The sequence below is a fragment of the Thalassospira mesophila genome, from assembly GCF_002115755.1.
In the GTDB taxonomy this organism is placed as follows: Bacteria; Pseudomonadota; Alphaproteobacteria; order Rhodospirillales; family Thalassospiraceae; genus Thalassospira; species Thalassospira mesophila.
In genome coordinates this window covers 1-53,692 of record NZ_JFKA01000017.1, presented here as the reverse complement: position 1 = coordinate 53,692, position 53,692 = coordinate 1, and the positions used below count along the sequence as shown (strand labels likewise).

36 protein-coding genes are annotated in these 53,692 nt (G+C 54.8%); 10 read left to right on the top strand and 26 right to left on the bottom strand.

The features are described 5' to 3' along the window. Positions 1-288: 288 nt before the first annotated feature. From TMES_RS20925 to nirB, 3 genes are read right to left on the bottom strand one after another with little or no spacing between them, the layout of a single operon-like run. Positions 289-3,033 carry a nitrate reductase gene (locus TMES_RS20925; protein WP_085586243.1) on the bottom strand — a complete coding sequence of 915 codons (2,745 nt, stop codon included), beginning with the start codon at positions 3,031-3,033 and terminating at the stop codon, positions 289-291. After that, positions 3,023-3,373: a nitrite reductase small subunit NirD gene (gene nirD / locus TMES_RS20920; RefSeq protein WP_085586241.1), complete on the bottom strand. Its 351-nt coding sequence runs from the start codon at positions 3,371-3,373 to the stop codon at positions 3,023-3,025. The genes TMES_RS20925 and nirD overlap by 11 nt, the downstream gene beginning before the upstream one ends. Before the next feature lie 4 nt (positions 3,374-3,377). Beyond that, a complete protein-coding gene (gene nirB / locus TMES_RS20915; RefSeq protein WP_085586239.1) occupies positions 3,378-5,843 on the bottom strand; it encodes a nitrite reductase large subunit NirB in 2,466 nt (821 codons plus the stop codon). Between the two features lie 739 nt (positions 5,844-6,582). Here nirB and TMES_RS20910 point away from each other — a divergent pair. From TMES_RS20910 to TMES_RS20890, 5 genes are all read left to right on the top strand, one after another. Beyond that, on the top strand, positions 6,583-7,893 hold the full coding sequence (locus tag TMES_RS20910; protein ID WP_245835539.1) for an MFS transporter: 1,311 nt from the start codon (positions 6,583-6,585) through the stop codon (positions 7,891-7,893). A gap of 145 nt (positions 7,894-8,038) precedes the next feature. Continuing rightward, a complete protein-coding gene (locus tag TMES_RS20905; protein WP_085586236.1) occupies positions 8,039-8,626 on the top strand; it encodes an ANTAR domain-containing response regulator in 588 nt (195 codons plus the stop codon). A gap of 2 nt (positions 8,627-8,628) precedes the next feature. Continuing rightward, positions 8,629-9,813: a CmpA/NrtA family ABC transporter substrate-binding protein gene (locus TMES_RS20900; RefSeq protein ID WP_085586234.1), complete on the top strand. Its 1,185-nt coding sequence runs from the start codon at positions 8,629-8,631 to the stop codon at positions 9,811-9,813. A 200-nt stretch (positions 9,814-10,013) separates the two neighbouring features. Then, a complete protein-coding gene (locus TMES_RS20895) occupies positions 10,014-11,201 on the top strand; it encodes an AI-2E family transporter (RefSeq protein ID WP_085586232.1) in 1,188 nt (395 codons plus the stop codon). A 186-nt stretch (positions 11,202-11,387) separates the two neighbouring features. Further along, positions 11,388-11,906: a DUF2478 domain-containing protein gene (locus tag TMES_RS20890; RefSeq protein ID WP_085586229.1), complete on the top strand. Its 519-nt coding sequence runs from the start codon at positions 11,388-11,390 to the stop codon at positions 11,904-11,906. 160 nt (positions 11,907-12,066) lie between these two features. On the opposite strand, the gene mobA is transcribed toward TMES_RS20890, so the two are convergent. Further along, positions 12,067-12,843, bottom strand: a complete 777-nt coding sequence (gene mobA / locus TMES_RS20885; protein ID WP_085586227.1) for a molybdenum cofactor guanylyltransferase — start codon at positions 12,841-12,843, stop codon at positions 12,067-12,069. Positions 12,844-12,986: 143 nt separating this feature from the next. Next, on the bottom strand, positions 12,987-13,931 hold the full coding sequence (locus TMES_RS20880) for an NAD-dependent epimerase/dehydratase family protein (RefSeq protein WP_085586253.1): 945 nt from the start codon (positions 13,929-13,931) through the stop codon (positions 12,987-12,989). A 197-nt stretch (positions 13,932-14,128) separates the two neighbouring features. On the opposite strand from TMES_RS20880, the gene TMES_RS20875 reads away from it, so the two are divergent. The 4 genes from TMES_RS20875 to TMES_RS20860 all read left to right on the top strand — a co-directional run bounded on the left by TMES_RS20875 (position 14,129) and on the right by TMES_RS20860 (position 19,939). Continuing rightward, the gene (locus TMES_RS20875) at positions 14,129-17,581 is read left to right on the top strand and encodes a response regulator (RefSeq protein ID WP_085586225.1); all 3,453 of its coding nucleotides are present in this window, start codon (positions 14,129-14,131) and stop codon (positions 17,579-17,581) included. A gap of 3 nt (positions 17,582-17,584) precedes the next feature. Further along, a complete protein-coding gene (locus tag TMES_RS20870; protein ID WP_085586223.1) occupies positions 17,585-18,490 on the top strand; it encodes a diguanylate cyclase in 906 nt (301 codons plus the stop codon). Positions 18,491-18,623: 133 nt separating this feature from the next. Continuing rightward, positions 18,624-18,998 carry a response regulator gene (locus TMES_RS20865; RefSeq protein ID WP_085586221.1) on the top strand — a complete coding sequence of 125 codons (375 nt, stop codon included), beginning with the start codon at positions 18,624-18,626 and terminating at the stop codon, positions 18,996-18,998. A gap of 35 nt (positions 18,999-19,033) precedes the next feature. Next, positions 19,034-19,939, top strand: a complete 906-nt coding sequence (locus tag TMES_RS20860; RefSeq protein WP_158091286.1) for an endo alpha-1,4 polygalactosaminidase — start codon at positions 19,034-19,036, stop codon at positions 19,937-19,939. A 68-nt stretch (positions 19,940-20,007) separates the two neighbouring features. On the opposite strand, the gene pelG is transcribed toward TMES_RS20860, so the two are convergent. The 15 genes from pelG to TMES_RS20785 all read right to left on the bottom strand — a co-directional run bounded on the left by pelG (position 20,008) and on the right by TMES_RS20785 (position 43,531). Further along, the gene (gene pelG, locus TMES_RS20855) at positions 20,008-21,384 is read right to left on the bottom strand and encodes an exopolysaccharide Pel transporter PelG (RefSeq protein ID WP_085586217.1); all 1,377 of its coding nucleotides are present in this window, start codon (positions 21,382-21,384) and stop codon (positions 20,008-20,010) included. Further along, positions 21,384-22,907 (bottom strand): GT4 family glycosyltransferase PelF, encoded by a 1,524-nt coding sequence (gene pelF / locus TMES_RS20850; protein WP_085586215.1) that lies wholly within the window; start codon positions 22,905-22,907, stop codon positions 21,384-21,386. Before pelF ends, pelG begins: the two co-directional genes overlap by 1 nt. Further along, positions 22,904-24,019: a tetratricopeptide repeat protein gene (locus TMES_RS20845; protein WP_085586213.1), complete on the bottom strand. Its 1,116-nt coding sequence runs from the start codon at positions 24,017-24,019 to the stop codon at positions 22,904-22,906. The genes pelF and TMES_RS20845 overlap by 4 nt, the downstream gene beginning before the upstream one ends. Then, positions 24,016-25,437, bottom strand: a complete 1,422-nt coding sequence (locus TMES_RS20840) for a hypothetical protein (RefSeq protein ID WP_085586211.1) — start codon at positions 25,435-25,437, stop codon at positions 24,016-24,018. Before TMES_RS20840 ends, TMES_RS20845 begins: the two co-directional genes overlap by 4 nt. 24 nt (positions 25,438-25,461) lie before the next feature. Further along, entirely contained in the window at positions 25,462-26,073 is a 612-nt protein-coding gene (locus TMES_RS20835; RefSeq protein ID WP_085586209.1) for a GNA1162 family protein, read from the bottom strand. Between the two features lie 15 nt (positions 26,074-26,088). Next, positions 26,089-27,687 (bottom strand): tetratricopeptide repeat protein, encoded by a 1,599-nt coding sequence (locus TMES_RS20830; protein ID WP_085586207.1) that lies wholly within the window; start codon positions 27,685-27,687, stop codon positions 26,089-26,091. 65 nt (positions 27,688-27,752) lie between these two features. Next, a complete protein-coding gene (locus TMES_RS20825) occupies positions 27,753-31,760 on the bottom strand; it encodes a tetratricopeptide repeat protein (protein WP_143589762.1) in 4,008 nt (1,335 codons plus the stop codon). A gap of 17 nt (positions 31,761-31,777) precedes the next feature. Continuing rightward, the gene (locus tag TMES_RS20820; protein WP_085586203.1) at positions 31,778-33,994 is read right to left on the bottom strand and encodes a polysaccharide deacetylase family protein; all 2,217 of its coding nucleotides are present in this window, start codon (positions 33,992-33,994) and stop codon (positions 31,778-31,780) included. Between the two features lie 339 nt (positions 33,995-34,333). After that, positions 34,334-35,230 (bottom strand): formate dehydrogenase accessory sulfurtransferase FdhD, encoded by an 897-nt coding sequence (gene fdhD / locus TMES_RS20815; RefSeq protein ID WP_245835538.1) that lies wholly within the window; start codon positions 35,228-35,230, stop codon positions 34,334-34,336. Continuing rightward, entirely contained in the window at positions 35,230-35,454 is a 225-nt protein-coding gene (locus TMES_RS20810; protein WP_085586201.1) for a formate dehydrogenase subunit delta, read from the bottom strand. Before TMES_RS20810 ends, fdhD begins: the two co-directional genes overlap by 1 nt. 217 nt (positions 35,455-35,671) lie before the next feature. Then, on the bottom strand, positions 35,672-38,551 hold the full coding sequence (fdhF, locus tag TMES_RS20805; protein WP_085586199.1) for a formate dehydrogenase subunit alpha: 2,880 nt from the start codon (positions 38,549-38,551) through the stop codon (positions 35,672-35,674). A gap of 4 nt (positions 38,552-38,555) precedes the next feature. Then, positions 38,556-40,112: a formate dehydrogenase beta subunit gene (locus TMES_RS20800; RefSeq protein ID WP_085586197.1), complete on the bottom strand. Its 1,557-nt coding sequence runs from the start codon at positions 40,110-40,112 to the stop codon at positions 38,556-38,558. Beyond that, the gene (locus TMES_RS20795) at positions 40,109-40,588 is read right to left on the bottom strand and encodes a formate dehydrogenase subunit gamma (RefSeq protein WP_085586249.1); all 480 of its coding nucleotides are present in this window, start codon (positions 40,586-40,588) and stop codon (positions 40,109-40,111) included. The genes TMES_RS20800 and TMES_RS20795 overlap by 4 nt, the downstream gene beginning before the upstream one ends. A 103-nt stretch (positions 40,589-40,691) precedes the next feature. Continuing rightward, positions 40,692-41,588, bottom strand: a complete 897-nt coding sequence (locus TMES_RS20790) for a LysR family transcriptional regulator (RefSeq protein WP_085586195.1) — start codon at positions 41,586-41,588, stop codon at positions 40,692-40,694. A gap of 194 nt (positions 41,589-41,782) precedes the next feature. Beyond that, positions 41,783-43,531, bottom strand: a complete 1,749-nt coding sequence (locus tag TMES_RS20785; RefSeq protein ID WP_085586193.1) for an OFA family MFS transporter — start codon at positions 43,529-43,531, stop codon at positions 41,783-41,785. Positions 43,532-43,979: 448 nt separating this feature from the next. Between TMES_RS20785 and TMES_RS20780 the strand changes: the two genes are divergently transcribed. Then, entirely contained in the window at positions 43,980-44,312 is a 333-nt protein-coding gene (locus TMES_RS20780; protein ID WP_143589760.1) for a hypothetical protein, read from the top strand. Positions 44,313-44,328: 16 nt separating this feature from the next. On the opposite strand, the gene TMES_RS20775 is transcribed toward TMES_RS20780, so the two are convergent. From TMES_RS20775 to TMES_RS20750, 6 genes are all read right to left on the bottom strand, one after another. Beyond that, on the bottom strand, positions 44,329-46,389 hold the full coding sequence (locus TMES_RS20775) for a sensor histidine kinase (RefSeq protein WP_085586189.1): 2,061 nt from the start codon (positions 46,387-46,389) through the stop codon (positions 44,329-44,331). Beyond that, positions 46,386-47,942: a sigma-54-dependent transcriptional regulator gene (locus TMES_RS20770; RefSeq protein WP_245835537.1), complete on the bottom strand. Its 1,557-nt coding sequence runs from the start codon at positions 47,940-47,942 to the stop codon at positions 46,386-46,388. The genes TMES_RS20775 and TMES_RS20770 overlap by 4 nt, the downstream gene beginning before the upstream one ends. A 135-nt stretch (positions 47,943-48,077) precedes the next feature. Then, positions 48,078-48,812: a DUF4396 domain-containing protein gene (locus TMES_RS20765; protein WP_085586187.1), complete on the bottom strand. Its 735-nt coding sequence runs from the start codon at positions 48,810-48,812 to the stop codon at positions 48,078-48,080. A 101-nt stretch (positions 48,813-48,913) separates the two neighbouring features. Further along, complete coding sequence (locus tag TMES_RS20760; protein WP_085586185.1) at positions 48,914-49,894, bottom strand: SDR family oxidoreductase; 981 nt, start codon at positions 49,892-49,894, stop codon at positions 48,914-48,916. A 12-nt stretch (positions 49,895-49,906) separates the two neighbouring features. Further along, complete coding sequence (locus tag TMES_RS20755; protein ID WP_245835536.1) at positions 49,907-52,342, bottom strand: FdhF/YdeP family oxidoreductase; 2,436 nt, start codon at positions 52,340-52,342, stop codon at positions 49,907-49,909. A gap of 63 nt (positions 52,343-52,405) precedes the next feature. Further along, positions 52,406-53,401, bottom strand: coding sequence for an aldose 1-epimerase (locus TMES_RS20750; protein WP_085586183.1), 996 nt, complete (start codon positions 53,399-53,401; stop codon positions 52,406-52,408). Positions 53,402-53,692: the final 291 nt, after the last annotated feature.

Sequence of the window (53,692 nt, the reverse complement as noted above, 5' to 3'; positions counted from 1 at the left end):
GGGCCGCTCGCACCGCTTACAATAGGCCAATGCCTGGTTGCCACAGTTCTTTGCGAAGGCCAAAGGCCGTAGCTGGCGGAGCCCAATCTGGCCCCCGCAACCAAAAACCTCAAACCCTGCCTTTTGGCAGGGTTTTGTCGTTGTGGGCCTGTGCTCATAACCTGAAGGTCGAGCGCGGCGAAGCCGCGCGTGGATTGCGGATATTGCATCTGGTGCGTATCAAAAAAGCAAGTCACCATACCACATCGCCTGATGTGTTTGATTCCACAACTTCACCTTCTCGCTTCTCTATTCCGCAGCCTTCACAGCCGTTGTATCAATGATATCCTGAAGTTCGGGCAGGCAGGAGCCGCAGCCGGTGCCTGCTTCGAGCAGGCGGCCGATATCATCGGTGGTGACGGCATTTTGGGTGCAGATGGCGTTGGTGATTTTCGCCAGGCCGACGGAAAAGCACGAACAGATCAGTTTATCATTTGCTGCACTGGCATCGGGGAGGTGACCTGCGAGAAGAGCCATGCGGTCGGGCGTGGGCAGGGTGTTTTGCCCGAACAGGGAGGATATCCAGTCGCGGCCCAGGGTTTGGCGGGTCGGGCCAACAAACAGCGCGCCGCCGAGTTTGCCATGGCGAATGCTGGCGTAGCGATGGGTGGCGCGGCGGATGTCGTTATATTCAAGCAGGTCGATGTCGTTGATGGCGTTTGTGCCGTTTGTGCCGTTGATACCGTTTGTATCGTCGATGCCGGGCTGGTTTTGACGGGCGAAATCGGGCAGCAAGGTGGAAAACGCGATGGGGGTTTCGCCGGCAAGTTCAATGATGTTGCAGCCCTGCCCGGTGGTGCGGACCCAATAGGGCACATCTTGCAGATCAACCACATCATTGGTGAGCAAAACCGCCTGCCAGCAGGCGTTAAACCGGCTAACACTGACCGCGATATGTTTGCTTTCGGGTTGGCCCGATAACGGGTCAACATGGGGGGCAACCAGTTGGCCAATGCTGCTGGCCGATGAAAAGCTGTCGTTCCAGTGCATGGGGACAAAAATCTGACCCACGGCCTGCGACGGGCTGAGGGAAACACGCATTAATGCCGTTCCCTGATGGCTGGTAATGCGGGCAATGTCGCCGTCGCCAAGGTCACAGTTCCGGGCATCATCGGGATGCATTTCAAGCAGGGGTTCGGGCCGGTGTGCGCACAGCCGGGCGACGGTGCCTGTGCGCGTCATGGTGTGCCACTGGTCGCGATAGCGGCCACTATTGGCGATTAACGGGTAGTCGGGGCTGGTGTTGCTGCGCGGGGCGATGTAGCGCAGGGAAACCATGCGGGCCCGGCGGTTTGATGTGGCAAACAGGCCATCGCCAAACAGCCGCTTCGCCCCGGTTTTGGGTTGATAGTGGCGCGAGGCGGGCCATTGAAACGGGGCCATGGCATCATAGCGTGGTTTAAGTGATTTTCCGGTTTGTGCCCATTCGCCAATATCAAAGGCACGCAGGCCATCATTTTCAAATTCGGACAAGGCGGCATGTTCGGCAAAAATTTCGGCAACATCCTGCCACTCAAAGCCGTGATCAAAGCCCATTTTTTTAGCAATTTCTGCCATGATCCACCAGTCGGGCCGGGCCAGGGCGGGGCCTTGGCGAAAGGGGCGCTGACGGGAAATACGGCGTTCGGAATTGGTAACGGTGCCTGATTTTTCGCCCCATGCGCTGGCCGGAAGTTTGATATGGGCGTATTTCAGGGTGTCGTTGTTATTAACGACGTCTGAGACAATCACCAGTGGGCAATTGGCCAGTGCGGCCCGCACCTTGCTGGTGTCGGGCAGGCTGACCACCGGGTTGGTCGCCATCACCCAGATTGCTTTTATCTCGCCCGTGGCAACAGCATCGAACAGGTCGACAGCCTTGTAGCCTTCGCCCTGTTGCAGGTTGGGTGCGTTCCAGAACCGGGCCAGCCGGTCGACATCAAACGGGTTGTTGGGGTCCATATGGGCGGCAAGCTGGTTGGCAAGTCCGCCGACCTCGCGTCCGCCCATGGCATTGGGCTGCCCCGTGACCGAAAACGGCGATGATCCGGGCAGGCCGACCCGCCCGGTGGCAAGGTGGACATTAATAATGGCATTGACCTTGTCGGACCCGCTGCTGGACTGATTAACGCCTTGCGAAAACACCGTCACCGTGCGGGCGTGATCGGCAAACAAATTAAAGAATTGTTCGACATCGCCCCGCGACAGCCCGCATTTTTGCGCCGTTGTCGCAATATCGGGGCAATCAGCGTGGGCCGATGCCAAGGCATCTTCGGTGCCGCTGACATGGCGTGTGAGAAAGGTGTGATCGAGTTTTGCCTGATCGGCCAGCCATGCCAAAAGCCCGTTAAACAGGGCAACGTCGCTGCCAGGGGCAAGGGGAAGATGCAAATCGGCAATGTCGCAGCTTGCTGTTTTGCGCGGGTCGATGACAATAATTTTGGTGCCGTTTTTCTGGCGGGCCGCGCGCAGGCGCTGAAATAGTACCGGATGACACCAGGCCAGGTTGGAGCCGGTTAAAATAACCAGATCGGCAATTTCGAGGTCTTCGTAGCAGCCCGGAACAATATCGCTGCCAAAGGCGCGCTTGTGGCCGACCACGGTTGATGCCATGCACAGCCGTGAATTGGTGTCGATATGGGGCGAGCCGATAAACCCTTTAAGCAGTTTGTTGGCGACATAATAGTCTTCGGTCAGAAGCTGGCCCGAGACATAAAACGCCACCGAGCGCGGCCCGTGCCGGGCAATGGTATCGGCCAGGCGGTGTGCTGTTTGGGCAATGGCGGTTGGCCAGTCTGCCGGGGTGCCGTCAATCAAAGGGGTTTCAAGCCGAAAATCATCGCGGCTTTCCGCGGTAATGCTGTCAATCAGGGCCGCGCCCTTGGAACATAACCGTCCCCGGTTGGCCGGGTGGTCGGGGTCGCCCCCAACCACCTGGCCGTCCCGGGAGGGAGAGACGATTATACCGCAGCCAACGCCGCAATACGGGCAGGTTGTTTTAATGTCATTGTGCATCGGGCTTTGCCATTTGCGAAGGGGTGAGCCCAACCCGAACCATGCCGTTTTCAAGGCGGGTTTCCATTTTTGCGGCACAACCGTCATCGGCCCCTTGTGCCAGCCCGGTTTCGAGCGAAAACACCATATTATGCAGCGGGCAGGTGACAAAATGGCCATGCACGATGCCCTGCGACAACGGCCCCTGTTTGTGCGGGCAGCGGTCAAGCAGGGCAAAAACCTGATTATCAAGGGTGCGAAATACGGCAATGCGGTCGCTGGCAGTTTGCAAGGTGCGGGCCCCTTGTACGGGGATGCCGTCTAGCGGGCCAATGTCGACCCAGTTCAAGATGTCGGCCATGGGGTTACTCCGCTGCTGTCAGATGTTTGAATTCATGGGCATCAACGCCGCCAGTGGCACGTTCGGCCCAAGGGTCGATCTGGGCTGTTTTCTGGCTTTCGATAAAGCGGGCAAACAGGGTGGCCCGGTTTTGGGCATCCTCGACCATGCGGTCCTGAACGTATTTTAACCCGACCCGTTCGATCCAGGGGGCGGTGCGTTCAAGATAGCGGGCTGTTTCGCGGTAAAGCTGGATAAAAGCCCCGCAATATTCGCGAACTTCGGCTTCGGTCGTGACCTTGCATAAAAGTTCGGTCGCGCGAAGATGAATGCCGCCATTGCCCCCCACATGCAAATCCCAGCCGCCATCGGTGGCGATCACGCCGAAATCCTTGATGGTGGCTTCGGCGCAATTGCGCGGGCAGCCCGAAACCGCCATTTTGAATTTGTGCGGCATCCATGACCCCCAGGTCATTTTTTCAAGCGCCACCCCCATGCCAAGCGACATCTGGGTGCCAAAACGGCACCATTCCTGACCGACACAGGTTTTGACGGTGCGCAATGATTTGCCATAGGCATGGCCTGAAACCATACCCGCGGAATTAAGGTCGGCCCAGACGGCGGGCAGGTCCTGTTTTTTAACCCCCAAAAGGTCGATACGCTGGCCGCCGGTAACCTTGACGGTGGGAATGTTAAACTTGTCGGCCACATCGGCAATGGCGCGCAATTCGCGCGGGTTGGTCAAGCCGCCCCACATGCGTGGCACAACCGAATAGGTGCCGTCTTTTTGAATGTTGGCGTGGACACGCTCATTGATAAAGCGCGATGCCCCGTGATCGACATAGTCGCCCGGCCACGCCGCAAGCAGGTAATAATTCAGGGCTGGCCGGCAGATATGACAGCCATCGGGGGTTTTCCATTCGAGTTCCTGCATAACTGCAGGCATGGTTTTAAGGGCGCGTGCCCGGATCAGGCGGCGAACATTATCGTGATCATGATCAGTACAGGGGCAAATCGGTTTGACCGATGCGGCCTGATAACCCCCGCCCAAGGTTGCTGCGAGCAGGCTTTCAACCAGCCCGGCGCAAGACCCGCAAGAGGCCGAGGCCTTGGTATGAGCCTTGACATCATCAAGGCTGGTGAGGTTTTTTTCGGTGATGGCAGAAACAATGCTGCCTTTGCAAATGCCGTTGCAGCCGCAAATTTCTGCGTTATCGGGCAGGGCGGCAACGGCATCAATAGGGTTTGTTGCGGATCCTCCGGCGAAGGCCTGACCAAAGGCAAGGCTGTTGCGAAGGTCGGTAACATCGGTTTCGTCCTTCATGAGCTGGAAATACCACGCCCCGTCCGATGTATCGCCATAAAGGACGGCACCACGAATGCGGCCTTCAAAAAGGATAATGCGTTTGTAAACCCCGCGCCCGGCATCGCGAAAAACGATGTCGTCACAGTCGGGCCCGCTGGAAAAATCACCGGCGGAAAAAACATCCACCCCGGTGACCTTGAGTTTGGTCGAGGTAACAGACCCGCCATAACCGGTGCTGTTAATGCCCGCCAGATCATCGGCACAGCTTTTGGCCATTTCAAAAAGCGGGGCCACCAGCCCGTAACACAGGCCGCGATGCTGGACGCATTCGCCAACCGCATGGATCGACGGGTCGCTGGTCGCCATGACATCATTGACGACAATACCGCGTTCAACCGCAACGCCGCTTTCATTGGCCAAACGGCCATTGGGGCGAATGCCGACCGCCATCACAACCAGACTGGCGGGAATATGGTGTCCGTCTTTTAGCGAAACACCGGTAACGCGGTCGGTGCCGCAGATTTCGGCGGTATCGGCACCGGTCATGACGGTGATGCCGCGACGGCGCAATTCCTCTTGCAATAAATGCCCGGCAGAGCCGTCAAGCTGGCGTTCCATGACATGGGATGCAAGATGGATAACCGTTACCGCCATGCCGCGAGCCTGTAGACCCACCGCCGCTTCAAGTCCCAGAAGCCCCCCGCCAATAACCACAGCTTCGCCGCCATTTTCTGCCGCAGCGAGCATGGTGTCGACATCGTCGACATCACGAAAAGTGACCACGCCGGGCAATTTGTGGCCGGGAACCGGGATAATGATCGGATCAGAGCCGGTTGCGAGCAACAGGTGATCGTAGGGGGTTTTGGTGCCGCTGCGGCTGATGACAAATTTTTCGGCACGGTCGATATGGATCACCGGGTCGCCCGACAGCAGCAGGATATTGTTATGCTGGTACCAGTCCAGCGGATTGATAACGATATCATCGAAGGTTTTTTCACCCGACAGCAACGGCGACAGCATGATGCGGTTATAGTTGACCCGCGGTTCTGCGCCAAAAACGGTGATGTTGTATTTGTCGGGTGCGCGTGAAAGCAATTCTTCGACGGTGCGGATACCCGCCATGCCATTGCCGATAACGACAAGGCGCGGGCGGGAAGCGGTTTCATGTGCAGGGACGAAATTCATGTGTCTCTGGCTCCAACTCGCGGGTTGCGAATGTGCATAAAAAAACGCCCGAGCCGATCTGCCACTTAAATGGCCAATCATGCTTCGGACGTCGTTATCCGGTGAACCCGTCGTTGGATTCATTATATATGCCATCTTTTTTTTCGACGGCAGAACAGGCGTCGCTGCCTGCAAGTCCTCTTAACCATACAAAATACATGCCAGTTTGAAGGGAAGTGTAAAAACCGGTTTAATTTATTGAAAACAAGGGATGTTTCCAGATACGCAATTTTGGGAATTTAAAGCGAAGCCTAAAAATGATTAAAATATAAACACTATTATTTGTGTGTGTATATTTATTGTGCATTAAAGTCATGTGAAGAAGGGCGGTTTTTGCGGATGACGCAGGTGCAATAATAAAATTCTATTGTTATTCAATGATATGGAGATGATTTTTGGCGGCGCAGTAAACTTGGCGCGCCATTTGCAAAATGGCCTTATGACTGCCGCGATGCCGCGGTTTTCCTCCAACGATGGAGGAATATTGTTCTTCGTCCAATGGCGGACGATCCACATCAGATGCCCGTGGCTTTGCCCGGGTCCTGATGGTAACCGGCCGCCAGTGGAATCCCTATGATGAAGCAAGTGGCCAGGAAACAACCGTCGGTCGCGATATGCGGCCAAAGCGAAGGGCTTCATCGCCATGGAACTCAAGAACAAGTCCCCACGTATCAATCTGTTTAGCCTGAAAACAGTTCAGATGAAGACATTTCACCTGACCTGGATGGCATTTTTTCTGTGCTTTTTTGGCTGGTTCGGCATTGCGCCGCTGATGCCGCTGGTGCGCGACGATCTTGGCCTGACCAAGGGGCAAATTGGCAATACCATTATTGCGTCGGTTGCCATCACGGTTTTGGTCCGTCTGATTATTGGTCCGCTCTGCGACAAGCTGGGACCGCGTAAAACCTATACCGGGTTGCTGGTGTTAGGCTCGTTGCCGGTGATGCTGATCGGCTTGGCCGACAGTTATCAGACGTTTTTGCTGGCGCGGCTGGCGATCGGGGCGATTGGCGCGTCTTTTGTTATTACGCAATATCACACTTCGACGATGTTTGCTTCTAACGTGGTGGGAACCGCCAATGCCACCACCGCAGGCTGGGGCAACCTTGGCGGCGGTGTAACGCAAATGGTCATGCCGCTGGTGCTGGCGGTTATTCTGGGGTTCGGGGTGACCGAGGCCATGGGCTGGCGTCTGGCGATGGTTGTGCCGGGCGTGATGATGCTGGTTCTGGCCGCGGCATACTGGTTTTTCACCACCGACTGCCCGGATGGCAATTATGCGGAGATGCGGGCCAGCGGGGAATTGAATGCCGAAAATGATCATGGCGGTGCGCGCAAGGGCATTATGGCCGCAATCGCCGATGTTCGGGTCTGGGCGCTGTTTTTGGTGTATGGCGCGTGCTTCGGGGTTGAATTAACGATTAACAATATTGCTGCCCTTTATTTTTACGACCGGTTTGAACTGGGGCTGGAAACCGCCGGATTGATTGCCGGTTTGTTCGGATTAATGAACATTTTTGCCCGCACGCTGGGCGGAATGTTTTCCGACCGGTTTGCTGCAAAATCAGGTTTGTCGGGGCGGGTAAGGTTTTTGTTTGTCGCCCTGTTCATTGAAGGTATTGCCCTGATCGGCTTTTCGATGATGGACGCCCTGGTGGTTGCCGTTGTTGTAATGGTTGTGTTTTCGTTGTTTGTGCAAATGTCGGAAGGGGCCACCTTTGGCATTGTCCCTTTCATCAATCGCAAGGCATTGGGCACGGTTGCCGGTATCGTCGGGGCCGGGGGCAATGCCGGGGCGGTTGCTGCCGGATTTTTGTTTAAAAGCGAATCGCTTACTTATCAGCAAGGCCTGATGTATCTGGGGTTTGCGGTGCTGGTTTGTTCGTTTGCGGCACTGGCGGTGCGGTTTTCACCCGAAACTGTTGCCGATGAAAAAGCCCGTTTCGAGCAAGCGCAGCGCGAAAAGATGGAAGGTCAGAACGGGGCAGCGATACCGGTTGCTGCCGAATAAGACCAAAAATATGATGGATCGGGGGAGATGCACGTTGTGTGTTTTCCCCGCCCGCCCAATGAGGATCTCGTTGATCGGTTTTGATCAACGAGATTTGATGTTACCGGGGCTTAAAGGGATGTTGCGGGGATAGTGGCAGATAAAAATGAAGACTGAAGCATTCAGCATTCTGGTGATTGACGAAGACCCGGACCGTGCGGCAATTGTCGAGCGCGGTTTGGTCGAGGCGGGCTATACGCGTGTAAGCCGGATCGGCACGTCGTTTAATCTGGTTGAACGTGTTCAGGCGCTGGCCCCTGATGTGATTATCATTGATCTGGAAAACCCGGACCGCGATACACTGGAACAAATGTTGCAGGTCTCGCGTGCTATTTCGCGCCCGATTGCGATGTTTGTCGACCAAAGCGACAATTCCATGATCAAGGCCGCGATTGAAGCGGGGGTGAGCGCCTATGTGGTGGACGGTTTGCGCCAGGACCGCATTCGCCCGATTGTGGAAATGGCGATTTCGCGCTTTGCCGCCTTTGATACGTTGCGCCGCGAACGCGATGACGCCAAGGCCCGTTTGAATGAACGCAAACTGATTGATCGTGCCAAGGGGATATTGATGCGTGAAAAGGGATTAAGCGAGGAGCAGGCTTATGCCCTGTTGCGCAAAAATGCCATGCAGCATAATCGCAAAATTTATGAAATCGCCCAAAGTGTTATTACTGCTTTTCAGTTGGAGTTTTAGGCATGGCGCACAAGCTTGTCCGTCTTGGTTTTATTCCGCTGATCGATTGCGCCTTACCCGTGGTTGCGCGCGCGCAGGGCTTTGCCGAGGCCGAAAACATTGATTTGCACCTGATCCGTGAAATGTCGTGGGCGGCAATTCGCGACAAGCTTTCTTACGGGGTTTATGACGCGGCCCATTTGCTGGCCGGTATTCCGCTAGCCGCGCGCATGGGGCTGGGCGGGATGCCGGGGCAAAATCTGTTGGTGCCCATGGCCCTGGGGCGAGGTGGCAATGCCATTACCGTGTCGCGCCGTTTGTATCAGCGGATGCTGGCGGTAGACCCGGTTGCCATGAAAGGCCCGCGCGGCCACACTGCACGCGCGTTAAAAAAAGTAATCGAGGATGACCGCGCCGCCGGGCGCCCGCCGATGTCGTTTGCAACGGTGTTTCCCTATTCCAGCCATAACTATGAATTGCGATACTGGCTGGCAGCAGGCGGGATAGACCCCGACCGTGATATCAATATGGGCGTAATCGCCCCGCCGCGTATGTTTGACAGCCTGCGCAATGGCTGGGTCGATGGATATTGTGTCGGGGAACCCTGGAACCAGCGCGCGGTTTTTCAGGGCGATGGCGTTATTGTTGCCCTTAAAGATGATATCTGGCCGCGCAGCCCGGAAAAGGTGCTGGGCGTGCATGAAACCTGGGCAAAGGAAAATCACGAAACCCTGTTGGCATTGATCGCGGCCCTTGTAAAGGCGGCGGAATGGGTGGACCAGCCTGAAAACCGCAACGAGCTGGCGCAAATTCTGGCCGATGAAAGCCATGTGGGCGCGCCTTACGATATTATCCGTGCGTCGCTGGAAGGGCGCCCGGTGTTTAATCAGGGCGATGATCCGGTTGATGCCCCGGACCGCCACGTTTTTTATCGCTATACAGCGACATTTCCGTGGTTGTCCCAGGGCATGTGGCTGGTGAAGCAAATGCAACGCTGGGGCCAGGTGCCAGCCACGGTCGATGCTGCGGCAATCGTTCGTCAGGTTTACCGCCCCGATTTATACCGCGAGGCGGTCAAGGGGCAGGATGTGGCTTTGCCTGCCAAAGACTGGCGCATTGAAGGGGCCGATAACGCGCCGGACCGCGCGTTGGTCGGGCCAGACCGGTTTTTGGATGGCAGTGTTTTTGATCCGCAATTATCGGATTAGGGCCGGTATGTTGATCTGACCGGACCGGACGGCTGTTTGTGCCCGATTTAGGTGTTCGTGGCCTTTGGTGTGATGCGGCGTCAAGCGTATCTGGCGAAATTCAGCCCAATTGCATAAAGCACGGTTGGTGCGCGGAACAAGTATGGTCCGGGCTTCGTTCTGATTTTGGGCAAAATCAGAACAAAAGTCAGGCGGCGACAATGAACAAGAAAATAATTTCGCAATTGCGTGACTCTAAACCGTCGGCACCCGATACAGGTGCGGAAGATTCAGCAACGTCGGCGGCAGGCCCGCCCACCCATCCCACCAGCACCCTGACCGCGCATCGCATGTTAACGATTTCGATTATCGGCATGTTTGTAATGTCGGTTTGCGGGGTGCTGTATTTTGCCCAAAGTCTGCTGTTGCCCGTGGTGCTGGCATTCTTGTTTGCCCTGATTTTATCGCCCGTCGTGCGCTGGCTTTACCGGCGCGGCATCCCCGAGCCGATCACCGCCTTTGTGCTGGTGTTTTCGATGACATCAAGTGTTTTGGCCGGGGGATATTGGCTGAGCGATCCGATATCGCACTGGATTGACGATGCCCCGCGTATTGAACGCCAGGTGCGGTTCAAGCTGGCGCAGATGGCCGGAACCATTGAGAATATTCAGGAAGCGCAGCGCAGGGTCGAAAAAGCCACCCAGCGCGATACCAAGTCGGGCGTGCAGGAAGTTGTGGTCAAGGAACCTAACCTGTTAAGTCAGGCGGCACAGGGGGCGCCGGAGATTTTTGGCGGCATTGCCCTGTCGGTTGTGCTGTTGTTGCTGATGTTGTCATCGGGCGACATGTTTTATGAAAAACTGATCAAGGCGCTGCCGACTTTCAAGGATAAACGCCGGGGTTTGCGGATTGCCAAGGATATCGAGCGGGAAATATCGCGCTATTTGCTGACGGTTTTTATCATCAATGTTTGCCTGGGCATTTGTGTTGCCATCGGGCTGTCCTTCACCCCCATGCCTAACCCTGTTTTATGGGGGCTGGCGGCGGCGTTGCTTAATTTTGTGCCCTATCTGGGGGCGTTGATCGGGATTGCGGTTGTGGCGATTGTCGCCCTTGTCTCGTTGCCCACCCTGGGGGCGGCCATGGTGCCGCCAGCGATTTATATGGTGTGTACCGCGGTGGAAGGGCAATTGATAACCCCGTCACTTGTCGGTCGCCGGTTGCAGATTAATTCGGTGGCGGTGTTTCTGGCCATTGCGTTCTGGGGCTGGTTATGGGGCGGGGTCGGCATTTTCATTGCCGTGCCGATGCTGATTATCGTCAAGGTTTTCTCGCATCATGTTGAAGGGTTGGGCTGGCTTAGCGAATTTTTGGGCGCGCGCGACAAACATATGCCCGCTGAGGATTAAACCACACACACATTGTGCCCGCCCCGCAGGTTTGATGGCACAACAGGGGCTGCGTTAATATTGCCGGTTTGCAGGGCTGGACACCGGGCAAGGCGGTGTGCAAATCTGTTTGTCAGACAGATTTGCAACATAACGCCACGGGCCGTTCAAGCGGCCAAGGATGGTATCTATAGTATCGGTGCGAAAATGAAATTTGCCTTTGTTATGGTGCAGGAACGCGGCCTGCTTGACCGGTTACTGGCCGATATTGCCACCCGTTTGATCGCTGAGGGCGCAAAACTGGCCGGTGTGGTGCAAATCAATGCCGAGCGCGAAGGGGCGCGCCATTGCGATATGCTGGTGCGTGTTTTGCCCGACGGCCCGGTTTTTGATATTTCGCAAAAACTGGGCAACGGATCACGCGGGTGCCGGCTGGATGTGGGGGCCCTTGAACAGGCCGTTGCCAGTGTTGAGGCCACCTTGCAGGAAAATGCCGATATTGATTTGCTGATCGTGAACAAATTTGGCAAACACGAAGCCTTTGGTCGCGGGTTTCGCGACGTGATCGGCTCGGTTTTGCTGCGCGATATTCCGGTTTTATTAGGGGTTAATCCGCTTAATCGCCCGGCATTCGAGGCGTTCGCCGGGGACGAAGCCGTTGAATTGCCCGCCGACGATGCCGTGATTTACCAATGGTGCCGGGAAAACAGCCTGCTGCCTGCCTGATTGTTGCCCTGCAGGCACTGCGTGCAAAGGCGCTGATGACGCTTTAATTCCTCAAGCCTCTAACTCGCTAAATCATTGTTCTCAAAATAAAATGTCGGCCTGCGAATGCGTTTGTAAGCGCGCATTTGCGGCGGGCATTGTCGCGTCAGCGGATATCGGCTCAGCGGTGTTCCGGCTCAGGGGTGCTCGGGTGCTTTATTCGGTGTGGGCGTGCGGCAAGCCTGTCTTCAACGCGGGCGATATCGTCTGGTGTGTTGATATTGGCAAATAACAGGGCATCTTGCGCCGATGCGCCTGTGGCGGGGAAATCAACCCTTGTGGCGTGGGCCTGTTGCAGGGCAAAGCGCACCCGGCTTTGCCCCTGATCGAGCAAGGATGCGATCATCGGGGCCATATTGCGGTGCCAAAGGGACGCCAGAAAATGATCCCGCCCGTTATGGCTGGCATAGGCTGCATATGAAACGGCGGCCTGTGTGCTCTGTGCGCCTTGTGCTGCCGGTGCGGCCTGCGCGGGGGTTTGGCGGGGGGCGAGGGGGTCGGCAAGGGCCTGATAAAGTGTACCAACCAGATTGGGTGGTAAAAAAGGGCAATCAACGGCAAAAACAGCCAGCCAGTCGCAATCATCGCCAAGCTTTTGCAAGCCCGATAAAATTCCGGCCATCGGTCCCATATCGGGGGCGGGGATGTCAGCAATGACCGGGTAGCCATAGGCGCTAAATTGAGCCGGATCATCATTGCTGGCGATCATGATCGATTGGCATTGCTGGCGGGCATTTGTAATTGCGTGGTCCAAAAGCGGTTTGCCGGCCAATGTTCGGAACGGTTTGGCCCCGCCCATGCGGACCCCGGCCCCCCCGGCCAGAATTAACCCTGCAACACAAGGTAGTATCACCTGATCGGAACAGGAATGTGTGGGAGACGGCGAGTTATCGGGCATGGCATTTCTGAGTTGTCGGTTTTTGTAAACACGATGTCAGCCAGCATGTGGCATGCTGGCAAGCGATATGCGGATGAATTTGTGGCAGCAGGGACAAGCCAAAGGCCTGATTGCCCCTGCTTTTGTCTGGATTACTTTGCGGTTCAGGCGGTGCGGCGGCTTTGCTCCCAATCAAGAAGCGCGCGCAAACCGTCTTGCAAGGTAATGTCGGCAACATGGCCGATATCGGCATTCAGGCGGCCTGGGTCGCCCTTGGAGCGCATGATGTCGCCTTGGCGGGCATCGCGAAAAACCGGTTCGCCGGTTTTTCCGGCAAGCCGCGCAATTTCACGCGCGAGATCAAGGATCGAGACTTCCTGCCCCCGGCAGACATTGGCGCGAATAAAGCAGCCGTCTTTGGTATTGTGCAAACATGTCATCGCCTGATGCAGCGCGGCGGCAACATCGGCGACAAAGACAAAATCGCGGGTTTGTTCGCCGGTGCCAAAAATTTGCAACTGGCGGTCTGCCAGAACATGGTCGACAAAAATTGAAATGACGCCGCTATAGGGCGAAGACGGGTCCTGTCGCGGGCCGTAGACGTTAAAAAAGCGTAATCCGGCAAAGCGCATGTCATAGGCCTGTGCCGCCAGCCCGGCATGAATTTCATTTGCCAGTTTATCTGCGCCATAAAACGAAATTGGCTGCGGAATTTCGGTTTCGGAAACCGGGATGGTGGTGTTGTTGCCATAAATCGCCGCCGATGAGGCAAAAACAACCGGTATTTTGCCGGCATTGCGGGCGGCTTCAAAAACATTGACCGCACCGAGCGAATTCACAGCATGGGTTTCGCCCCAGCAATCGATGCTTTTTTGCACCGATGCCACGGCGGCCAGATGGAAAACCCCGTCGCATCCTGCCACGGCATCTTTCACGGCCTGAGCATCGCAGATATTGCCCACGATCAGCTCGGCTTCGGCAGCGAGATTATGGCGGTGGCCGGTCGAAAGGTCATCAAGGACGCGCACCTTGTCGCCGTTTGCCAGCAACCTGTCGGCGAGATGTGAGCCAATAAAACCAGCACCGCCGGTGATAAGATATGTCGCCATTTTGGGTACCTGCCATGACATTAAAATATATCTGGAATCGTTATGAATCGCATAATTTGCGTCGTGTTTTGATTTGCCGGTTGATCTGCCAGGCAAAGCGTCCGAACATGATACAATATGATCTTGCGTTTCGCTGGTATAGTCCGTGTTACAGCGTGGGAAGCGTGCTTTTAAATTTCAATAGATAGGGCCTGTTTGTGGCTGAAAAAAATCCGATACCAGAATCAGTTGACGGTAGCACCGCCAAAGCGACCTTGGCAATGAACAAGCGTCTGGCAATAGGGGCGTTGCTTGTTCTGGTTGCGACTATCCTGATCGGATTTAATGTCTATGTGCGCGTTGTTCTTGATGCGCGGGCAACGCAAGGGGCGTTCTCCGACCTTAACGCGATGCTTAAAAGCTATTCTGACCAGTTCGAGCAGCGCACCCGCCTGTCGGCCACAGTTCTGATGGGGCTGGCGGACAAGCTGGGCAGCGGGCAGTTTACGCAGCGCGAAGGCTATATTTTGTTGCGTCAGGCGACCGAAAGCCTGGAGCTGGTTCAGGCGTTGGGGGTTGTGGACAAAGACGGCGATATGATTTTGTCGTCACGCAGTCAGACGCCGCCACAGGTGAATGTCAAAGATAACTCCAGCGTTGTTTATTTTCTGAACGGAGGTAAGGAGCCGTGGTATTTTGACGGTCCTTATCAAAGCCGTATCGACGGAGAATGGCGGGTTCTGGTTTCGGCACCGATGAAAGGTGCGAACGGGGAACTGGAAGGCGTCATTGCCGGGGCGATTTCCCCGGAAACCATTTTGGCCCCGTTGCAGCGGGTGATGTTGCCAGATGACGCCCTTGTTTTGACCAATAACCGCAATGAACTGGTCGGAACCATTCCGTTCACCGGTAAGAATGTCGGGCAAAACGGCCCCTATAGCAGTCTGGTTGAACAAAGCATTGCCACGCAGGACACTGCCTTTGGGTTACGCAAGGATTCGGCCGGAAATACCCTGCTGGTGTCGGCCCGCCCGGTTTTGGGCGGCAAGGTCAGCGTGGTTTTAACGCGACCAGTGGCACAGGCCCTGCAGGGGTGGCAGTTGTTTGAACTGGCATCGCTGATTGCGTCAATTGTGTTGTTTTTACTGGCGGTTCTGGGCTGCATTGTTTTTGCCTATTACGATATTTTGCAACGCCGGAATTTTGATCAGCTGTCGTCGCTCAACAAGAAAATACGGGAAGAAGCCGCCAAGGTAAGCGACCTGGCCCAGGTGAAAACCAACTTTCTGGCCAATATGAGCCACGAAATCAGAACGCCGATGAACGCCATTATCGGCCTTTTGCATTTGCTGGGCTATACCAACCTGAGCAATGAACAGCGCGAATATGTGCGTAAAATATCGGATTCTGGAAAGTTCCTGCTGGGCATTATCGACGATATCCTGACCTATTCGAAAATCGAGGCGGGCAAGGTTCAGATCGAGCATACGATTTTCTCGATACAGGAAATCATGAATTCACTGTCGACCATTTTGTCGGTTAATTCGGCGGGCAAGGATATTGAAGTGCTGATTTCGGTCGGCGAAAGTGTGCCGCGCCACATCATTGGCGATCCGTTTCGCCTGCAGCAAATTCTGATCAACCTGTCGGGGAATGCGATTAAATTCACCAATCGCGGTGAAGTGCTGATTTCGGTTGATCTGCTGCGCAAGGACCGGGACCAGATTGAGCTGGAATTTGAAGTGCGCGATTCCGGGATTGGCATGGATGAAACGCAGGTGGCCAATCTGTTCCGCCCGTTCCAGCAAGCCGATACATCGACCAGCCGCAAATACGGCGGAACCGGGCTGGGGCTGTCGATTTGTCATCGTCTGGTGGATCTGATGGATGGTGAAATATCTGTGCGCAGCAAGCCGGGCGAAGGCAGCACATTCCGGGTTGTGTTGCCGTTTATCTTGCCGAAAAAGCAGGATATTTCGCTTGATGAAAATCAGGAGAAATTGCGGGTTCTGGTAGTGGATGACAATCCGCTGGCGCGTCAGGTTCTGGCCGCAACCACCGGCAATCTGGGCTGGGAAACCCAGGTGGTCCATTCCGGCGAGGAAGCGATTGCCCTGATGGAAGAAAAACATCAGGAAGGCCGGTATTTTGACCTGGTCCTGATGGACTGGAAAATGCCGGGGCTTGATGGTGTTGTGACCAGCGAGGAAATTCGTGCGCGGTTGCCACAAAGTGCGATGCCGATCATTGTGATGGTGACCGCGGGTGAAAAAGACCAGTTATTGCGCCATTCCTCGATTAACAATGTGGACGGCATTATTTTAAAACCGGTCACGGAATCCTCGTTGTTTAATGCAGTGGTAACGGCCAAAACCCGCCCGCGCCGGGGTGATGGCACCGTTCTGGTGGAAGAGAACACCCGTCCTGTGAGCGGCGAGAATATTCTCGCCGGTTTGAATTTGCTGGTGGTTGACGATAATTACATCAATCAGGAAGTCGCCAAACATATTCTGGAAATTGAAGGGGCGACGGTAACGCTGGCCGATGACGGCAAGATAGCCGTTGATATCATGCGTGAACGCGGCGGCGATTTTGACCTTGTGTTGATGGATTTGCAGATGCCCAACATGGACGGGCTGGAAGCAACCGTTGAAATTCGTGAAAAACTGGGCAATAGCACGGTGCCAATCGTGGCGCTGACGGCAGGTGTTTTTGAATCTGACCGGGAAAAATGTTTTGCCGTCGGGATGAACGGTTTCATCAGCAAACCCTTCAAGGCGGAAAATATGATCCGCCGTATTCGGGATCTGGCGGGCTACCATCGCGAGGGTGCGCGTTTGCCAAACGATCAGGGTGGCCTTGTACCGGGTGCCGATGGCAAGAGCGCGACAACCCCAACCACGAACGCTACGCTCGACGGGGCCGATATTGCCCGGAACGACCAAAACGCAGAACCGGTCAGGACGGTTGCGAAACCTGAAAACAAGGATGATCGTGCGGCTGGTAAGCCTGTATCGACAGCAACGGCTTCTGGCTCTGACGTAGCGCCAGATACCGTTGTGCCGGTGACGGCCGATATGTCTTCTGCGGGGGCGTCGCGTGGCTGCGTAATTGATAGTCCTCATGCTATTGAAATGTTGGGGGGCAATGAAAAGCTGTATCATTCGCTGACCCAGCAATTTGTCGATTTGTATGAAAATATCGCCGAAGAATTTATCAGCAGTCAGAAAAAGCAGGACTTCAATGCCCTGAATTTGCGGGCGCATAGCCTGAAGGGGGCGGGCGGCGCTGTTGGTGCCATACGGTTAGCGAGTATTTGCGGGCAGTTGGAAATGCTGGCGCACCACAAGGATATGGCGGGTATTGATAACCTGTTTCATGATTTTCTGACCGAACTCGATAGTGCCCTGATCGAACTGGGCAAAAAGAATGGTGCCAAAGTGATTGTCGAGCGCGGGCATGGCGATGACAATGTTGACGAGGCCTATCAAAAGCTGAAGCAGGCTGTGCAAAACAATAACCTGAAAGCGTTGGCGTTGCTTGACGGACGGCAGGACGAATTGTTGCAGATTTTCTCGCCCGAAATTTATCAGGAAATCCGGTCCCATATCGAGGAACTTGATTTTGAAAAAGCGGCTGAATTGATTACTAACGCCGCCAAGCAGAGTTAACCAATGAACAATCACCAGAGCGGACGTATTCTGATTGTCGATGATGATCCTATTGTCATTCGCATTCTGGCGTCTGCGCTAAGTTATTATGAAGTGTTAATGTTTGCCAAAAGTGGCGCAGAAGCCCTTAAAATGGTCGATCAACACGAGTTCGACGTGATTTTGCTCGACGCCTCGATGCCCGAACAGGATGGCTACGAGGTTTGCCGGCAAATTCAAGGCAAACAACTGGCATCCGAAGCGCGGGTTATTTTTGTGACCGGCCGCACAAATGTTGATGACGAAACACGCGCACTTGATGCCGGGGCCGTTGATTTTATTAAAAAACCGGTCAGCATCGCCGTGGTTCAGGCGCGGGTGCGCACGCATATGTCGCTTAAACTGGCGGCGGATCAGTTGCGCCGCCAGTCGCGGGTCGACGGGTTAACCGGGGTTTCCAACCGCCTTGAATTTGAAACGGGTTTGCGCCGCGAGTGGCAACATGCGCGCCGTCAGCAAACCCCGGTTTCGCTGGTGTTTTTTGATATCGATTTTTTCAAAAAACTCAACGATTCACAGGGTCACCGCATGGGCGACCAGTATTTGAAAACGGTGGCCCAGTTGCTGGCAACGGCGGCCAAACGTGGCAATGACATGGTGGCGCGCTATGGCGGCGAGGAATTTGTTTTGTTATTGCCCGGTGCGCCCATTGCCTGGGCCTGTTCCGTGGCAGAAAACCTGTTGGCGGAACTGGTCGAGATGAAACTTCCGCACGGTGAAAGCCCATATGGTTTTCTGACCATGAGTGCGGGTGTGGCGACGAAAATTCCCGAAGACGACCATTACGAATTGTTGGTAGAACATGCAGACCAGGCCTTGTACCAGGCGAAAACAGCACGGCGAAACATGGTGGTAAAGTACAAGGACTGAGTTTGAATCATTAAAAATTTATGGCTCTGTCCCTTTGCTTTTTGGTAATAGCGGTCATGTTTAAGACGTGAACTGATCTGAAATTGTCCTTTATGAGTATGATCATAATGGACAGCATTCTGGTGACGAATAAATGCGCGAAAATATCAATGTCTTGATTCTCGAAGATGAACCGATAACCCGAAGTCTGCTGAAGTCGCTTCTGCACAAGGAAGGCTATACGGTAAGCGTGACTTCCAGCTATGACGAGGCGACAGCCGCGTGGCAGCGCGCATCCTATGATCTGATCATGGCGGATTTCTTTTTGGAAGGTGCGAAAACCGGTGCCGATTTTTTGCGGGAAGTACGGGCCGCAGGCAGCAAAATCCCGGCAATTGCTTTAAGCATCGCCGATGGGCCAAAAAACCTGGCCGATATCGAGAATGCGGGGTTCGATTGTTACCTGCCAAAACCGATTGATATGAAAGTGCTTTCAGAGGCCGTGGCAAAATTGCTGGCGGCTGTGTGATCCTTTTGCAAAAGAACAACCCGGTGATGGCGAATATGGATATGAATGCAAAGCCGCGCGACGGGCAGGCTAAAGCCGTGTTTACAGGCGCAAGCCAGCCGCGGGGCCGCACCTTGTGCGCCCGGATGTTGTTTGCCCCGACTGTGCTGGTTTGGGGTGTTCTGGCTGTCGTCGGGGGGCTTGTGTCAAGTCCGGCTGACGCGGCACCGGTTGGGGGCAACACGATTGTGATCACGCCGGTTCCCGATGCGCATTTTTTCTTGCAGTTGCAAGGCGACGTCACTGTGCCCAAGGGCACGCGCGTTGTCGATGCGGATTTGTTTGATGTTGACGCCGATCAGGTCGGGCAATGGCGCAAGGCGGGCATTTACCCGATTTGTTACATGAGTGCGGGGTCTTACGAAGACTGGCGCACGGATGCCAGCCAATATCCCAAATCGGTGCTGGGCAAGGATTACGAAGGCTGGGCCGGGGAAAAGTGGCTTGATATTCGCCAGATTTTCAGACTGGCGCCAATTATCAAAGCCCGGCTTGATTTGTGCCGGGCCAAGGGATTTTTAGGGGTCGATCCCGATAATATTGATGGCTATCTGACCGATACCGGTTTTAAAATTACGCGCGATGATGCCTTGCGTTTTGTGCGCTGGATGGCGATTGAAGCCCATAAGCGCGGCTTAACCATTGGTCAGAAAAATGCCCCCGACATGGTCCGCGATCTTGCCGGGCAACTTGATTTCGCGGTAACCGAAAGCCCGGTGACCTATGATCACGGGGCGTATTTTGCGCCTTATGTTGCGCAGCACAAACCGGTTTTTGCGATTGAATATCTGACCGCCAAAGCCGATATCGAGGGCTTTTGCCGCCAGGCTCGCGAGATGGGGTTTCAGGGGATCAACGCAGCCCCCAAGCTTGATGGCAAAAACGTTTATTGTAATAAATAATCTGCCGGTTTTGACGACAGGCATGGGCCCGGCGTTTGTCTTGTCGCCCGGCTTTGTGATCTGCGTCGTCAAGTCGAGGGGTTGTTGGTAATAAAGGCCCCGTATGCCAGCCGTTTAAGGTTATAGACCAGGCATGCCATTGCCAGAATAAAGGTCAGGGCGGCGGCGAGAAAATACCCCATGCCGTGTAGCGGAAAATAATCTGCAAACAGCCAGCTGAAGGTGAAATTGGCGACCAGGAAAATGGTGTTGAGGATCATCACCGGTTTGCGAAAATCGAAATAGGATAAAAACACCATCGCAAACAGGGCCAGCACATGCAGGCAGGCACCCAGTGCGCCGAACCGGAACACGCCGATTTCCTTGAAGGGAATATTCATGGTTTCCATGATGAAGGCGGCCGACAGAACCAGCAGGATAGCCAGAAGGCCAGTTAACACCACCAGATTGCGCAGGCTTAACAAGGTGAAATTGATAATTTCGCGTTGATAGCTGGCGATCGTCGTATAGGTGGCGTGCTTCTGGAATGATTTGTAGAACCGGTTGTATTTTTCGAAAAAGGCGGTTTCGATATTGACGAAAAACACCGCAAATATCGGAATGGTAAACAGGTAGGACAAAAACATCGCTGAATCGTAATAAGGTGCTGTGCGCAAGACGCCCGCAACGATATCGACCTTGCTGTCACGTGCCCACATCACCCATTTATCCACCCAGATCGCCATATTATAGCTAAGCCCGCTAACGCCGAGCACCCAATAGGTGCCGCCCTGGCGCCACAAAATGAAAACATCGCGGGGCAGGGCGGGGTATTCGACAAAGATCCAGCCTAATAATCCGAATAATATAAAGGCCAACCCGGCGCTGAAACCCCACATTAACCCTGTGGCACCGTAATTGGTTAACAGTAGTCCACAGGCCAGAAATGCGATGAACATGCCGATAAAAAACACCGCCGAAACATAGGTGTAGTTTTTCAAGGCACTGACAAAAACCACCACGGTCCAGATCAGGCCAATCAGATACCCCCCGACAATGGCGGCGGCACGCTGGCTGGGGGTTAAATCGGCCGCATAGCCGTACAGATAAATCAGCGGGACTGACACCAGTAAAACATAGGTCAGCATCATGGAAAAAAGCAGCGACGGGGCGTGCTCCAGCCGGTCATCATGGATTTGGTCGGCCAAAAGCCGGGTGCCGATCAGGACAATTGGCCCACAAAAAACCAGCGAGAATGAAAAGTTATAGGTGATGACGGTGCGAAAAATCAGCAGGTCATCCCATGTCACCAGATATCGCGACAGGAAGGTAATGCCGACCAGCGACATAATGGTAAACAGCCACGGCCCCGACGATAGCAGGGCCGAATAGGAATAGGCCTGAACAATTCCCCATAAATCGCCCCGGCCCGTCATTTTGCGCAGGGTAAAACCGATACCGGCCATTAGTTTTCTCCCCTGTGCGCAATAAGCGGGCCGTTATAGCCATCCTGGGCGTCACGCCCGGTTTCGTAAATTTCACGATACAGGGCCAGCACGCTTTTTTTGTTGTACTGGGTTCGCACCCGTTCCTTGATTGTTGCGCCAAATTTGTCGCGAATTGCCGGAGTGATAATGATTTGGCCCAGCGCCTTGGCCATTTCGCTGGGGTTGGCCACCGGCACAACGATGCCGCCTTGTCCCAAAGGCGGTATTTCGTCGGAGCGGCCATACAGCATCTCGCGGCACGCGCCAACATCGGTGGCAACGGTGGGAATGCCCGCCGCACCGCCTTCAAGAATAACCAGCGGCTGGGCTTCGCTGACACTGCTAAGCACAAGCACATCGATTTTGCCAAGATAATCGGCAATATTGACCCGACCGCCAAACGTTACGATGTCACCAATTTTAAGATGTTCGACCATTGCCAGGCATTCATCAAAATAGGTTTGGTCTTCGTCGGTGGGGCCCAAAATCAGAGCTTCAAAATTGCGGGTTTCGCGGCTTAGCATGTGGACCGCGCGAATAAAGGATTTGATATCCTTGATCGGCACCACGCGCCCGATCAGGCCAATAATCGGTTTTTCCTGCTTGTTACGCGGGACTTTGGAATATTTTTCGTAATCAATGCCATTGGGAATGACGCGCACCCGTTCCGGGGCGGCACCATCGCGCAACTGCAAAACCTGATTGCCTTCATACAGCGTGATAATTTCATCGCACGCCCCGTAACAAGCCCCGGAAAGGGCCGAGAACCCCTTTAGCCATAACGATCGAATGTCTTTTTCCAGACTTTTGATATCGTAATCGGGGATGGGGTTTTGATAAAGCCAGTCGGCCATCGCGACTTCGATGCGGCGTTCATTGGTGTAAATGCCGTGTTCGGTCAGGACGACAGGGCGCTGATATTCGATTTTTGCCCGGGCGGCGAGCAACCCGGCATAGCCGGTTGAAACGGCATGATAACAGCGCGCTTTGGGCAGGGCGAACCGGGTGGTTGCCAAAATCCCCCCGATCAGGATGCGCCAGCTCCAGAAAAAATCGAGAAACGAGGTCGATGAAAAATGGGCTGAATAATAGGCCTTGAGAAAATTCCAGCCAAAATAGCTGTTTAATAAAACATGCTGACCAATATCAAGGGCGTTGACCCCTTTGGTAAAGGTTGAAAAATCCTCGATCCGGCCATGATTGAGAAAGTTTAGCAGGGCCTGGGTGACTTGATGCAGTTTTTGGGTATTCCAGACAAATTTGCGGCCCCGGGGACGGTCGTGCAAATAAAGGTGATGAATGCCGATAACATTGTCGGGAACCTCGTATCTGTGCCGTAAATCGCCGCCGCGTTGCGCGAGAATGGCAACAATTTCGAAGGTGATATCGGGCATAGCGCTGACAATATCATGGACCCAGCTTGAAACGCCGCCCGCCACATAGGGATAGGTTCCTTCGAGCAGCAGGCAGATATCGGCCTCGGGTTTTTGATTAATGCTCATTGGGTTGCCCCCTTTTGCCACAGGGCCATGCTGTCTAGCCGATAGGGGCTGACAACCGGGCTGTCGGGGTCGGCGGCTTCGGGGAAGTGATGCGTGATCAGTTCGCGGACCCGGTCATAGTTTTTGGCATTATAGGTTGCTTCGATCAGCCAACTGGCAATGGCCTGTTTGTCGGTGGCACGTTCCAGGGCAATTTCAAACAAACGTGCGGCCCCGGCATAGTCGCGCTGCTGGTTCAAAATACGACCAATCCTGTAAGGCGGGGTGGGGTTGTCTGGCTGTTCTTTCAGGCATTGCTCGTAGGTTTCAAGGGCCAGTTTGCGGTTTTCAATTTCACGTTCGCTGTCTAAAAGCCCGGTAAAGGCATAATCGTCATACAGGGTGGCCAGTTCCATTTTGGCTTTGAAACTGTCTGAGGACTGACGGATCGTTTCCTGAATGCGCAAGACATTTGCCAAAAAATGGTTTTCGATCCGGGCTTTGGCCGACGCGGCAAGAACCCGAACCGTGGGGTCGGGGTCGTTCATGGCCATAATGATCACATTGGCAAAATCGGGGCGGAAATACCGCGATACCAATGTCACAATCGCCAGTTTTTCGTCGGTTTCAGCTTCTTGCATCAGATCGGTGTAAACCGTAACGCTGTGTTCCGGGCCAACCGCACGGCTGCCCGAGATCAACTGACCATAAAGGTCCTCGGCGGTGGTGGCGAGGTCGGCGGGGAACAGCGCCATATACCAGTCGCGAAAGCGCCATTTGTCATTGCGGGTGAAAAACGAGACCGTAATAATCAGCATTGCCCCGGCAGCCCCCAAAAAGCCGCATAAAAGATAGCCAAAGGCCAGCACGCAATATTCACGAATGAAAAAGCGGCGCGACCCGCGCCAGTAACACAAAAATGCCACCAGCGCTGCTGTGGCCAGATGCAGGGCGGCCAGGTCGGGCCAGGCAAACCGGTTGCTGGCAAAGGCAAGGCCGACCGCGCCAGACAGCAGAAGGGCCAGCATTGATATCAGGAAAATCCAGATATAGGACGACAGCGGGCGGGCGACGTAAATGTGGTCGCCGTCGTGCATGGCCGATGAAGAGGGAACCGGTTTGGTCTTGGTCATGGGGCGTCGCGCTTTGCATTGTCAAGGTCGGTCGCAGGATCAATCACGCATACCGGCGACAGGCCCAGCCCGGAAATGATTTGATCGCTGTTGGACTGCAAATGTTCGCGCAACTTGCCCTGCACGATGGCGACGCCGGTTTCATCAATGCCAATCAGCAAGATTGAAATGATGGTGCCGTTTTCGCGACCATCACGTTGAAAAACCAGGTCGGTATTGCGTAATTCGCGCGAAAATCCCCGTGCGATCTGGTCGGTCAGGGTCAGGATTTCATCATTGGCGATCACCCGTTTCGTGCTTTGCACATCAAGCCGCCATAACGACATCTGGTTGCGTCGGCATACCTGAAGCAGCCAGTCCGAAAGTGAGGGCCAAAGCTGGCTGGAAACAACCGCCCGGCGCGATCCGTCGGCGGTAATCCAGGCTGAATTTTCGTATGTTTCGGCCTTGGCAAAGGCATTGCTCAGCCATTGGCTTAGCAGGTTGGCGTTGATCAGAAGCGAACTGTTCAGTTTGTCGAAATCAATTTCCTCGATCCGGATAACGGCAATGACATCGCCGGTAACGTTGTTTTGAATCGGGATGGCGATCAGCGCATCGCTGCCCATGATCAGGGAATCGGCTTCGCGGGTGACCATAAGGGTGCGGCGTTCGGTAAGAAGAACCGAATAAAGCGCGCTGTCACCGGTGATTTGCCGGGAAAATTCCGTCGGTGTGTCCCAGCCATGCGAAACGAGGGCATCGAGATTGTTGCGACTGGGCACAAAGACCGAAAATTTGTTCGGTGCCAGAATTTCCTCGACCAGGCTTTCAATACCGGTAATCACGTCGCCGACTTCAAGGCGTTCGACATTCTGGGCGGCGCGAAACACGGTCAGAACGGTTTGGGCCTGGGTGGCGATTTGGCGTTCGAGAAAGTTCACCCGTTCCATCGTCGAGGAATAGGCTTTGGACAGGGTTTCTTCACGCAGATGGGTTTGGGCGACTTCGGCGTGCAATTCGGCATTTTCAACCAGTTGGCGCCGGCGCAATTCGCCCAGAAAAAGCGCGCTGAGCATCCAGACAATTGGCCGCCAGCCGATATAAAGCAGATAATCGTAGTAATCCTGATCCACATTCTGGACCGGTAAATGGCCGGTAAGCAAGGCCGCACTGCAGGCAATGGCCGCAATCAACCCGGCGGTGGTGCCATATTGCACCGATAACAAAATAACCACCGCCCATAACGGGTGCGGCGCAATTGCCCAGAACCGGTCGCCCGTTCCCAGCACATAATCAACCGCCAAAAACAGGCCCATGAAAACGGCCAGTTCGATGATGGCCGATAACCGCAGGTCCGATCCGGCACTGCTGGCGCTTTGCCGGGCCGTTTCGACCTTTTTTTGCTGGCTTTCGTTAATAATGCCGGGACGGATCATTGTGTCATTTACCGATCAGAAGAATTATTTGGCGACCGTGTTGCGTGTCATTTTGTCGACCATCTGGTTGACCAGGCGCTGGGCAATGATGCTGACACTGTCACGCGCAAAGGTGCCTTGGCCGACAATACCCGAACTTGCGGTCCAGACCGTCGTGCCATCGCTGATTTGAACCAGACGCATATTCATGCTGACAGAGGGTTCTTCGCGCAGGCCGTATTGATAGCCATATTCCGAAACACTGCCGGTCAGGACATATTCGACGCCCAGAATTTCGCCAAGCTGGCGGGCGGAAACACTGCTGTGGCTGCCAATGGCAGCGGTGGCATTGTTTTCGGAATCCAGCGAGCCATAGGTTTGGGCAACGTTGCCTTCTTCCTGAACGGCAAAGCCGGTGCTGGCACGCAAGGCACTGACCGCAAGATAGGATGCAACCTGCCCGGCTTCTTCGCTGTTGGTCAGGTTATCAAACGGCATGACGGCAATGGTGCTGCCAGTGGTAAAGGCCACCGGGGCGCTGGCGGTAACGATCTGGCGGTCGCCCCCGGCACAGGCGGCCAAAAGCAAGCCAAGCATGCTAACCGCCAATCCATTGCGCAAGGCCCGAAAATGCCCGTTATGTGTGATTTTCATCATGTGTCCTTTCGCGTCCTAGAAATATCGTTTGATGGCAATGCCGATAAAGGTGGAACCGCTGCTGCCCACACTGCTTGACGAATTGGCGGTGTGACCAAATGACAGGGTTGTTTCATATTCGTCGGCCAGATTGCCGATAAAAGCCCCGGAAAAACCAAAACCCTGTTCCCCGTAGCGATCATAGCTGTAGGAAATGCCGGTCGACAGGGTCAGATAGTCGGCCAGGGGGATATCGTGACCGATAGAAAATTCGTGAACTTCGCGCCGGGCAACATCGAGCGGCCGGAAAGTTACGCCTTGCGCGGTTTTTTCTTCCTGTGCGAGCGGATATTCCCCGTCCAGACGGTATCCGGCAAAGACCGGAAAATTGTAAATATCGAAATTGTCGCGTACATAGCCGTTCAGCCGCACGGTGCGCGCCAGGTCTTCGTTGCCATTCAGCCCATACCGGTTAAGCGAGGTGCCAAAACCGATATCCCAGTTTTCAACGGTGGCAACATCATAACTGACAGCAAGGCTGTCGCGCGTACCATATTCGACCATCGCACTGGTCTGGTCCCAATAGGGCTGATGATAATCGATCGCAATCGCGGCAATGCCGGGAATGACATTGCGCTGCCATTCCACACCAGCACCCGGCGATTTTTGCGTGGCATAGGCCCGGTATTGCAAAATAGTGCGCGCCGAAATTTCCTGTTCCAGTTTTAAGGCCAGTTTTTGCCGTTCGCCGCCAAAATCGGCTGTGCTGCCGTCACTTTGCAGGAACGGGTCGGCATCGATATGGCGGTTTTCAAAATCGGCCTGCAATAACAAATCATCGCGCAAAAAAGCCCTGCCGTTTAGCGTGCCGACAATCTGGGTGTTGCTGCTGCCATTGTTTTGATATTGCACACCCCCGCCCATAAACGACCCGTTCTGTTTTAAAATATCCTGTCGTGCGCGGACAATTGCCGGGTCGTGGTTGCGGGCAATGACCCGGCCATATTGCCGGGCGGCTTCGCGCCAGTTGCCACTGCGATATTCAACTTCCGCCAGGGCATTTCGGGCTTCGACACTGTCCGGATCGGCCAAAATGATGTGGCTCAGGATTTCGCGGGCATGGCCATATTGGCCCAGTTCCATGCGGGCGCGGGCCTCGATAATGGCGCGGCGGGTTTCGGCAACGGTATCGGCGCTTGGTGTTGCGCCGGTATTGTCTTGGAAATCTTGCGCGGCATTCACGGCATCGGTGGCGGGTTTTTCGGCGGGTGCGTAATGGACAACCATCCCCGACTTATCCTGGGTAACTTGAAATTCGCCGTCAAACGCCATTTCGATCAGCAACACATTATAGGATGTCTGAACGGTGAGGACCTGTTCGGGGTATTTTCCCAGCATGGTGTTGATGTCAAAATCACCAATCGGGGCGGAAAAGCGGATAATCAGCTCGCGCCCGTTGATCATGACGGTGTTGTCGGGCGAATTTGCCAGATCCAGCGTCATGTCAAATTTCCGAACGCCGTCATTGGCAATACGCGCATCGGTAATTTCGGCATGACTGCTTAATGCTGTGCCGGCAATGCTGGCAAAGGCTGCTATTCCCCAAATTCCTTGTGATCGTGTGATCTTGCCCAATCTTTTCCCCTATTCCCCCAAGGCATTGATAATTTGATGTTTGTTTCGGCTTAATTCAAGGCCGGTCATTGCCGTCGAACCCGTTGCAATGCGCGTTGCGGCGAGCGTTGCAACAGACGGGTTTCGGCAATGTCGGCGATAACGCCGGCATCGTTCGGATTGTCGCGCAACAGGCGGGTGAAAATGGCAACAGCATCGTCATAGCGTTGCAGGCGCTGCAAAATCAGCCCTTCAAGATGGCGCATATAAAAGGTCGGATCGGGTTGGCGTTGTAGCAGTTCCAGCGATTTGCGGTAATTGGTTGTCGCAGATTTTTTGCGCCCCAGCCGATCAGCAGATTCGGCAAGATAATAGTAACTTTCATAATCGCCCGTTGGCACCAGTGAAAGATAACGTTCAAGATAGGAACTGGCGGTTTCGAACTGTTCCTTGCCATAGGCCAGCTGGCCTAAAATGCGGTAGGGTTCGGCGGCTGTGCGGTCAATAACCGTCAGGCGCCGGGCGATTTGCTGTGTCAGGCTTTCAAAGCCGCCTGCCTGCGATGCGGCAAGCAAGGTCGTGAGGCGGGTTTTGTCATTGGCGGCGCGCACGCGCTGGTCATCAAGCAGGCCCAGCAACGCGGCACGGTCACCCGATTTTTGATAGGCGGCAATCAGACGGGAAATATAGCCGTTATTGTTGGCATATTTTGGGGCATATTTTGCCAAAAGCGCTGTCGCGCGTGCCGGGGCAAAGGCGTTGCCGGCAATTTCCAGCCAGCCCAGTCGGGTTTTGCCGGTGCTGTTGGCGATCTGGTTGCTCATCCAGTCGGCCTGTTTATCGGTCAGGCGTGGTCCCCACAGAAACAGCAGGGTTTTGGCAGCTTCGCTGTCGGGGCCGGATTTGGCCGCCATATCGCGGAAGATAATTTCAGCCGCCGTTTTTTCGCCCGCACCAAGCAGACGATAGGCGATTTCCTGACGTTGACGGTCATTGACCTCGCTTGATGCCGCCTGGCGGCTTAAGAAGGCCAAGGCATCTTTGGGGCGGCCAAGGGCGGACAGGGCGTCAAAATAATAATTGCCCCATTCCAGCGACAGCTCGGCCCGTTTTTCCAGTTCCGGCAAGACCGGGCCATAGGCATTCAGGCCGATCAGGTCATAAATGATCTGGGTTTTGCGCGGTTCGGTGCTGTCATTTAAATCTTGCGACAGAAGGGCGATCAGATCGCTACGGCCCGGCCCGGCCTTGCCAATGCTTTGGCGCAGGGCTTCGATATAAAGATTGCGATAGTCTTCATTATCATGGGGCAGGGCACGCGCCAAAGCCAGAGCTTGCTCCACATTACCGGCGCGCAATTGCGCATCGGCCAGGGCAAATTGCAAACGGCGATCGGTTGGGGCAAGGTCAAGCTGCTTGCGGGTGGCCAGAATTTCGGTTGTTACATCGCCGCTTTGGCTGGCAAGGCCCTGCAGGGTGGCAAGATCGCCGGTTTGGGCCAGTTTCCAGTCGTAATTGGCGATCCATGTGCGCGTCGCCACCGGAGTTTGCGCATTAATTGCTAAAATGGCCTGGGCGAGACGGGCTTCATAGCCCGGCGCATTCCCCGCGACCCGCGCAATTAACGTGCCGCCATCGTTGAGGCGGTTCAGGCTGCGAAACAGCAGGGCGGTTTCGGGCAGGCTGGTGGCATCGATTGACGGTAACAGGCGCAGGGCATCGGCGATTTGGTTCAGGGCGGCAAGGGTTTCCTTGTCGAGACGGGCGGTGCCATTGGTGCCGTCTGTAGTGGCAACTGCAACTGCGGTGGTGGGGGGCTGGTCTGTGGCTGTTATGGCTGTGCTGTGATCGCCAATAATTTGCCAGATGCGGGCCATTTGCAGCAGCGACGTGGGCGACGCCCCGGCGATATGTCGCAGGGATTGCTGCAGCATTTTGCGCGTGGTGTCATAGTCATGGTCGGCAAAACCCGCGCGCGCGCTGGCCAGATAGAACCACATGTCGCTGCCGTTCAGATCGGCTTCGCGTTGCAAATAGGCTTGGGCGGTTTTGATGTTTCCGCCATCAAGGGCACCGTCAATCAGCAATGAGCGCAACCATCCCGGAAGGTCGCCATAGCGCGCCAGAATGGCCGGTTCAAGGCTGGCGGTTTTGCCAAGGCTGTTGGCGGCCTCGACATAGGCGCCAAACGTCGCAATTGACAGTTTTTGCGGGTCGGCATCGAGGGTGGCAAGCGTTGTATAAAGATCGTCAAGATGACCGGTGGTCAAGGCTGCCTGTACCCAGACATCCTTTAAATCGTTTTGGGTGGCAAAATCGCTGCGGTAGCGACCGGCCAGAGCATAGGCGCGTGCAGGCAGACCAACATCCATCATGAATTGCGACAGGATCCGCGCGTTCTGCGGGCTGGCGGTATCCTGTGGCGAAAGGTTATCAAGGGCGGCTGTCAGCCCGGCGATATCGTTTTGACGCCAGATGGCATCAAGCACCAGGAGGCGGTTTTCCAGACGGGGCTGGCGGCGGTTGATTTCGCTGGCAACCTGCTGGGCAAAGCCGAACGCCTTGCCCTGCATGGCGGTGGTATAAAGGGTCGATAGCAGGTCGGCATCCAATTGGCCGGGAGGAAGCTGTGCCAGCCATTGTCGCGCCAGATCGCCGTGGCCGGTGGCGGCATTTAACAGCGCCTGTGCGGCCTGGTTGCGGATCAGCGGGTTGTTTTGCAAGGCGGGGGATAGCAATGGCAAACCATGGCTGGCCTCGCCCAGCGCGACATACAGGCTGGCAAGGCTGAAAATATCGCCATTGGCCGGTGTGGTTTGGGCAAGCTGGTCAAGCACTGGTAACAAGTCGCGGGTGCGGCCCAAATCATTTAACAGCATGGCAAGTTCGTAGCGGTCGGCAAATGCCATGGTTTTTTTGGCCAAGGCCGTGGTGATCCATTTTTCGATATCGGCAGGATCGTTTCGCAATACCGCATATCGTGCCCACAATACCGGCGATGCCAAGCGGCTTTCCGCCGGAATATGGGCGGCAAATGTGGCGGCACTGGCAAGGTCGCCTTTTTGCAGCGAAATTTCCAGGGCGTAGGACATAATATCGGGCAGGGCTGCGTCGGGATGCGCGGTGACATAGGTTTTTGCGGCTTGCAAATCGTTGCCACCAATCGCGGCCCGAATGGCAACCGCCCAGCCATCATCGGTTAGGGTGTTACTGCTAATCAGCGGGTCAAGCACAGCCTGGGCGTCGCTAACGCGGTTGGCATCAAGCAGGATTGACGCATAAAGAACGTCAAGCCGTGGATCGCTGTTATCAAGCGTGGATCGCAAGCTGGCGACCATGTCGATCAGCTGGCCGGGCGGCAGCCCGCGGGTTTGATAAAGACCGGCAATGGTTTGGGCTGTGGCGTAAACCGGCAGGCGGTTTACCCAGACACGGGCAAACTGTGCACCCTGTTCGGCCTTGCCGGTATCAAACAGCAGACGCAATTTCAATTCGGCAAGGACTGCATTAAAATTGCCCGGCTTTGCCAGCAAGCCATCAACAAACGCGATTGATTTGTCCTGAAGGCCAAGGCTGGCATAAAGATAAACAATCGATACCAGATCGCGGCTTGTGGCCCAGCCCCGTTCAGCCAGCTCCCGCAAAACATCGATTTGTTCACGGTATTTGCCGTTGAAATTATAGATGTTGGACAGATCGCGCAGCAAGGCTTCGGTCGGGGCCACCTTGCGCAGTTCTTCAAGGGTACGGGTATAATCATCGGGGCGCTGGGCATATTGATAATAGGTGCCCAGATCGGTCAGGACGCGCACGGATGTCGGATAGCGGCGCTGGAGCGCTTCAAACAGGTCAATGGCGTGGTCAATTTCGCCATTTTGCAGATAAATGCGCGACAAGGCCCCGTAAACATCAATGGTGCGGTTGCCACGGGCATATTCTTCTTCATAGAACTGGCGCGATTTTACGAAATCCTTGTCGCGAAAATAGATATTCGCCAACTCGCGTTTTGACGGCACCATCAGCAGACCGGACGTAATAACCGCGCCTGTCATCACAATGATGACGCCAAGGCTGGTTAAATTTATTGTCCCCAAACGCACGTTTCTGCCGCCTATTCTGTCACAGGTTCAAGGGACAGTTCGCCCCCGGAAATGCCATTGACCGGGATGGTAAAGCCAAGCATTCCATTTTCGTCGGCCGTGACGGTTTGTGACCATGCCGGGCGCGTCGGCGTTTTGGGGACAATTGCCCGAAAACGCGCGCCTGGCCGGGTGCGCCACTGCATGTCGCCAGCACCGTAGCCCTGTATTTTCATATGTAGCGAGTCATTGTCGCCAACTGTAACATCCCATGCCCGCCAGCGGCTGGAAATAACATAGGGATGGCTGGCAACAGGATAGCGCAGTTCGGTGGTGCCGGGTAAAACCGATATAACCGGCTCGTCCACGCTTTCATCAAGGCTGATATAAAGGCTGCCCTGATAATGGGTCTGGCCAATAACACCAACGGAATGATCAAAATCCACCGCCAGACGGGCCCCGTTATCAAAGCGAATGGTGTCGGCTTGCCCACGGTTGCGGATGCGCCAGAGACCATCTTTGGTCTGTTCGATTTCGGCGGTAAAAAAACCTTTGGCCAGCCGGGCATAACGGCTGGCGGCCACGGGAATGATCGGCGATTTTCGCGCCAGGTTCAGGTTGTCAATTACGGCATTGCGGCTGGCAATTTTTTCGCCGGAATACATGTGGTAGTAAATATTGAACGGGCGCAGGCGGATCGGGCTTTCGGTATTTTCAATGGTGCGGGCAAGGTATTTAAACCCGAAATAACGATCTGACCACAGGCGGGTATACGTGTTTTCGTTGCTGTTTGAGGCGTAAATCTGCACTCTTTTGCCCACCCGCATGCCCACCGGTGCCACCCACGCCAAAGACGGATAATCAGGGTCCCAGCGGCTGTCGCCACCGTTAAGGTTGGGCAAATCGATGCTGTCGGCCAGGGCAATGGCGGCTTCAAACGGCGAGGTATCGCCTGACCATTGCAGAAGTTCGACCTTTTTGCCCGGCGGGGCGAAGGTGCTGATGTAATTTGCGGCACCGATTATTTCCTGGCGCAAGTCAAAGGGGCGGCGGACATAGGCGCGAGGCAATTCATAGGTTTTTTTTAGCCCGGTATCGGATGCATTGATGTCATCGGCAATACCGAGAAATTCCATGAAGCGTTCTGAAACATCGCGGCTGCTTTGGCCAAAATCGCGAGATTCGCGTTTGGCCGAATAATTGTCAAAATAGCTCCATTGGAACGGATGGGTATAAGTATGCGATGCCACCTCGACCTGGGGTAGCGCAAACAGTTTTCGCGCAATCTCGCCTGTGCGCCGGGTGCCTGCCCATGTCGGGTCAATGTCGGCCGCAATCGGGGCGACAGATACTGGCAGGTCGGGATAGGGTAAAATCAGATCGCGATAGACCACTTCGGGGTCAAGCAGGGTTTGTTCGCCTTCGCCGCGAACTTCGCTGACATTGCGCCAGCCGTCGCCGTCAATATGCGAATAATAGATGCGGCGTCCCATCAGGGTTGTGGTGTCGACCTTGGGAAATTCTTCGAGGTCAAACGCACGCGAAAAGAATTTGAACGGGTTCAATATCCATTTTCGGTCATGTTCGTTGCGGCCGAAACGCACCGCATACCCGTCCATGACAAAGCCACCCGAGGGGCCAAATGCGCCGAGCACATAGGGCGCACTACCCTGAACCGTATGGGCCGTAACAAATGGAACCGATCCGCTTGCACTGGCGGTGACGCTGTAAAACGGCGGCAGGGGTCGGGCGATACCGGCTTCATATCCGGTCATGTCCGGGTCGGAGTGGCTGGGCTGGAAATCAAAGGTAAATTCCTGCCAGTCCCCTGTGTAAATACCGCCAAGGCGGCTTAGAACCCGGTTAACTCTTGCCAGTGAAACGGCTTTGCCATCCAGATTTTGCAAAAACGACCAATCGCCCAGAATGACAACTTTGGTGCCTGCATCCATCTGGGTTTCAAGCCACGTTAAAAAACCTTCCGGGTCGGGCAGGCGGTCGATTTCCATCCAGACCAGAATGCCGCGAAATTCGTGGGGGTCGGTAAATTTTGGCAGTCCCTTGCCCAGATCAAAGTGGGTGACGGTCAACCCCAGATAATTCAGCACGGTTTCCGCCAGCGAGTGGCCGGGGGTAAAACGGGGTTTGGGATCTTCGGGGGAATAATAAACCGACGCAATTTCGCGTGAAACCGGGCGTGCTTGCGCCCCGCAGGCAAGCATAAGCGAGGCTATAAGGGTGATACCCATAAGAACTGCGCGAAAAGGATGGAAAAGCCCGGCCAAATGTTCACCCGTTTGTGCAAAGAGGGTAGGTCATCCTCTTTGGATTTATTGCAACGACCCACAAAGTATTATGCTTAGGTTTTTAACCAGAATGTACAGGGAGTGACAGGAAATTATACTGTCACCCTATCTCAATTGCATATTGGCTATGTGGTAACGTGATGTCGCTCTTAAATCGGTGAGTGAGAAAATATCAAGGTTTTACCGGCATTTCCACCAAAGGATTTCTTGTTAAAGGGGGGGTAACCCGGGGTGGTGTCGACCGGGGACTAACGGGTTTCTGCTGTTATTCCCGGTGTCCTGTCAGGCGAAGCGGCGAAAAAGTCCGCGCCGTTCGCGGCAGATAAGGGTTAGTCCCGCCTGGCGCGCCAGATTGACGGCCGTAAGTGTTGGCCCCGAAAGGGTTACCAGCCCGCCAATACCGCATTGCACGGTTTTGATCACGATTTCATAGGAACAGCGGCTGGTCATTAAGATAAAACCGCTTGCCGGGTCGATATTTTGCCGGGCCATGGCGCCAAGAACCTTGTCGATCGCATTGTGACGGCCGATATCTTCGCGCGCCAGCACGATGGTGCCATTGGCGGTGGCAAAGGCGCTGGCATGAAGCAACCCGCCCCCGGCCTTGTTGCGGCTTTGAAAATCGGGCAGGGCATCAATTGCGGCCAGGACAACATCCTGCGGCATGTTTGCTGCGATAACCTTGTGCGGCGTTTCGGCGGCGATGGTTTCGAGCGACTGCACCCCGCACAGCCCGCAGCCAGACCGGCCTTCCAGGGATCGCTGACGGGTATCAAGGGCATCAAGGCAGTCTTCGTCCAGATCCGCCTCAAGAACATATCCGCGCAAGGTCGACCGAATGTCGCGAATGGTAATTTGTCCGGCATGGCGGATGATGCCTTCGCTCAGGCAAAAGCCAACAATGAAATCGTCGAGATCATGGGGCGATGTCATCATCACGGCATAGGATTTGCCATTAAACACCAGTGCAGCCGGGACTTCGGGTTGTAGCTGTATGGTGTCGTTGTCGCCATTGGCATCCGTATCCGTATCCGCATCGGTGCTGTTGCTGTTGATGGCCACGGCACGGTTTTGCGTGCGGTCGTCAATCATGGGGCGTGCGGCATTGCTGTCGCCGGGCCATGAGGGGGCGATTGTCAGGTCGGGCGGGGATGATGCGGACAGGGGCATACGGGCCATTATGCAGGTTGCTTTACCTTGCGAATGGCGGGGGCGGCGTCAATTACCAGTTGGTCCAGCCCTTTGCCGCCCTTGGCGATATGGTCAAACAGGGCGATGCGCATGCGCGGTTCCCAAAAATCGCTGATATGTCCGGCAATGCCCGGTACAGCCGTTTCTGGCGGTTGGGATTTAAAAAAAGTTGCAATTTGATTGGCCATATAAACAAGTTTTTCAGGCGTCATGGGTCAATTCTCCTGCCAGCAAACAGTGCGGCATCATACAGGATTACGCAGTTTTACAAAAATCCCGTGCTTTTAAACGTTTATCGCGCCTGTTTGGTTCCGTATGTTCACGCGCGGGGGCGATTTTATCGTTTTATCAGGCCGGGTTATGTTACCGCACACTGGAAACAGATGTTTGCGGGCACGTCTGAAACCAGCGGTGCCCGCAAAAGCATGTTTATTCCGCCGCGTTAATGGTGGGCAAAATACGACGGGCCTGTTTGGCCTGTTCGTCATATTCGACCTGCCATTCGCTGGGCCCGTTCGAGGACGAAACCTGCACCGCTGTTACCTTGTATTCCGGGCAGTTGGTGGCCCAGTCGGTAAAGTCGGTGGTAATCACGTTGGCCTGCGTGCCGGGGTGATGGAAGGTTGTGTAAACCACACCGGGCGACACGCGATCGGTAATTTTGGTGCGCAGGGTGGTTTCGCCAGACCGCGAAACCAGACGGATCCAGTCACCATCGCGAATGCCGCGTTGTTCGGCATCGTGCGGATGAATTTCCAGAAGGTCTTCCTCGTGCCAGACGCTGTTTTGCGTGCGCCGTGTTTGTGCGCCAACGTTATACTGGCTCAGGATACGCCCGGTGGTCAGCAATAGCGGGAAGCGCGGGCCGGTTTTTTCATCGGTGGCAACATATTCGGTGACGACAAATTTACCCTTGCCGCGCACAAAACCGTCTATATGCATCACCGGGGTACCCAGTGGGGCCTTTTCGTTGCACGGCCACTGGATTGAGCCTTCGCGTTCCAGCAAATCGTAATTCACCCCGGCAAAGCTGGGCGTGGTGGCGGCAATTTCATCCATTACCTGTGACGGGTGGGTGTAGTTCCAGTTAAGTCCCATGGCGCGGGCCAGGTTCTGGGTCACTTCCCAGTCGGCATAGCCGTTTTTGGGCGCCATGACCTTGCGCACGCGGTTAATGCGGCGTTCGGCATTGGTAAAGGTGCCGTCTTTTTCCAAAAAGGTCGAACCGGGCAGGAAAACATGGGCGTAATTGGCTGTTTCGTTCAAAAACAGGTCATGCACCACCACACATTCCATTGCCGCAAGGCCCGCGGCCACATGTTTGGTATCGGGGTCGGACTGCAAAATGTCTTCGCCCTGAATGTAAATACCGCGAAACGTGCCATCAACAGCGGCATCAAGCATGTTGGGAATGCGCAAACCGGGTTCGTCGTTAAGCTTAACCGACCACAGTTTTTCAAAAATATCGCGCGCACCATCGTCACTTATGTGGCGATAGCCCGGCAGTTCGTGCGGGAAAGACCCCATATCGCACGAACCCTGCACGTTGTTTTGCCCGCGCAGCGGGTTCACACCCACACCGGGGCGGCCAATATTGCCGGTTGCCATGGCCAGGTTGGCAATCGCCATAACAGTGGTGGAGCCCTGGCTGTGTTCGGTTACGCCAAGGCCGTAATAAATGGCGCCATTGCCGCCGGTGGCAAAAATGCGGGCGGCTTTGCGCATTTCATCGGCCGGAACACCCGAAATTTTTTCAATTTCTTCGGGGCTGTTTTTGGCATCGGCCACAAAGGTTGCCCAGTCTTCAAATTCGGACCAGTCGCATTTTTCGCGAATAAAGGCTTCGTCAAACAGGCTTTCGGTGACAATGACATGCGCCAATGCGGTTAGCACCGCAACGTTGCTGCCCGGCCGCAAGGGCAAATGGGCGGCGGCCTGAATGTGCGGGGAACGCACAAGGTCAATCCGGCGCGGGTCAATCACAATCAATTGTGCCCCGGCGCGCAGGCGTTTTTTCAGGCGCGATGCAAAAACCGGGTGGCCGTCGGTCGGGTTCGCCCCAATCAGAATAACAACATCGGTATGTTCAACGCTGTCAAAATCCTGGGTGCCAGCCGAGGTGCCAAAGGTGGTTTTCAACCCATAGCCGGTGGGCGAATGGCAGACACGGGCACAGGTATCGACATTGTTATTGCCAAATCCGGCCCGGATCAGCTTTTGCACCAGAAAGGTTTCTTCGTTGGTGCACCGCGAGGACGTGATACCGCCAATGGAGTCCTTGCCATATTGTTCCTGAAGGCTGCGGAACTTGTTGGCGGTATAACTTAATGCTTCTTCCCAAGACACTTCGCGCCACGGATCGTTGATGTTTTCGCGGATCATGGGGTTTAAAATGCGGTCCTTGTGGCTGGCATAGCCATAGGCAAACCGGCCCTTAACGCAGGAATGGCCCCGGTTGGCCTTGCCATCCTTATAGGGCACCATGCGCACCAGTTCATCGCCGCGCATTTCCGCCTTGAACGAACAGCCAACCCCGCAATAGGCACAGGTGGTGACAACCGAATGTTCCGGCTGGCCAATTTCGATAACTGATTTTTCCTGCAAGGTTGCGGTCGGGCAGGCCTGGACACAGGCCCCGCACGACACACATTCCGATGACAGGAAATCTTCGTGCATACCCGGCGATACGCGCGATTCAAACCCGCGCCCTTCAATGGTCAGCGCAAATGTGCCCTGCACTTCTTCACAGGCGCGTACACAGCGCGAACAGACAATGCATTTGCTCGGGTCATAGGTGAAATAGGGGTTGCTTTCATCCTTAAGCATATAGCGGGGGTTTTCCTCGCCATTTTGGCGGGATTTAACGTGGTTTTCACCTTCATAGCCATAACGCACATCGCGCAAACCAACCGCACCGGCCATGTCTTGCAATTCGCAATCGCCATTGGCTGCACAGGTAAGGCAGTCCAGCGGATGGTCGGAAATGTAAAGTTCCATCACCCCGCGACGCAGCTTTTTAAGCCGGTCATTCTGGGTGCGCACCACCATGCCATCGGCAGCCGGTGTGGTGCAGGATGACGGGGTGCCACGGCGGCCTTCAATTTCCACCAGACACAGGCGGCACGAGCCAAAGGCATCAACCATATCGGTTGCGCACAATTTGGGAATTTGAATGCCAGCTTCCATCGAGGCGCGCATGACAGATGTGCCTTCGGGCACGGTCACGTCAAAGCCGTCGATATTCAGCGTTACGGTTTTGTCGGATGTGACGGCGGGGGTGCCGTAATCGATTTCTGTAACCAGGGACATTTTCTTACTCCGCTGCAATATCAAGCGCGCGTGGCTTGAAATCTTCGGGGAAGTGGGTCAGCGCACTTAAAACCGGATAGGGGGTGAAACCGCCCAAAGCACAAAGAGATCCGAATTTCATGGTGTCGCACAAATCATGAAGCAGCTCGATCTGGCCGTCGGGATCATCGCCTTGGGCGATTTTATCGACGGTTTCAACGCCGCGTACCGCACCAATACGGCACGGCGTGCATTTGCCACAGCTTTCAATGGCGCAAAACTCCATCGCAAACCGCGCCTGTTTCATCAGATCAACGCTGTCGTCAAACACAACAATACCGGCATGGCCGATCAATCCGTCGCGCTTGGCAAATTCTTCGTAATCAAACGGGGTATCAAACAGATCACGCGGGAAATAGGCCCCCAAAGGCCCGCCCACCTGCACGGCGCGCACCGGGCGGCCGGTGGCGGTGCCGCCGCCAATATCGTCGACCAACTCGCCCAATGTCAGGCCAAAGGCAGTTTCAAACAGGCCGCCAAATTTAATATTACCCGCCAACTGGATGGGAATGGTGCCGCGTGAGCGGCCCATGCCAAAATCGCGGTAAAAGTCCGCCCCTTTGTCCATAATGATGGGAACAGATGCCAGTGACAGCACATTGTTCACAACCGTCGGGCGGCCCATAAAACCTTCAAGGGCGGGAAGCGGTGGTTTGGCCCGCACAACGCCGCGTTTGCCTTCAAGGCTGTTTAGCAGCGACGTTTCCTCGCCGCAAACATAGGCCCCGGCCCCGGTGCGGACTTCCATGTCGAAATCATATTCCGAGCCCAGAATGTTTTTGCCCAGAATGCCGCCCGCACGCGCCACTTTAACGGCTTCTTCCATCACGCGGATGGCATCGGGATATTCGGATCGGGTATATAAATATCCCTTGGTGGCCCCGGTGGCGATACCGGCAATGGCCATGCCTTCGATCAGAACGAAGGGCTCGCCTTCCATGATCATGCGATCGGCAAAGGTGCCGCTATCGCCTTCATCGGCATTGCAAACAATGTATTTTTGCGAGGATTCGGCTCCCAGCACGGTATTCCATTTAATCCCGGTGGGAAAACCGGCCCCGCCACGACCCCGCAGGCCGCTATCGGTAACCTGTTTAACAATATCGGCCGGTTTCATGGTGACGGCCTTGTCTAACCCGGCAAAGCCTTCATAGGCGCGGTAATCTTCGATGGATAACGGGTCGATAATACCGCAACGCGCAAAGGTCAGCCGGGTTTGTTTTTTCAGGAACGGAATTTCCTCGGTCGGGCCAAGGGCCAGGGCATGGTCGCTGCCTGCGATAAAATCGGCATCAAACAGGCTGGCAACATCCTTGGGTGTGACCGGGCCATAGGCAAAGCGCCCGGTGGGGGTTTCGACCTCGACCATCGGTTCTAGCCAATACATGCCGCGCGACCCGTTGCGCACCAGTTTGGCATCAATGTTGCGTTTGCCAATTTCGGTTGCAACGGCGGTGGCAACATCATCGGCCCCCAGCGCGATGGAGCCTGAATCCAGCGGGACGTAAATTTTAAGGCTCATGAACGTGCCTCCGCGATCAGGGTATCAAGGCGGTCTTCATCGACACGGCCCACCAGTTTATCGTCCATCAGGGCGGCAGGGGCGCAGGCGCACAGGCCCAGGCAATAAACCGGTTCTAACGTGATGGCGTCATCATTGGTGGTTTCGTGCCAGTCCACATTCAGGGTGCGCCTGGCATGGTCGGCCACGCGGTCGGCCCCCATCGACTGGCAGGCTTCCGCCCGGCATATTTTAAGAACGTGACGGCCTGGGTGCTTTTCGCGAAAATCGTGATAAAAACTGGCAACACCATGAACTTCGGCGCGGCTTAAATTCAGGCGGCCAGCAATAATTTGCAGGGCAGGTTGCGGGACAAAGCCAAATTCCTTTTGCACATCATGCAAAATTGGCAATAACGGGCCTTCCAGTTCGGCGCATGCATCAACGATGGCACCGACCCGAACGGACATTTCCTCGGTCGTAACAGATAAAGACAATGCAGCCTCTCTCACAAAGCAGTCTTTGTTTATTTTTATCAGTGTCGGCAAAACCGCCACTGCGTTCAATAGAGCGTTCCCGTTACGCGATAGCAAAACCTTATCAAGCGGCTTGTTGCAGTGCGGAAATACGGGCCGCTTCCTTTAAAAGCGCCGCAATGATCGGTGTTTGCGGCTCCCGGCTTGCGGTAATCAGGCCTACTTGATGGCGGGCATCGGGGTTAACGATGGGCACGGCGCGAATGCGATCGGGCAGGCCAAAGGTCTGGATCATTTTTTCGGGCATGATGCTGGCCCAGTTGCCGGTTTGCACATGGGAAAACAGCGCAATCATTGAATCTGATACCAGCGTTGGTTTGGCCTCGGCCCCGGCTTCGGCCAGATGGCTGTCGATGATGCGGCGGTTTTGCATGTCGGGCGTTAACAGGCACAACGGCAGCAGGCTGGCATCGTGCCACGAAATGCTGTCTTTCTCGCCGTAATTGGCATGGATCGATGTCACCAGCAAATAGCGTTCGTCATATAGCGGAACTTTGGTGACCCGGCCCAGTGGTTCGTTATCCAGATATGTAATTCCGGCATCAATTTCCAGATTTTCCAGCAAGGCGCGAATTTCGCCCGATGTGCGTGACAGCACCGAAAAGGTAATATCGGGGTGCTTTTCGCGAAACGGTGTTGTCAGTTCCTGCACCATCGCAAGGGCGGTGGGGATAACGGCAATTTTCACCCTGCCGGTCAGGCCCAGCCGCATGGCGCGCATTTCATCACGCATGGATCGCGCACTGCCCACAATATGCCGCGCCCAGTCCAAAACCCGCTCGCCTTCCAGGGTTAAGCCCTGAAACCGCGATCCGCGCCGCACCAGCATCACACCCAACTGGTCTTCCAGCTGGCGAATGGCGCTGGAAAGGGTGGGCTGGGTAACGCCGCAGGCCTCGGCGGCATGGCCAAAATGCTGTTCGCGGGCCAGCACCATAAACATTTCAAGTTTGTCGATCATTTTTGCCCCGTCCCGGTCGTTCTGGGTGTTGTGAACTTGCCGGTCCGTTAAAGGTGGTTTTGTTGCAGGCAGGGTAACCGATTTGGGGCGGATACCTGCAACAAAACCTTTTTCGTCATGTGGGTATTATTTTGCAATGACCCGCATTAACGAATTGCGGCTCCCTGTTTCGGGGCGCCGCAATCCTCGATGGTTCAGGCTTTCGAGGCTTCGGCTGCCGTTCGGGCATTCTTGGCGTCGATATCGTCGTTGCCTGCGGTTTCCATGTAATGTTTGTCATGGATCGGTTTGACCAGGGCGTTGGCAATCAAACCAATTACCAGCAAGCCCGCCATCGCATACATGGTGGTGTTATAAAGGCTTGATGTCGGGTCAATCGTGCCGGCAGGGGCAATTTCCATCAACCGGGCGATGGTTACGGTTTTTGCCGCAACCAGCTGATCGATCTGTTCAATGCCCGCCCCGAATTTTTGCTGGAATGCAGCAGGATCAATCTTGCTGGCCAGATCGGAAATGGAACTGGTTACCGATGCCTGACGCAGCTGGGTAATGGCAAGCGGGCCTAAAACGCCAGCCGTGCTCCAAGCGGTTAACAACCGGCCATGAATACCACCGACATATTTGGTGCCGAAAATATCAGCCAGATATGCCGGGACGGTGGCAAAGCCGCCACCGTACATGGTGAAGATAATCATGGTCGCGGCATAGAACATCACAAGCCAGGTAATGGCCGGGTTGACGCTGACCTGCTCGGCGGCAAACGGAATCGACAGATACAGAATGATGCCGAGGATGAAGAAGCAAAAATAGGTGTTTTTGCGCCCGATATAATCCGAGATCGAGGCCCAGAAGAACCGCCCGCACATGTTAAAGACCGAAATCATAAACACATAGGTCGCGGCAAAGGCCGAATTAACCACCAAAGGGAGGGTCGATCCGAAAATTTCCGACATCATGGTTTTGGCAACGCCAATCACCCCGATACCGGCGGTCACGTTAAAGCACAGAACAATCCACAGCAGGTAAAACTGCGGGGTTTTCAATGCCTGATCAATATGGACGTTTTTATGCGTGATCATGCGCTTGGATGCGGCATCCTCGGTTGGCGGAGTCCAGCCAGCCGGAAGCCATCCTTCGCGCGGGACGCGATAGGAAAACGATGCAATGATCATGACAATGAAATAGGCAACGCCAAGGGTAAAGAAGGTCGAAGCAGCACCGGTGTTACCCGTGCCAACCACATAAACACCTTCCTGCAGTGGAACCGGGGCCGATGCAATCTGTGCGGCACCGGCAACAACCACTTCCACCATCTGGCCGCCAACTTCGGCCATGCGTTTGCCGCCTTCGGTAACCATGTTAATGGCACCTTCGGCCCCCAGATAATCCGGGGCCTTATAGAAAAACGACAGCAATGATTCCTTGATCGGCGTTGCAATCATGGCGCCGCCGCCAAAGCCCATAATGGCCATGCCGGTTGCCATGCCGCGCCGGTCGGGGAACCACCGGATCAGGGTTGATACCGGCGATACATAGCCCAAACCAAGGCCGCAGCCGCCAATGGCACCATAGCCCAGATACACCAGCCAGAGCTGGTGGGTCATAATGCCGAAACCACCGATGATGAAACCGCCGCCCCAGCAAAATGCGGCGACAACGCCCACCATGCGCGGGCCGACTTCTTCCAGCCATTTGCCGCCAAAGGCAGCCGCAAGGCCCAAAAAGACAATGGCGACAGAGAAAATCCAGACAACAGATTTAAGGCCCCAATCCCCCGACGAGGCCGCTACCACGCCAAATTCCTTGATCAGGGGCGGGTTAAAAATGCTCCATGCATAGACGGAGCCAATGCACAAATGAATGGCGATGGATGCTGGCGGAACCTTCCAGCGGTTGAAATCGTCATGCGCGACGATATGTTCCTTTTTCAGGCTATCAAACATTCAAATTTTCCTCCCGGTATTCTGTTTTTTCAGACCCTTGATCGGCCCGTCCGTGATTGACCGGAGCAAACATTACCGCAAAACCCGTGCCATTTTCTTCAATGGCAGGGATTTGGCGGGGTTACTGGAAAGCTTCTGATTGTTTTTATCTATCGACCGATTGGCCAATGGACAAAATGTCCAACTATTTTTGAAATAAGGTTGTGGATAAGGACATTTTGTCCCGCGTGTGTGGCAGGTGTTTTTTGCCAAATGCTGCGCAGCATTTTAGGGGGAACAATCGGATGAATTTGGTTTTCAAAGATGTCTGCAGTCATTTTGCGCTGCTGCCATAATGAAACCTGAAAATAGCGGTTCTTCCTTTTCCATTGTCGAAAACGTAATCAATCGACGGTACGTTTTGAGGATGATTTGTAACCTGGTAATGGAAAAACGGGTGATTTCAGGAATGCGTATTTCAAATATAGTGCAGGTTCTGGCGGTTGCGATGCTTGTGGTGTCCTTTGGGAAAAATGCTCAGGCGGGGCAAGGTTCAGCAACGACCTGGAGTGAAAAGAAGTGCGAGCTGTTTACCAAATTTGGCACCGAACAGGGTGCAACTGGTCTGGGACAGGCATTTTTGGCCCGTCAGGATCAGTTTATCCAGTCGGGCTGTGTTGCGCGCATTCATGTTTGCCCCACCTCGCAAGGCGAGCTTGATTATGCCAACCGCATGTCGCTTTTAATGATCAATGAAGGGGCGACCGGGTCTTTTTTGCCGTTTTTATGTGATCAGGGTTAGGGCAATTGCCCTCATCCTAGCTGGCTTCGGGCAGCCAGATCAGGAATGTGGTGCCCTCGCCCGGCGTGCTGGTAACGTCAAAGCTGCCGCCTTGCCGGTCAATCAGGGTTTTGCTGATCGACAGGCCAAGGCCCGTGCCTTCGCGGCGTTTGGTGGTGAAAAACGGGTCGAATATGCGGGCCATCACATCCGGTGCCATGCCAATGCCGGTATCGGCGATGGTAATTAAAATGCCGGGTTCGCCGTCGCGGGCCATGTCCTGATCCATCAGGGTCAGGGTGCCGCCATCGGGCATGGCATGCAGGGCATTTACAATCAGGTTGACCAGTACCTGTTGCAGTTCGGTCCGGTTCATTACGATGAACCGGGTCGAGGTATGGGTCAGGGTGACATTGATGGCGGCGCGGTTTAACAAATGCTGCACCAGTGGCAAGCAATCGTTGATCACTTCACCGGCATCGTGGCGTTCAACAAAACCGGCATATTCCTCGGGTTTGGCAAATTGCAGCAGTTTGGTCATGATCTGATTAATGCGGCTGACCTGTTCGTCGATCAGGCGAATTTCGGTTCGGGCGATATTGGCGTTGTCGCCCAAAAGGCTGCACATCACATCAAAATTGCCCTGCAACACCGCGACCGGGTTGTTAATTTCATGGGCAACCCCGGCGGTAATTTCGCCAATCGCGGCCAGTTTTTCCGACATGATCAGTTGTTTGGTCGCCGCTTCAAGTTGCTGGTTGGCTTTTTGCAGTTCGGCGGTACGTTCATCAACACGGGTATTAAGTTCATCATTCCAGTGGCGCAATTGCCGATCGCGTTGTTGCACCTGGTCTAGCAAATCATCCAGATGCATGGCGACATGGGAAATTTCGTCGCGCGCGACGGGCAGGTTGGTGCGCGCACCCAGATCGCCATTTTCAACCCGGGCAATGGTGCGGGTCATGCGTTCCAATGGCTTGAAAATACCCCGCGCCCAGCGCAAAAACACCGGGATGGTAATGGTGGCGACCACCAGAAACGCCCCGAATATTAAAATCAGACTTTCATATTTGGTCCGGGCAAAGGGCTGTTCCAAAAAGCCGACATAGAGCATGCCCACCCGTTTGCCAAAACTGTCCGTGATCGGCTCATAGGCCGAAATGTACCAGTCATTAACCACAAACGCCCGGTCCAGCCACACCTTGCCATCGCCCAAAACCGCAGATCGCACAGCACCCGACACCCGTGTTCCCAGCGCCCGGCGATTTTCAAACAGGCGCACATTGGTCGATATCCGGACATCATCCAAAAACAGGGTGGCGGTGCCCTGGCTGCCTTCGGGCAGGCTGCTGGCGCGATATACCAGATCATTGATGGTATCGATGAAAACAAGGTTCTGGTTGAGCAAAATGCCGCCCACCAGCGCGCCCTTTGTGCCATCGGGTAAGGTCACATAACTGGCCGAATGCACCACCATGCCCCGGCTTTCAATGTTTTGGTCGGTCGGGGTGGCATTTGGCGTGTCGATCAGATCAAGCCGGGCACGTTGTGCCATTGCCGGTGAAATTGCGGCAAGGTCGCTGTTTTTAAAAATATCAACAGCGGTGGAGGATCCGCCCGCAAGGGCGGTTTCAATCACTGGCCAGTTCTGGTTAATAACGGGTTGGGCGGTGGCGGGCGATGCACTGGCAAGCTGCGAGCGGCTGTTGATCAGGTATAAAAAATCCAGCCCCATTTTCTGGCGTTGCTGGTCAAGCAGGGCGGCAAGGGTTTGGTCATGATCCAGATTTTGATCAAGATCGTTATCGCGCAGTGCATCGCGAAACGAAACCGATTGCCCCAGGGCCTCGATCTGCTTGCCGGTATTTTCCAGAATATGGCTGAAATACTGATGCGCGATGGTTAAATCGCCATGCACCTTTGAGGTTAGCAGCGCATCAAACTTGCCGTTCCAGCGCACCATCATAAAGCCCAGCATCAAGGGCAATATTACCAGCGTTGGCAACAGGGCAATTGCCAGCAACCGAAACCGGATCGACCTTCCTGCCGGTTTGACAGTTCCGTATTTCAGGGGGGGCGATGATGCAGGCTCGCTCATTCCTGCGGGCCGTTCCAACTGGCACATTTGCGGTCGATGGTCTTGCGCGAGACACCCAGCCTGCGTGCGGCTTCGTTGCGGTTGCCGCCGGTTTTATGCAACATGGTCATGATGTGGCGGCGTTCCAGTTCGTCCAGCGTTTCGGTTTCGGTGCTGTCGGGGCTGTGTGCCGCATCATCGCGGAATTCGGGCGGAAAGCGCCCTAAAATCAGTGACCGCTCAATCAGGTTACGCAATTCGCGCACATTTCCCGGCCAGTTATAACGGGTTAGCCCGGCCCGCACCGCCCCATCCATTACCACCGGCGGCATGCCCAGTTGTTTGCTTAGTTTGTTCATAAACAAACCGGCCAGTTCCAGCACATCATCGCCGCGATCACGCAAGGGCGGCATGTGCATTTGCATCACGTTAATCCGGTAGAATAAATCAGCACGGAAATTTCCGGCCTCAACCTCGGCTTCCAGATCGGCATTGGTGGCGAAAATAAAGCGTAAATCCACCGGGGCTTCGCGTTCTGAGCCCACCGGGCGAATGCGCCGGTCTTCTATGGCGCGCAAAAGTTTGCTTTGGGTTGCCAGCGGCAATTCGCCAATTTCGTCTAAAAATAATGTCCCGCCCTGCGCATGTAAAAACAGGCCGTCGCGGGCATGGTTGGCCCCGGTAAAGGCCCCCTTTAAATGGCCAAACAGTTCGGCTTCGATCATATCGGTCGGAATGGCGGCACAATTAACCGGGACAAAGGGTTTGTCTGCCCGGTCAGACAGCGCATGGATGGACCTTGCCGTTACTTCCTTGCCGGTCCCGCTTTCCCCGGAAATTAAAATCGATGTCGGCAGCGGAGCAACGCGGGCAATGGTCTCGCGAAGGTCCTGAATTTCCGGCGAATAACCAATCAGCTTGTCACGCAGCAATACGTGGTCGGATGTTGATCTTAATTCATGGCGCAACACATAGTTTTCCCGGCGCAGGCGCATCCGGTCAAGGCAGCGGGCAACGGCGTTTAATATCTGGTTGGATCGAAAGGGCTTTAATACAAAATCAACCGCGCCAGCACGCAGTGCTTTGATGGCGGTATCAAGGTCGGCATAGGCGGTCATTAATATCGCATCGGCAAAAAAGCCGATTTCGCGCTGTTCGGTCAGCCATTCCACCCCGCTTTTGCCCGGCATGATGTTATCAAGGATCACGACATCAAAATGATGTTCATCAAGCTTGCGTGATGCTTCTGTGCTATCGGCGGCTTCTTCCAGCCGTTTGCAACGCGGGCCAAGGGTGCGGGACAGAAAATTGCGCATGCCCGGTTCATCATCGACAATCAGGATCGATGCTTGCGCCAGCCACGGGCCAAATTCCGGCCCCGGTCCGCTTTCGTTCCTGTCCTCGTCGCGCATTGATGCTGTATCGGTGCCCGGCGCGGCGGTGGCTGTTTCATCCATTGGCGACATATCGCCACGGCCGGTTTTCGGCGCACCCTCGTCGCGGTTTGCCGGGGGCAGGGGCGTATAGACATGCGCAGGTTTCCCCGGCGCACGTTGTGCGGTCGATCTCATCATGTTCCTCCGCCGATTTTATCTTGTTTTTTTTCAGATTAGATCACTCGGCGGGGAAAAGCAAAACCGGTAAACGGACAGGGCCGTTTCGCCTTTTGGCGATGCGGCGTGCGCCATGCCGGTTTTGCCGCAGGTTTATTACATTTTTTCCTTCACCCCGCTTTTGATCAACCAGACATTGACCGGATACGAGGTGGCAAAACCGCACCACATGGCGATTTGCATCATGAACCAGAACTCGACCGTGGGAACCTTAAGCTCGGCGCCGAGCAAGTCCTTGAAAATCAGGAAATGCGCAATCGCCATAAAGCCATACATGCCGACCTGCCACGCAATCAGCGACAGGGTATCGGCCTTGATCGCCTGATAAATACCCTGTCCAAAGCTAAGATCGCGCATCGGTTTGATGGTGAAATACTGAAACACCACGCCAAACCCAAACGCCAGAATAAAATCGAGTATCCAGGTCGCATACATTTTTTCTGAAAAGAACGACGGATAGCCCAGCCACACAGCGATGGCAGGCACAAAAAACACCAGCCATTCGGCAATGATATCGCCCAGCGCACAACCACTGCCACAATGTGCCGTGCCCTTTGCCACCATAATGCCAAACGGGGTAAAGCGTTTGTTGGGCGGGGTTTTGTTGTTTTTCATCGCAGGCATCATTGATCCATGCGATGCCAGTACCCCATAGCGAAAATACAGCCACAGGGCCGCAACCGAGGCAAATAGCGCAAATAACGGCCAAACCACATTCATGATCCACATATGTTGCGGATCGCGCATTTCGGCGACAATAATAACGATGGCACTGACCAGCCCCATCAAAAGGGAAATGATGGCAATGGCATGTAGCCAATCGGGAATCATAACGGGCTCCTTGCTGTTTTTGTCAGGCGGGCTGATTGCGAAAGAACGCGGGTGCGAAAGGCTGACGGCGAAATGCCAGCCTTTCTGTCAGGTCAGATGGCCTAATATCCCCCGATCACCGGCAGAATTTCGCCGGTGATAAAGCTTGAACATTGCGGGGATGCCAAAAATACATAGGCCGGTGCCAGTTCTTCGGGCTGGGCCGGGCGTTTCATCGGCGTTTCGCTACCAAATTGTGCAACTTCGTCCGCCACCCGGTCTGACGGGTTAAGTGGCGACCATACCGGGCCCGGCGCCACAGCATTAACGCGAATGTTGCGGTCAATCAGGTTGGAGCCCAAAGCACGGGTAAAGGCATGAATGCCGCCTTTGCTCATGGAATAATCCAGTAATTGCCAGTTGCCCGAAATCCCGGTGGTTGAGCCGGTATTAACAATCGCCGATCCGCTTTTCATGTGCGGAATGGCGGCGCGCGCCATTTGAAAATAGCCATGCAAATTGGTTTTGATGGTTTCGTCAAAATGCGCGTCGCTCAGGTCTTCGATGTTTTGGCTATGGACCTGAAAGGCGGCATTGTTAACCAACACATCCAGTCCGCCCAGTTCGGCGACGGTTGTTTCAACCGCGTCGTTGCAAAATGCCGTTTCGCGCACATCGCCGCGCAAAAGAATGCATTTTTGCCCTTCCTTTATCACCGCGTCGCGGGTTGTTTGGGCGTCTTCATCTTCATTTAAATAGGCAATGGCAATATCTGCACCTTCGCGGGCATATAATATCGCAACCGAGCGACCAATACCGGAATCGCCACCGGTTATCAGGGCAACCTTGCCTTCCAGCTTGCCCGATCCCTTGTAAAAAGGCGCGTCATACAGGGGTTCTGGCGACAGGCGGGCTTCAGTGCCGGGCTTGTCCTGATGGGTTTTTTCAAAAGGTGGCACCGGGTATTGGCGTGCGCCAGCCTGCATGGCGTTATCGCTTCGCTGTGGGGCGGCGGCGTCGGCCTTTGCGACCTCGTCCTGAATTTGACGTTGTCTTTCAACCGTGGCTGAAATGGTTGCTTCGCGTTTGTCATCGGGGCGCATGATGTGCTCCTTTTACTGTGCGACAGGGGTGGTCGGGCGCAGGGTTTTTTCAATACGAACCGGAATGGACTTTGCTGCCGGAACATGTGCTGTGCGCGAGTGGTGAAATAACGGCATTAACGGGTTCAGCTCGGGGTAATACCCCGCACAATTCCCCGCTGGGATCGAATAGGGCACCACCCGTAAACCTTCGACACGGCGATCAATGCCATCGGTCGTGGCCGTAACCAGATCAACCATTTCGCCGTCTTCAAGGCCCAGCCGGGCAATGTCTTGTGCGTTAAGCAAAACCACCATCCGGGTGCCGTGAATGCCCCGCAACCGGTCATCATAGCCATAAATGGTGGTGTTAAACTGGTCGTTGGAGCGAATGGTCAGCAAGGTCAGAACATCTAACCCGTTGGCATGAACATCCGGGTCGGTATCAAGGTTACGCGGCGTAATGAAATTGGCCTTGCCATTATCGGTTTTCCATTCGCGTTTGCAGGCGACAATATTGCGATGGAACCCGCCAGGATGGGTGAAGCGCTGGTTGAAATCCTTGAAGTCGTCGGGATAGGTGCGCTCGATCGCATCACGGACTTTGGCGTAATCATCGACCCATGCCTGCCACGGCACATCGGCCTTGTCATTGCAGGTGGCCATTGCCAACCGGGCAACAATGGCGGGTTCTGACAGTAATTTGTCGCTGGCTGGGTCGCGACTGCCAAAGGATCCGTGAATGTTGGCTGTTGAATCCTCCATCGATACCCATTGATCGCCACTCACCTGGGTGTCGCGTTCGCTCCGCCCCAGGCAGGGCAGTAGATAGGTCGCCCGTGTGGTCAGCAAATGGTTGCGGTTCAGTTTGGTGGCGATTTGTACGTGCAAATCCATCCGCCGCCATGCTTTTTCCACCAGGGCTGTCTCGGGAACGGCGCGCGAAAAATTGCCACCCAGACCGATAAAGCCTTTAACGGTGCCGTTTAACATCCCTTCGCAGGCTTCAACGGTATCCTTGCCCTTGTGGCGTGGCGGCTCAAAGCGGTAAAATTCAGCCAGTTTGTCAAGCGGGACCAGCTCGGGTTTTTCCGAAATGCCCACGGTGCGCTGGCCCTGCACATTACTATGCCCACGCACCGGCGAAATTCCGGCCCCTTCCTTGCCAATATTGCCGCGCATTAACAGCATGTTGCACAGCATCTGCACATTTTCCACACCTTCGCGGTGCTGGGTTAACCCCATGCCATAATTGGCAATGACCCGCTCCTTGCTGGCATAAAGGGCGGCAATGCGCTCAATTTCGGCTCGTTCAATGCCGGACCGTTTAACAATTTCATCCCAGTTTGCGGCACGCAAAAACGCGCAAAATTCATCAAAGCCGCTGGTATGCTGGTTAATAAAATCATGATCCAACACGGCAGGTGTGCCGGCCTTTTGGGCATCATCTTCCAACACCAGCAAATGTTTGCAAATGCCGGTTAAAACCGACAGGTCACCGCCGGATTTAAGTTGCAAAAAGTCGCTCGACATTTCGGTGCCCGGGCCAGGCGACAGCATTTCGGTGGGGGATTGCGGGTTTTTAAACCGTACCAGCCCGCGTTCGGGCAGCGGGTTAAAGGCCACCAGCGGCACACCGCGTTTGCGGGCTTCCTGCAACGGATGCAACATGCGCGGGGCGTTAACGCCAACATTGTGGCCGATAAAAAAGATCATGTCGCATTTGGCAAAATCTTCCAGCTGTACCGTACCCACAGGCGACCCGATTGATTTGGGCAGCCCGACCGAGGTGGATTCATGGCACATATTTGATGAATCAGGCAGATTGTTAGACCCGTAAATGCGAGCAAACAGCTGATACATATGCGATGCCTCCAGCGAGGCCCGGCCCGAGGCATAAAAAATCACGTCATCCGGGTTCAACCGGTTTAATTCGGCCGCAATTTCTCGAAAGGCCACATTCCAGTCAATCGGTTCGTATTTATCGCAATCCGGGTTGTATTTCATCGGTGCGCTCAGACGCCCGGTTTTCTCCAGATCGTGGTCGTTCCAATCGCGAAGCTCTGTCACCGTATGGCGGGCAAAAAAATCGGGATCCGCACGTTTGGGGTCGTGTTCCCAAATGGTGGCTTTGGCGCCGTTTTCACAAAACTCGAAACTGCTGGGCTCGCGCGGTTTGGCCCAGGAACACGAAACACACATAAACCCGTCGGGTTTGTTTTGCTCGCCCAGCATCGCCCAGATGTCAGATGCCAGTTGCCCGTTTTCCTCGGCTTTTTTAATCAGCGATTTTAACGACCCCCATCCACCGGTGGGGCTGTTATATTCTTTGATAACAATATCTTCTGGATCCAGCTCGGAACGTTTCATCATCATCACCCGACATCGTAAAATACAGCCGGTTGGCAGGGGCCAATAGGCCGGAATGCAGGACGCATCCATTTCCATAACGACAAAGGGCCCTCCCATGTTCCGGAAGGACCCTTTTTCATTCTGGCAACGGGCGGTAAAGATGGCCCGAAATGACGATGGTTAGCTGTTGGTGTTCTCAACAGCCTCGCACGACAATCGATAATGACAGGACCATGCCTGGCCCGCGACCAGCGCCACCCCCGCCTTGGCCATTCCGGCAGGTGTCATGTCGTTGCGGTCAAAATAGGAATTTACCGGCTCAATGCCGATGCCCTGAAAATGCGGTGCCGGGCTAATAGCGCGTAAACCCGGGTTGGCGATCCAGATCAGGCAATGGGGAAAATCCCTGGCATCCCAGCACAGGTTGGCACGAAATCCTTCCTGTGCATAATTCAGGCTCATCTTTCCGTGGCTGTCAAAAATCGCAATAATTTCCTCGCCCAACTGTGCTGTCTGGCGCCAGATATTGCTGCTTTGCCCGTCCTTGCGCCGGGCCTGCCCGCTATCGCTAATCACTTCGTGGGCACCTAGCAGACTGTCGCGCGGGGCAATATCTTGCGGGGCGGTCATCACCTGGCCATGCGCGCCGGGGGCAATGTCAAATGCCCCTTCTTCCTGCGGCAATCTGAAAATCGGATGCAGGCCGATCGGCAAGGCGCAGTCCTCGTTGACATATATATATAGACCACACTCGATTTCCGGCCGGTCGGGGGCAAGGCGGATGGTCCGCTCCAGCCTTTTCACCACATGCCCGGTCGGGTAATCGATGCCCAGGCGCAGGCTGCTGGTATCGATATCGATAAGTTGCCATGCCCTGTCGCTGCCATATCCGTGATGATGCCGGTCATGGCCGGTGGTGCCAAAGGGCACACAGGGCCATTCGCCGCCAATATTCTGGATATGCGGGGCGACATTATCTAATGGCGTTTCGTGCCACGATGCCTCGGCCAGCGGCGATACGGTTTTGCCGTTCGGCAAATGAAAGCGCACATGGTGCATCGCCGCGCCGGTGGCGAAGACATCAAGGTCGCAAAACTGGTTGGCAAGATGCCACCGGTGCTGTGACGGGTTCGCTTTTGGGGTTGGAGTGGCGGGCGATAACGGCACTTGGGGCATTGCGTGTGTCCTGTTGTGGGCGATGGGCGGTTATTTTGTCCATTTTGCCTGCTTTAATGGCGGTAGCAAGCCGCCAAACTTTGCCCAAAGGCCTCCAGGCGTCAATCTTTGTCGCTCGCAGAATCATTTCCGGGCAGGACTCCTTGACCTGTGGTTGCCAAAGGTCTGCAATCATTCTCTCTTTTGCTTGGGGGCTGTTTTCCGGCACGATTTAACCTTTCTGTAAGCTACTGTTTTAAAATAGTTTTCAATAAAAACGCCGCAAACGTGATTTTTTCTACAAAAAGGTGT

What these genes read in the sequence shown, in the direction of transcription:
- TMES_RS20925 (WP_085586243.1), bottom strand. Translation starts at nt 3,033, where the DNA reads ATGCACAATGACATTAAAACAACCTGCCCGTATTGCGGCGTTGGCTGC.
- nirD (WP_085586241.1), bottom strand. Translation starts at nt 3,373, where the DNA reads ATGGCCGACATCTTGAACTGGGTCGACATTGGCCCGCTAGACGGCATC.
- nirB (WP_085586239.1), bottom strand. Translation starts at nt 5,843, where the DNA reads ATGAATTTCGTCCCTGCACATGAAACCGCTTCCCGCCCGCGCCTTGTC.
- TMES_RS20910 (WP_245835539.1), top strand. Translation starts at nt 6,583, where the DNA reads ATGAAGACATTTCACCTGACCTGGATGGCATTTTTTCTGTGCTTTTTT.
- TMES_RS20905 (WP_085586236.1), top strand. Translation starts at nt 8,039, where the DNA reads ATGAAGACTGAAGCATTCAGCATTCTGGTGATTGACGAAGACCCGGAC.
- TMES_RS20900 (WP_085586234.1), top strand. Translation starts at nt 8,629, where the DNA reads ATGGCGCACAAGCTTGTCCGTCTTGGTTTTATTCCGCTGATCGATTGC.
- TMES_RS20895 (WP_085586232.1), top strand. Translation starts at nt 10,014, where the DNA reads ATGAACAAGAAAATAATTTCGCAATTGCGTGACTCTAAACCGTCGGCA.
- TMES_RS20890 (WP_085586229.1), top strand. Translation starts at nt 11,388, where the DNA reads ATGAAATTTGCCTTTGTTATGGTGCAGGAACGCGGCCTGCTTGACCGG.
- mobA (WP_085586227.1), bottom strand. Translation starts at nt 12,843, where the DNA reads ATGCCCGATAACTCGCCGTCTCCCACACATTCCTGTTCCGATCAGGTG.
- TMES_RS20880 (WP_085586253.1), bottom strand. Translation starts at nt 13,931, where the DNA reads ATGGCGACATATCTTATCACCGGCGGTGCTGGTTTTATTGGCTCACAT.
- TMES_RS20870 (WP_085586223.1), top strand. Translation starts at nt 17,585, where the DNA reads ATGAACAATCACCAGAGCGGACGTATTCTGATTGTCGATGATGATCCT.
- TMES_RS20865 (WP_085586221.1), top strand. Translation starts at nt 18,624, where the DNA reads ATGCGCGAAAATATCAATGTCTTGATTCTCGAAGATGAACCGATAACC.
- TMES_RS20860 (WP_158091286.1), top strand. Translation starts at nt 19,034, where the DNA reads ATGGATATGAATGCAAAGCCGCGCGACGGGCAGGCTAAAGCCGTGTTT.
- pelG (WP_085586217.1), bottom strand. Translation starts at nt 21,384, where the DNA reads ATGGCCGGTATCGGTTTTACCCTGCGCAAAATGACGGGCCGGGGCGAT.
- pelF (WP_085586215.1), bottom strand. Translation starts at nt 22,907, where the DNA reads ATGAGCATTAATCAAAAACCCGAGGCCGATATCTGCCTGCTGCTCGAA.
- TMES_RS20845 (WP_085586213.1), bottom strand. Translation starts at nt 24,019, where the DNA reads ATGACCAAGACCAAACCGGTTCCCTCTTCATCGGCCATGCACGACGGC.
- TMES_RS20840 (WP_085586211.1), bottom strand. Translation starts at nt 25,437, where the DNA reads ATGATCCGTCCCGGCATTATTAACGAAAGCCAGCAAAAAAAGGTCGAA.
- TMES_RS20835 (WP_085586209.1), bottom strand. Translation starts at nt 26,073, where the DNA reads ATGATGAAAATCACACATAACGGGCATTTTCGGGCCTTGCGCAATGGA.
- TMES_RS20820 (WP_085586203.1), bottom strand. Translation starts at nt 33,994, where the DNA reads ATGGGTATCACCCTTATAGCCTCGCTTATGCTTGCCTGCGGGGCGCAA.
- fdhD (WP_245835538.1), bottom strand. Translation starts at nt 35,230, where the DNA reads ATGGCCCGTATGCCCCTGTCCGCATCATCCCCGCCCGACCTGACAATC.
- TMES_RS20810 (WP_085586201.1), bottom strand. Translation starts at nt 35,454, where the DNA reads ATGACGCCTGAAAAACTTGTTTATATGGCCAATCAAATTGCAACTTTT.
- fdhF (WP_085586199.1), bottom strand. Translation starts at nt 38,551, where the DNA reads ATGTCCCTGGTTACAGAAATCGATTACGGCACCCCCGCCGTCACATCC.
- TMES_RS20800 (WP_085586197.1), bottom strand. Translation starts at nt 40,112, where the DNA reads ATGAGCCTTAAAATTTACGTCCCGCTGGATTCAGGCTCCATCGCGCTG.
- TMES_RS20790 (WP_085586195.1), bottom strand. Translation starts at nt 41,588, where the DNA reads ATGATCGACAAACTTGAAATGTTTATGGTGCTGGCCCGCGAACAGCAT.
- TMES_RS20785 (WP_085586193.1), bottom strand. Translation starts at nt 43,531, where the DNA reads ATGTTTGATAGCCTGAAAAAGGAACATATCGTCGCGCATGACGATTTC.
- TMES_RS20780 (WP_143589760.1), top strand. Translation starts at nt 43,980, where the DNA reads ATGCGTATTTCAAATATAGTGCAGGTTCTGGCGGTTGCGATGCTTGTG.
- TMES_RS20775 (WP_085586189.1), bottom strand. Translation starts at nt 46,389, where the DNA reads ATGAGCGAGCCTGCATCATCGCCCCCCCTGAAATACGGAACTGTCAAA.
- TMES_RS20770 (WP_245835537.1), bottom strand. Translation starts at nt 47,942, where the DNA reads ATGATGAGATCGACCGCACAACGTGCGCCGGGGAAACCTGCGCATGTC.
- TMES_RS20765 (WP_085586187.1), bottom strand. Translation starts at nt 48,812, where the DNA reads ATGATTCCCGATTGGCTACATGCCATTGCCATCATTTCCCTTTTGATG.
- TMES_RS20760 (WP_085586185.1), bottom strand. Translation starts at nt 49,894, where the DNA reads ATGCGCCCCGATGACAAACGCGAAGCAACCATTTCAGCCACGGTTGAA.
- TMES_RS20755 (WP_245835536.1), bottom strand. Translation starts at nt 52,342, where the DNA reads ATGGGAGGGCCCTTTGTCGTTATGGAAATGGATGCGTCCTGCATTCCG.
- TMES_RS20750 (WP_085586183.1), bottom strand. Translation starts at nt 53,401, where the DNA reads ATGCCCCAAGTGCCGTTATCGCCCGCCACTCCAACCCCAAAAGCGAAC.